At 71.0% G+C, this 54143-nt stretch carries 59 protein-coding genes (2 of these 59 cut by a window edge); 33 read left to right on the top strand and 26 right to left on the bottom strand.

The window, feature by feature from the left end; genetic code table 11:
• The 5 genes from ACQRWP_RS31740 to ACQRWP_RS31720 all read right to left on the bottom strand — a co-directional run.
• Positions 1-82 carry the 5' portion of a hypothetical protein gene (locus tag ACQRWP_RS31740; RefSeq protein ID WP_007455302.1) on the bottom strand. It extends 77 nt beyond the left edge of the window, so only the first 82 of its 159 coding nucleotides appear in the window; the start codon lies at positions 80-82; its stop codon lies off the left edge, out of view.
• 116 nt (positions 83-198) lie between these two features.
• Positions 199-876, bottom strand: a complete 678-nt coding sequence (locus ACQRWP_RS31735; RefSeq protein WP_430503350.1) for a DUF6758 family protein — start codon at positions 874-876, stop codon at positions 199-201.
• 79 nt (positions 877-955) lie between these two features.
• Positions 956-1579, bottom strand: a complete 624-nt coding sequence (locus tag ACQRWP_RS31730; protein WP_091397287.1) for a TrmH family RNA methyltransferase — start codon at positions 1577-1579, stop codon at positions 956-958.
• A gap of 51 nt (positions 1580-1630) precedes the next feature.
• Entirely contained in the window at positions 1631-2167 is a 537-nt protein-coding gene (locus ACQRWP_RS31725) for a hypothetical protein (protein ID WP_430499868.1), read from the bottom strand.
• Positions 2168-2262: 95 nt separating this feature from the next.
• Positions 2263-2778 carry a MaoC family dehydratase gene (locus tag ACQRWP_RS31720; protein ID WP_430499867.1) on the bottom strand — a complete coding sequence of 172 codons (516 nt, stop codon included), beginning with the start codon at positions 2776-2778 and terminating at the stop codon, positions 2263-2265.
• Positions 2779-3326: 548 nt separating this feature from the next.
• Between ACQRWP_RS31720 and trxA the strand changes: the two genes are divergently transcribed.
• The 3 genes from trxA to ACQRWP_RS31705 all read left to right on the top strand — a co-directional run bounded on the left by trxA (position 3327) and on the right by ACQRWP_RS31705 (position 5240).
• Positions 3327-3689 carry a thioredoxin gene (gene trxA / locus ACQRWP_RS31715; RefSeq protein ID WP_007455291.1) on the top strand — a complete coding sequence of 121 codons (363 nt, stop codon included), beginning with the start codon at positions 3327-3329 and terminating at the stop codon, positions 3687-3689.
• A gap of 154 nt (positions 3690-3843) precedes the next feature.
• A complete protein-coding gene (locus ACQRWP_RS31710; RefSeq protein ID WP_430499866.1) occupies positions 3844-4284 on the top strand; it encodes a hypothetical protein in 441 nt (146 codons plus the stop codon).
• Positions 4281-5240, top strand: a complete 960-nt coding sequence (locus ACQRWP_RS31705; RefSeq protein ID WP_430499865.1) for an MFS transporter permease — start codon at positions 4281-4283, stop codon at positions 5238-5240. Before ACQRWP_RS31710 ends, ACQRWP_RS31705 begins: the two co-directional genes overlap by 4 nt.
• On the opposite strand, the gene ACQRWP_RS31700 is transcribed toward ACQRWP_RS31705, so the two are convergent.
• Complete coding sequence (locus tag ACQRWP_RS31700) at positions 5204-5623, bottom strand: thiol-disulfide oxidoreductase DCC family protein (protein ID WP_109819716.1); 420 nt, start codon at positions 5621-5623, stop codon at positions 5204-5206. The two genes, ACQRWP_RS31705 and ACQRWP_RS31700, sit on opposite strands and share 37 nt — an antisense overlap.
• An 87-nt stretch (positions 5624-5710) precedes the next feature.
• Here ACQRWP_RS31700 and ACQRWP_RS31695 point away from each other — a divergent pair, with 87 nt between their 5' ends.
• The gene (locus ACQRWP_RS31695) at positions 5711-7783 is read left to right on the top strand and encodes an intein-containing Rv2578c family radical SAM protein (RefSeq protein WP_430499864.1); all 2073 of its coding nucleotides are present in this window, start codon (positions 5711-5713) and stop codon (positions 7781-7783) included.
• Between the two features lie 185 nt (positions 7784-7968).
• Complete coding sequence (locus tag ACQRWP_RS31690; protein ID WP_124819981.1) at positions 7969-8376, top strand: CoA-binding protein; 408 nt, start codon at positions 7969-7971, stop codon at positions 8374-8376.
• Between the two features lie 11 nt (positions 8377-8387).
• Here the strand turns inward: ACQRWP_RS31690 and ACQRWP_RS31685 are convergent, their stop codons facing one another.
• On the bottom strand, positions 8388-9584 hold the full coding sequence (locus tag ACQRWP_RS31685) for an acyl-CoA dehydrogenase family protein (RefSeq protein WP_430499863.1): 1197 nt from the start codon (positions 9582-9584) through the stop codon (positions 8388-8390).
• Positions 9585-9761: 177 nt separating this feature from the next.
• Here ACQRWP_RS31685 and ACQRWP_RS31680 point away from each other — a divergent pair, with 177 nt between their 5' ends.
• The gene (locus tag ACQRWP_RS31680) at positions 9762-10301 is read left to right on the top strand and encodes a DUF4190 domain-containing protein (RefSeq protein ID WP_430499862.1); all 540 of its coding nucleotides are present in this window, start codon (positions 9762-9764) and stop codon (positions 10299-10301) included.
• Between the two features lie 28 nt (positions 10302-10329).
• On the opposite strand, the gene ACQRWP_RS31675 is transcribed toward ACQRWP_RS31680, so the two are convergent.
• Positions 10330-11235 (bottom strand): SDR family NAD(P)-dependent oxidoreductase, encoded by a 906-nt coding sequence (locus tag ACQRWP_RS31675; protein ID WP_210781830.1) that lies wholly within the window; start codon positions 11233-11235, stop codon positions 10330-10332.
• A gap of 118 nt (positions 11236-11353) precedes the next feature.
• Between ACQRWP_RS31675 and ACQRWP_RS31670 the strand changes: the two genes are divergently transcribed.
• Positions 11354-11899: a DUF4190 domain-containing protein gene (locus ACQRWP_RS31670; RefSeq protein WP_430499861.1), complete on the top strand. Its 546-nt coding sequence runs from the start codon at positions 11354-11356 to the stop codon at positions 11897-11899.
• Positions 11900-11974: 75 nt separating this feature from the next.
• Here ACQRWP_RS31670 and ACQRWP_RS31665 read toward each other — a convergent pair whose 3' ends face one another.
• Positions 11975-12931 carry an HpcH/HpaI aldolase/citrate lyase family protein gene (locus tag ACQRWP_RS31665; protein WP_091394764.1) on the bottom strand — a complete coding sequence of 319 codons (957 nt, stop codon included), beginning with the start codon at positions 12929-12931 and terminating at the stop codon, positions 11975-11977.
• Between the two features lie 128 nt (positions 12932-13059).
• On the opposite strand from ACQRWP_RS31665, the gene ACQRWP_RS31660 reads away from it, so the two are divergent.
• The gene (locus ACQRWP_RS31660; RefSeq protein ID WP_430503349.1) at positions 13060-13884 is read left to right on the top strand and encodes an SDR family NAD(P)-dependent oxidoreductase; all 825 of its coding nucleotides are present in this window, start codon (positions 13060-13062) and stop codon (positions 13882-13884) included.
• On the top strand, positions 13877-14170 hold the full coding sequence (locus ACQRWP_RS31655; protein ID WP_430499860.1) for a hypothetical protein: 294 nt from the start codon (positions 13877-13879) through the stop codon (positions 14168-14170). The genes ACQRWP_RS31660 and ACQRWP_RS31655 overlap by 8 nt, the downstream gene beginning before the upstream one ends.
• Here ACQRWP_RS31655 and ACQRWP_RS31650 read toward each other — a convergent pair.
• From ACQRWP_RS31650 to ACQRWP_RS31640, 3 genes are all read right to left on the bottom strand, one after another.
• Positions 14167-15555, bottom strand: a complete 1389-nt coding sequence (locus ACQRWP_RS31650; protein WP_430499859.1) for a hypothetical protein — start codon at positions 15553-15555, stop codon at positions 14167-14169. The genes ACQRWP_RS31655 and ACQRWP_RS31650 overlap by 4 nt on opposite strands.
• On the bottom strand, positions 15552-16076 hold the full coding sequence (locus tag ACQRWP_RS31645) for a SigE family RNA polymerase sigma factor (RefSeq protein ID WP_430499858.1): 525 nt from the start codon (positions 16074-16076) through the stop codon (positions 15552-15554). The genes ACQRWP_RS31650 and ACQRWP_RS31645 overlap by 4 nt, the downstream gene beginning before the upstream one ends.
• 98 nt (positions 16077-16174) lie before the next feature.
• Positions 16175-17119 carry a DMT family transporter gene (locus tag ACQRWP_RS31640; RefSeq protein WP_430499857.1) on the bottom strand — a complete coding sequence of 315 codons (945 nt, stop codon included), beginning with the start codon at positions 17117-17119 and terminating at the stop codon, positions 16175-16177.
• Positions 17120-17226: 107 nt separating this feature from the next.
• Between ACQRWP_RS31640 and ACQRWP_RS31635 the strand changes: the two genes are divergently transcribed.
• Positions 17227-17946: an HAD family hydrolase gene (locus ACQRWP_RS31635; protein WP_430499856.1), complete on the top strand. Its 720-nt coding sequence runs from the start codon at positions 17227-17229 to the stop codon at positions 17944-17946.
• 8 nt (positions 17947-17954) lie between these two features.
• Here ACQRWP_RS31635 and ACQRWP_RS31630 read toward each other — a convergent pair whose 3' ends face one another.
• A complete protein-coding gene (locus ACQRWP_RS31630; protein ID WP_430499855.1) occupies positions 17955-18485 on the bottom strand; it encodes a hypothetical protein in 531 nt (176 codons plus the stop codon).
• Between the two features lie 12 nt (positions 18486-18497).
• Positions 18498-19367 (bottom strand): PhzF family phenazine biosynthesis protein, encoded by an 870-nt coding sequence (locus ACQRWP_RS31625; protein ID WP_430499854.1) that lies wholly within the window; start codon positions 19365-19367, stop codon positions 18498-18500.
• A gap of 33 nt (positions 19368-19400) precedes the next feature.
• Here ACQRWP_RS31625 and ACQRWP_RS31620 point away from each other — a divergent pair, with 33 nt between their 5' ends.
• The 3 genes from ACQRWP_RS31620 (at position 19401) to ACQRWP_RS31610 (ending at position 22552) form a co-directional block, all read left to right on the top strand.
• A complete protein-coding gene (locus tag ACQRWP_RS31620; RefSeq protein WP_430499853.1) occupies positions 19401-20687 on the top strand; it encodes a magnesium transporter MgtE N-terminal domain-containing protein in 1287 nt (428 codons plus the stop codon).
• Positions 20680-21330, top strand: a complete 651-nt coding sequence (locus ACQRWP_RS31615; protein WP_430499852.1) for a DUF1003 domain-containing protein — start codon at positions 20680-20682, stop codon at positions 21328-21330. The genes ACQRWP_RS31620 and ACQRWP_RS31615 overlap by 8 nt, the downstream gene beginning before the upstream one ends.
• 76 nt (positions 21331-21406) lie before the next feature.
• Positions 21407-22552, top strand: a complete 1146-nt coding sequence (locus tag ACQRWP_RS31610; protein WP_430499851.1) for an Mrp/NBP35 family ATP-binding protein — start codon at positions 21407-21409, stop codon at positions 22550-22552.
• 223 nt (positions 22553-22775) lie between these two features.
• On the opposite strand, the gene ACQRWP_RS31605 is transcribed toward ACQRWP_RS31610, so the two are convergent.
• Together ACQRWP_RS31605 and ACQRWP_RS31600 are read right to left on the bottom strand one after the other, a co-directional pair.
• Positions 22776-23201: a preprotein translocase subunit TatB gene (locus ACQRWP_RS31605; protein ID WP_354945023.1), complete on the bottom strand. Its 426-nt coding sequence runs from the start codon at positions 23199-23201 to the stop codon at positions 22776-22778.
• Positions 23202-23298: 97 nt separating this feature from the next.
• Positions 23299-24735 (bottom strand): trypsin-like peptidase domain-containing protein, encoded by a 1437-nt coding sequence (locus ACQRWP_RS31600; protein WP_430503348.1) that lies wholly within the window; start codon positions 24733-24735, stop codon positions 23299-23301.
• Positions 24736-25034: 299 nt separating this feature from the next.
• Here ACQRWP_RS31600 and ACQRWP_RS31595 point away from each other — a divergent pair, with 299 nt between their 5' ends.
• Positions 25035-25604: an O-methyltransferase gene (locus ACQRWP_RS31595; RefSeq protein ID WP_030329239.1), complete on the top strand. Its 570-nt coding sequence runs from the start codon at positions 25035-25037 to the stop codon at positions 25602-25604.
• A gap of 54 nt (positions 25605-25658) precedes the next feature.
• On the opposite strand, the gene ACQRWP_RS31590 is transcribed toward ACQRWP_RS31595, so the two are convergent.
• Both ACQRWP_RS31590 and ACQRWP_RS31585 read right to left on the bottom strand, forming a co-directional pair.
• Positions 25659-27134 (bottom strand): leucyl aminopeptidase family protein, encoded by a 1476-nt coding sequence (locus tag ACQRWP_RS31590; protein WP_430503347.1) that lies wholly within the window; start codon positions 27132-27134, stop codon positions 25659-25661.
• Positions 27135-27281: 147 nt separating this feature from the next.
• Positions 27282-27449: a DUF3117 domain-containing protein gene (locus ACQRWP_RS31585; RefSeq protein WP_007455245.1), complete on the bottom strand. Its 168-nt coding sequence runs from the start codon at positions 27447-27449 to the stop codon at positions 27282-27284.
• A gap of 190 nt (positions 27450-27639) precedes the next feature.
• Between ACQRWP_RS31585 and ACQRWP_RS31580 the strand changes: the two genes are divergently transcribed.
• Genes ACQRWP_RS31580 through ACQRWP_RS31565 form a run of 4 tightly spaced genes read left to right on the top strand, consistent with a single transcriptional unit; the run spans position 27640 to position 31868 of the window.
• Entirely contained in the window at positions 27640-28458 is an 819-nt protein-coding gene (locus tag ACQRWP_RS31580; protein ID WP_091394799.1) for a PaaX family transcriptional regulator, read from the top strand.
• Between the two features lie 4 nt (positions 28459-28462).
• Positions 28463-29254, top strand: a complete 792-nt coding sequence (locus tag ACQRWP_RS31575; RefSeq protein WP_430499850.1) for an enoyl-CoA hydratase-related protein — start codon at positions 28463-28465, stop codon at positions 29252-29254.
• A 59-nt stretch (positions 29255-29313) separates the two neighbouring features.
• Positions 29314-30612 carry a DUF1800 domain-containing protein gene (locus tag ACQRWP_RS31570; protein ID WP_430499849.1) on the top strand — a complete coding sequence of 433 codons (1299 nt, stop codon included), beginning with the start codon at positions 29314-29316 and terminating at the stop codon, positions 30610-30612.
• 14 nt (positions 30613-30626) lie between these two features.
• Entirely contained in the window at positions 30627-31868 is a 1242-nt protein-coding gene (locus ACQRWP_RS31565; RefSeq protein ID WP_430499848.1) for a DUF1501 domain-containing protein, read from the top strand.
• 8 nt (positions 31869-31876) lie between these two features.
• On the opposite strand, the gene ACQRWP_RS31560 is transcribed toward ACQRWP_RS31565, so the two are convergent.
• Positions 31877-32500 carry a hypothetical protein gene (locus tag ACQRWP_RS31560; RefSeq protein ID WP_430499847.1) on the bottom strand — a complete coding sequence of 208 codons (624 nt, stop codon included), beginning with the start codon at positions 32498-32500 and terminating at the stop codon, positions 31877-31879.
• Between the two features lie 13 nt (positions 32501-32513).
• Entirely contained in the window at positions 32514-33095 is a 582-nt protein-coding gene (locus ACQRWP_RS31555) for a DNA-3-methyladenine glycosylase I (RefSeq protein ID WP_430499846.1), read from the bottom strand.
• Between the two features lie 137 nt (positions 33096-33232).
• On the opposite strand from ACQRWP_RS31555, the gene ACQRWP_RS31550 reads away from it, so the two are divergent.
• On the top strand, positions 33233-34129 hold the full coding sequence (locus ACQRWP_RS31550) for a sterol desaturase family protein (protein ID WP_430499845.1): 897 nt from the start codon (positions 33233-33235) through the stop codon (positions 34127-34129).
• Here ACQRWP_RS31550 and ACQRWP_RS31545 read toward each other — a convergent pair.
• Both ACQRWP_RS31545 and ACQRWP_RS31540 read right to left on the bottom strand, forming a co-directional pair.
• Complete coding sequence (locus ACQRWP_RS31545) at positions 34074-34571, bottom strand: SRPBCC family protein (RefSeq protein ID WP_430499844.1); 498 nt, start codon at positions 34569-34571, stop codon at positions 34074-34076. The two genes, ACQRWP_RS31550 and ACQRWP_RS31545, sit on opposite strands and share 56 nt — an antisense overlap.
• On the bottom strand, positions 34568-35224 hold the full coding sequence (locus ACQRWP_RS31540; protein ID WP_430499843.1) for a DivIVA domain-containing protein: 657 nt from the start codon (positions 35222-35224) through the stop codon (positions 34568-34570). The genes ACQRWP_RS31545 and ACQRWP_RS31540 overlap by 4 nt, the downstream gene beginning before the upstream one ends.
• A 156-nt stretch (positions 35225-35380) precedes the next feature.
• On the opposite strand from ACQRWP_RS31540, the gene folP reads away from it, so the two are divergent.
• A complete protein-coding gene (gene folP / locus ACQRWP_RS31535) occupies positions 35381-36250 on the top strand; it encodes a dihydropteroate synthase (protein ID WP_430499842.1) in 870 nt (289 codons plus the stop codon).
• A 67-nt stretch (positions 36251-36317) separates the two neighbouring features.
• Here the strand turns inward: folP and ndhC are convergent, their stop codons facing one another.
• On the bottom strand, positions 36318-36695 hold the full coding sequence (ndhC, locus tag ACQRWP_RS31530; protein WP_088951356.1) for an NADH-quinone oxidoreductase subunit A: 378 nt from the start codon (positions 36693-36695) through the stop codon (positions 36318-36320).
• 129 nt (positions 36696-36824) lie between these two features.
• Between ndhC and ACQRWP_RS31525 the strand changes: the two genes are divergently transcribed.
• From ACQRWP_RS31525 to ACQRWP_RS31515, 3 genes are all read left to right on the top strand, one after another.
• A complete protein-coding gene (locus tag ACQRWP_RS31525; RefSeq protein ID WP_430499841.1) occupies positions 36825-38303 on the top strand; it encodes a hypothetical protein in 1479 nt (492 codons plus the stop codon).
• A gap of 279 nt (positions 38304-38582) precedes the next feature.
• Positions 38583-40430 (top strand): 2-oxoacid:acceptor oxidoreductase subunit alpha, encoded by a 1848-nt coding sequence (locus ACQRWP_RS31520; protein ID WP_430499840.1) that lies wholly within the window; start codon positions 38583-38585, stop codon positions 40428-40430.
• Positions 40423-41457 (top strand): 2-oxoacid:ferredoxin oxidoreductase subunit beta, encoded by a 1035-nt coding sequence (locus ACQRWP_RS31515; protein ID WP_430499839.1) that lies wholly within the window; start codon positions 40423-40425, stop codon positions 41455-41457. The genes ACQRWP_RS31520 and ACQRWP_RS31515 overlap by 8 nt, the downstream gene beginning before the upstream one ends.
• Before the next feature lie 72 nt (positions 41458-41529).
• On the opposite strand, the gene ACQRWP_RS31510 is transcribed toward ACQRWP_RS31515, so the two are convergent.
• On the bottom strand, positions 41530-43287 hold the full coding sequence (locus ACQRWP_RS31510) for a trypsin-like serine protease (RefSeq protein ID WP_430499838.1): 1758 nt from the start codon (positions 43285-43287) through the stop codon (positions 41530-41532).
• A 475-nt stretch (positions 43288-43762) separates the two neighbouring features.
• A complete protein-coding gene (locus ACQRWP_RS31505) occupies positions 43763-44407 on the bottom strand; it encodes an FMN-dependent NADH-azoreductase (RefSeq protein ID WP_430499837.1) in 645 nt (214 codons plus the stop codon).
• Positions 44408-44489: 82 nt separating this feature from the next.
• Here ACQRWP_RS31505 and ACQRWP_RS31500 point away from each other — a divergent pair, with 82 nt between their 5' ends.
• On the top strand, positions 44490-44969 hold the full coding sequence (locus tag ACQRWP_RS31500) for a MarR family winged helix-turn-helix transcriptional regulator (protein ID WP_430499836.1): 480 nt from the start codon (positions 44490-44492) through the stop codon (positions 44967-44969).
• Between the two features lie 71 nt (positions 44970-45040).
• Here the strand turns inward: ACQRWP_RS31500 and ACQRWP_RS31495 are convergent, their stop codons facing one another.
• Positions 45041-46054, bottom strand: a complete 1014-nt coding sequence (locus ACQRWP_RS31495; RefSeq protein ID WP_112603739.1) for a potassium channel family protein — start codon at positions 46052-46054, stop codon at positions 45041-45043.
• 166 nt (positions 46055-46220) lie between these two features.
• Between ACQRWP_RS31495 and ACQRWP_RS31490 the strand changes: the two genes are divergently transcribed.
• The 9 genes from ACQRWP_RS31490 to ACQRWP_RS31450 all read left to right on the top strand — a co-directional run.
• The gene (locus ACQRWP_RS31490; protein ID WP_430499835.1) at positions 46221-46733 is read left to right on the top strand and encodes a SigE family RNA polymerase sigma factor; all 513 of its coding nucleotides are present in this window, start codon (positions 46221-46223) and stop codon (positions 46731-46733) included.
• Positions 46734-46744: 11 nt separating this feature from the next.
• Entirely contained in the window at positions 46745-47863 is a 1119-nt protein-coding gene (locus tag ACQRWP_RS31485; protein WP_430499834.1) for a hypothetical protein, read from the top strand.
• A 113-nt stretch (positions 47864-47976) separates the two neighbouring features.
• The gene (locus tag ACQRWP_RS31480; RefSeq protein ID WP_430499833.1) at positions 47977-48474 is read left to right on the top strand and encodes a helix-turn-helix domain-containing protein; all 498 of its coding nucleotides are present in this window, start codon (positions 47977-47979) and stop codon (positions 48472-48474) included.
• Between the two features lie 137 nt (positions 48475-48611).
• A complete protein-coding gene (locus ACQRWP_RS31475) occupies positions 48612-49211 on the top strand; it encodes a ClpP family protease (RefSeq protein WP_430499832.1) in 600 nt (199 codons plus the stop codon).
• Positions 49212-49296: 85 nt separating this feature from the next.
• Positions 49297-50613 (top strand): M23 family metallopeptidase, encoded by a 1317-nt coding sequence (locus tag ACQRWP_RS31470; protein ID WP_430499831.1) that lies wholly within the window; start codon positions 49297-49299, stop codon positions 50611-50613.
• A gap of 203 nt (positions 50614-50816) precedes the next feature.
• Positions 50817-51737 carry an ABC transporter ATP-binding protein gene (locus ACQRWP_RS31465; protein ID WP_430499830.1) on the top strand — a complete coding sequence of 307 codons (921 nt, stop codon included), beginning with the start codon at positions 50817-50819 and terminating at the stop codon, positions 51735-51737.
• Positions 51734-52504, top strand: coding sequence for an ABC transporter permease (locus ACQRWP_RS31460; RefSeq protein ID WP_430499829.1), 771 nt, complete (start codon positions 51734-51736; stop codon positions 52502-52504). Before ACQRWP_RS31465 ends, ACQRWP_RS31460 begins: the two co-directional genes overlap by 4 nt.
• Positions 52505-52645: 141 nt before the next feature.
• Positions 52646-52774, top strand: a complete 129-nt coding sequence (locus ACQRWP_RS31455) for a lasso RiPP family leader peptide-containing protein (protein WP_410820142.1) — start codon at positions 52646-52648, stop codon at positions 52772-52774.
• A 134-nt stretch (positions 52775-52908) separates the two neighbouring features.
• Positions 52909-54143 carry the 5' portion of an asparagine synthase-related protein gene (locus ACQRWP_RS31450; RefSeq protein WP_430499828.1) on the top strand. 592 nt of this gene lie beyond the right edge of the window, so only the first 1235 of its 1827 coding nucleotides appear in the window; the start codon lies at positions 52909-52911; its stop codon lies off the right edge, out of view.

Genomic DNA, 54143 nt, shown 5'->3' with positions numbered 1-54143 from the left:
CGTCCGCCGCAGAGTTTGGCCGGTAGGCGACGAAGAAGATCAAGAATGCGATTCCGGCCCAGGTGAGGACCTTCTTGACCATGGCGGGCCATCCTCTCGCGCGGCGCCGGGTCCCATTACCGCAGCGGCACCCAGAGTATCAGTGTGGTGTCGTACAGTGAATATCTGCGTCCGTTCTCCGTCAATCCGGAAGAGTTGTCAAGCTCTACCGGGTAGATACGGGGACGGTGCGCCGTACACGAGCTCGGGCGGAGTCCACTCGGTCAGGTCGTGTAGCACGACGTCTTCCGCGAGCAGGTGACCCGCACTCGCCGGCCAGGCTATCGCATGGAGCCACATTCCCCGAGCCTCGCCGGCGTACGCGCTTCGATCCATTGGTGAATTAACCAACCACAGTGGAGTAGGGTGCCCGCCGACCTTGATCTTCGCCTGTCCGACGTGGTCAGGGTGACCCGACCCCGGGTCGGTCAGCGCGTCCACCAACTCCGGTCCCGGATCCGGGCCGGCCAGACCGGCGATCCGGGTGCCCAGGCCGACACCGGGTTCCTCGGCCACGAAGACCAGATCCGCCGGGCCGCCACCGAGCGGCGCCGGGCCCGCGCAGGCCACCACGGTCGCCCGCACGCCCGTCCGGTCGTCCCCGGCGTACGCCACGCCGGTGAGTGTCCAACCGGGCGGCAGCGGCCACGGGCACCACAACGGCGTCACCGGCGGATCGCCGGTCGCGGTGATCCGTTCCACCACGCTCGCCACGATGTCCGCTCCGATGCGCTCGGGCACGTGCAGCGGCGGCACCGGGCCGCAGCGCACACACCTCGAGTCGGTGTTCATCAGATCCGGCGCCCGTACCGGGCCCCCGCATCTCGGACAACTCACCGCGACACTCACATCCCCACCGTCTCCCCGGAGCGGCGGCACGTCAAGCCGGAACGTCCGATTCGGCACCGTACGTGGGTCAGTCCGGCGGCGTACCGGCGTGCGCACGGATCCAGGCGTGCATGGCGATTCCGCTGGCCACGCCCGCGTTGATCGACCTCGTCGAGCCGTACTGGGCGATGGAGTAGAGCTGGTCGCAGGCAGCACGGGCCGGCGCGGAGAGGCCAGGCCCCTCCTGACCGAACAGCAGCACGCAGTCCCGCGGCAGGGTGCCGGTCTCCAGCGGACGCGACCCGGGCAGGTTGTCGATGCCGAACACCGGCAGCTGCCGCTCGGCCGCCCAGGCGACGAACTCCTCGATCGTCTCGTGGTGCCGTACGTGCTGGTACCGATCGGTCACCATCGCGCCGCGCCGGTTCCACCGTCGCCGTCCGACGATGTGCACCTCGGCGGCGTTGAAGGCGTTGGCGTTGCGCACCACAGTGCCGATGTTGAAGTCGTGCTGCCAGTTCTCGATCGCGACGTGGAAGCCGTGCCGGTGCCGGTCCAGGTCGGCCACGATCGCCTCGTGCCGCCAGTAGCGGTAGCGGTCGACGACGTTGCGCCGGTCCCCCTCCGCCAGCAGCTGCGGGTCGTAACGGGGGTCGTCCGGTGGGTCCCCCGGCCAGGGGCCCACACCCACCTCAAGCTGGTCGTCGGTCACGGTCATCAGAGGGTACGGACCGCGTCGGCACTCGCCGCGACGACCTGCCGGTCAGCCCAGGTCGAGGGCCGCACCGAGCCGGTCCAGGAAGCGCCGGTCCGCCGGGCTGGCCGGTGGGTCCACCCGGCTCGCGCCGGCGCCGGGCACCGCTCGACAGACCCGGGCCGCGACCGACTGCACCCACTGGCGGTACGCGGCCGAGTCGGCGGGGTCGGCCCGTCGCCGGAGGACCCGGCTCGCCGCCCGGCAGGCGGCCAGCAGGTCCACCAGGTCGGTGAGCCGCTCGGCGGGTTGTGGGGCGCCGTCGTGGCGGGCGTAGATCGTGGCGACCACCGCGCGGACCAGGTCGCTGTCGGAGGCTCGGCCCGCGGCCACGGCATCCAGGCCGGTCAGGCTGGCCATCACTCCACGCTCCGTCCGGCCAGGACCGGGTGCCGCGGCGGCCACGAGAACCCGACCGGGCAGGCTGGTGAGCAGATCCCACTCGGCGGCGGAGTAGACAGCGGTGGTCAAGGGTGCGGCTCGGCGGCCGGCAGAGGACGGCTCTCCCGCTACGGAGTGGCTCATCGGAACCTCCGGCGTCAGCATATGGCCTCGAGACGGGAACAGGGCCCCTTCCCCAGCAGACCCGCGGTGAGGAAGGAGCCCCGTGTTCGTCGACGGTCGAGCCCGCCGCGCGACGGTCAGCGCGGCTCGGGGAAGCTGGGCCGCTCCGGATCCACGCCGTCGGGCATCGCAGCGGCCGCGTACTCCCGCTTGGGGACCATGACCTTGCGCCGGAAGACGCAGACCATCGTGCCGTCCTGGTTGTAGCCGCGGGTCTCCACCGACACCACGCCCCGGTCGGGTTTCGAGCCGGACTCACGCTTGTCCAGCACCGTGGTCTCGCCGTAGATGGTGTCGCCGTGGAAGGTCGGCGCGACGTGCCGCAGCGACTCGACCTCCAGGTTGGCGATCGCCTTGCCACTCACATCGGGCACCGACATGCCGAGCAGCAGCGAGTAGATGTAGTTGCCGACCACGACGTTGCGCTTGAACTGGCTGGCTGTCGCGGCGTAGTGCGCGTCCATGTGCAGCGGGTGGTGGTTCATGGTGAGCAGGCAGAAGAGGTGGTCGTCGTACTCGGTGACGGTCTTGCCCGGCCAGTGCCGGTAGACCGCGCCGACCTCGAACTCCTCGTAGTAGCGACCGAACTGCATGCTGGTCCCTTCGACGGGCGGCGATGGAGTTCGGCACAGCATGCCTTACCGATGGTTAAGGCGACCGGCGGGGCGCGACGGCGGCGGAAATGTCACACCGGTCACTCGCCTGGGGGGAGACGCAATGAGCGGCGGGGCCCTCCCCGGCACCCGCCGCCCACGCTCTGATGTGAGGAATTCTGCCCTACGTCTGCGTAGGTTCAACAGAGATCGCGGTCACATTTATCTTTTTGTAACACTACTGTCAGTGACGAGGCGGAGGTTGATCAGCGATCTCCGCAGGCCGGATACCTCCTTGTCAAGGCCCAAGTTACCGATTCGTAGTGCTCAATCGCGTGGATCTCCCTGGAAACGCTCCCATTACGGCAGGTCACGCAAGTGCGTCGTGCACTTGCGTTCCGCAGGTCGGGTGTGAACAGACGCGTGTCGATGACCTGCGGCACCCCCCGGCAGCCCCGAGCACGTTTCGTGCCCCACCGCCCGGGAATTCGATACGGTCAGCCCTGGTTCTACGGGACGTAGATAAACCGCGGTGATCGGAGAGTGCAATGGCAACCGTTGAGCTGACCTCGACGAACTTCGACGAGGTGACCGGCAACGACGGCATCGTCCTGGTCGACTTCTGGGCCGACTGGTGTGGTCCGTGCAAGCGGTTCGCCCCGGTCTACGAGCGCTCCTCGGAGAAGCACCAGAACATCGTCTTCGGCAAGGTCGACACGGAGGCTCAGCAGGAGCTGGGCGCCAAGTTCGACATTCGCTCGATCCCGACGATCATGGCGATCCGTGACGGCGTCATCGTCTTCGCCCAGCCGGGCGCCCTTCCCGAGTCCGCGCTGGAGAACCTGATCGAGCAGGTCGAGGCGCTGGACATGGACGACGTCCGCAAGCAGCTGGCCGAGCACAACCACTGAGTCGTCCCCACGACGACACGCGAGGCCGGGCCCGATGCGGGCCCGGCCTTCGTCGTACCCCCACCAACTCCCGCATGATCACCTGCCTGGTCAGGCCGAACTGGCCGTCGGAGGGACCCGAGGCCGTCGGTACATCCCGTATCGTCACGACCCGATGGAGAACCTGACCACCCGCGGGCGCGTGACCCGGCTGGGCGCGACCGCACTGGGTCTCGTCCTGCTCGTCGTCGGCACCTTCTGGGGCAGCGACGACGACTTCCCGTTCGGCCCGTTCCGGATGTACTCCACCTCCAACCCGCCGAACGCCCCCGCACCCGACACCCGCGTCGAGGGGGTGAACAGCTCCGGGACGGTGATCGACCTCGACCAGAACGCGACAGGTATCCGCCGCGCCGAGATCGAGGGACAGCAGGCCCGATACGCCGCCGACCCGACGCTGCTCACCGAGGTCGCCGACGCGTACGCCGAACGCCACCCGGACGCCCCCGCGCTGGTCGAGGTCCGCATCGTCATCCGCTGGCACGGCATTCGCGCCGGCCGGCCGACCGGCCAGCACACCGACCAGACCGTCGTCCGCTGGCAGGCCACCCGATGAACCGCTGGCTGACCGAGGCCGTACCCCGGGGCCGGGTGGCCGCCTTCCGCACCCTGATCTACCTGTTCGTCGCCGCCGATCTGGTCATCTTCACCCCCTGGGTACGCACCCGGGTCAGCGTGCCCGGCGACCTGTACCAGCCGCTCCTGATCGGCCGCCTGCTCCCACTGCCGACGCCAACCGAGACGCTGGTGACGGTGATCTTCTGGGCGTTGCTGCTGCTCGCCCTCCTCGCCGCCACCGGACGGGCCCCCCGGCTGCTCGGCTGGGCGGTGTGCGCGCTGTACCTGGAGTGGATGATCATCGCGATGAGCTACGGGAAGGTCGACCACGACCGGTTCGGGCTGCTCGTCGCGCTGGCCGTGCTGCCCACCGCCGGTCGCGCCCGACACGGCGACACCACCCGCACCGAGGCCGGCGGCTGGGCGCTACGCGCCACCCAGATCGCGGTGATCTGCACGTACTTCCTGGCCGCCTTCGCCAAGCTGCGCTTCGGCGGTCTGGACTGGCTGACCGGCTCGGTCCTGGCCCGCGCGATCATCCGGCGCGGCACCGACCTGGCGGACCTCATCGCCCAGGTGCCGCACCTGCTGATCGTCGCCCAGTTCGGCATCGTGGCGTTCGAGCTGCTGAGCCCGGTGGTCTTCCTGCTGCCACCCCGCTGGCGACTCGCCATGGTCGGCTTCTTCTACTCGTTCCACGCGGTCACCATCGCGACCATCACGATCTCGTTCGCCCCGCACCTGGCCGCGATGACCAGCTTCCTACCGCTGGAGCGGGTGCGCCCGCTGGTCTGGGCACGCCGGCTGATCGGGCGTGGCCCTTCCGAGGCGGCGACCGACGTCCCTCCGACGGACGCCGACACGGTGCCGTCCGGCCAGGACCCCGTGGGAGCTGGCGTGGAGCGGGCGCTGGACGATCAGGCGCCGGTGGTCGGGCGACCAGCCGGCCCGTAGAGCCGCTCCCGGGCCTCCTGAGGCAGGGAGCAGGCCGCCGTGCCACCGGGAAGTCGGTGCCGGTTGCGCGCCACCCAGCGGTACAACGGCCAGGCCGCGACGCGTACCGGAGGAATCCGCAGGCCGGCGCCGGCCACCCGCCAGAGCGGGCCACTCGCGGCGAGCAGCTTCGCGATGGCGTCCGGACCGGCCGCGCGGGAGCCGTCCGCGCCGACCCACTGCACGGCCTCCTCGCACTCGGCCACTGTGAGGCCGAGCGCGTCCAGGTCGGCGAACTGCCAGGGCACCACCCGTGCGGCGGTGGGGATGCGGCGCTCGATGAACTCCGCACAGCTCGTGCAGAACGCGCAGTCCCCGTCGTAGACGAAGGTCGACGTCTCCATGGCGTCCATCCTCCCCTCTCCGACCACCCGGACGCCCACCGGTGTACGGCGGGTCACTTGCGCTTGCCTCGTACACGTGTTCGAATAATGGCCATGCGCTGGGACAACCTCACCGCTCCCCCGGTCGAGGGAGACCCCGAGCGGGCAGCGCCAGCGACGCCACCCCTGCCGCTGGCGCTGCCCGGCGCCGTCGCCCGCACCTTCGACACTCCCGAGTTCGCCGGGATGACCTTCTACGAGGTGCAGGCCAAGTCCATCCTCAACCGGGTGCCCGGGCAGTCCCGCGTCCCGTTCGAGTGGACGATCAACCCGTACCGAGGCTGTTCTCATGCCTGTGTTTACTGCCTGGGCGCGGAAACCCCGATCCTGATGGCGGACGGTCGCACGAAGCCGATCAGCGAACTGGAGCCGGGTGATCGCATCTACGGGACCGAGCGACGGGGCGCCTACCGCCGATACGTGATCACCACCGTCCTCGACAAGTGGTCCACGGTGAAGCCGGCGTACCGGGTCACCCTGGAGGACGGCACGACCCTCATCGCCAGCGGGGACCACCGGTTCCTCTCTGAACGTGGCTGGAAGTACGTCACCGGGGCCATGCATGGCAACGCCCGACGCCCCTACCTGACCACCAACAACCGCCTGATCGGCACCGGTCGTTTCGCCGTTGGACCCAAGGAGTCACTTGACTACCGCCGGGGCTACCTGTGCGGCATGGTCCGCGGAGACGCGCACCTGGGCACTTTCTCGTACTCGTACGGGACGGTGCACCGGTTCCGGCTGGCGCTGGCCGATGACGAGGCATTGAGCCGCAGTGAGCGGTACCTCGCCCTCGAAGGGATCAAGACGCAGCGTTTCACCTTCGCGCAGGTCAGCACCACGCGACGTGCGATGACCGCCATCCGCACCTCGAAGCAGCGGGACATCGAGACGATCGGTGACCTTATCCGCTGGCCGGTCGAGCCCACCGACGACTGGCGGCTTGGCTTCCTGGCCGGCATCTTCGATGCAGAGGGCAGTTGCAGCAGAGGCGTCCTGCGCATCAGCAACAGCGACGACGCCATCCTCGACCAGACGACCGCAGCACTGCGCCATTTCGGGCTGACCGGCGTGCGAGAAGACCGCGGCCTACCCAACCGTGTGCGGGAGATCAGGCTGACCGGGGGCCTCGCCGCCCGGCTCCGGTTCTTTCACCTGACCGACCCTGCCATCACTCGGAAGCGGTCAATCGAGGGTGGCGCACTGAAGCATCAGGGCGCCCTCCGGGTTGTCGGCATCGAGGCACTCGGGCTGGAGTTGCCGCTCTGGGACATCACCACTGGCACCGGGGACTTCATCGCCAACGGAGTGGTCAGCCACAACTGCTTTGCCCGAAACACTCACACCTATCTCGATCTCGACGCCGGCGCCGACTTCGACCGGAAGGTGATCGTCAAGGTCAACGCCGGTGAGCTGGTCCGGCGGGAGCTGGCCGCGCCGCGCTGGCGGGGCGCGCACGTGGCGATGGGCACCAACGTGGACTGCTACCAGCGCGCCGAGGGTCGTTACCGGCTGATGCCGCAAATCATCGGCGCCTTGCGTGACTTCGCCAACCCGTTCTCGATCCTCACCAAGGGCACGCTGATCCTGCGCGACCTGCCCCTGCTGCGCGAGGCCGCCGAGGTGACCACGGTTGGCATCTCCTTCTCGGTGGGGTTCGTCGACGAGCACCTCTGGCGCACCGTCGAGCCGGGCACACCGCACCCACGCCGCCGACTTGACGCCGTCCGGGCACTCGCCGACGCCGGCTTCTCCGTCGGAGTGCTCATGGCCCCGATCCTGCCCGGCCTCAGCGACAGCGACGAGTCGATCGACGCCACCGTCTCGGCGATCGCCGCCGCCGGTGCGACGAGTGTGACCGCCCTGCCCCTGCACCTGCGTCCCGGTGCCCGGGAGTGGTACGCGCACTGGCTCGCCCGCGAGCACCCACACCTCGTGCCCCGCTACCGCGAGCTCTACCGGGCCGGTGCGTACGCCCCGCAGGCGTACCAGCGGGAGTTGACCGCGCGGGTGCGGATCGCCGCCCGCCGGCACGGGCTGCACCGCGGGGAGCGGGGCGACAACCGCAACCTGCCCGAGCCGCCGCCACCGGCGGCGGCCGAGCAGCTGACGCTGCTGTAGGGCGTGTTTCAGAAGAACTGGCCGGCCTGCGGCGGGCCCAGGCGACGACCGGCGGCGTTGCGGTTTCGTCCGGATACAGCACCGGTATCCGAACCAAAACCGCGCCTTGCCGGACCGCCGCCTGGACTCCGCCTCGGCTCGACCGCCCTTCTGAAACACGCCCTAGTCGGCGCTACAGTCGGCGGGTGCGTACCGCTCAGCAGATCCTCGCCGACTCCGCCGTGATCGCCGTCGTGGGCGCGTCCCGCGACCCGTTCAAGGCCGCGCACGGCGTGCCGTTGCAGATGCAGCAGTACGGCTGGCGCATCATCCCGGTCAACCCGACGGTCGACGAGCTGTTCGGGGAACGGGCCTACAAGACGCTCGCCGACATTCCGCACCCCGTCGACCTGGTGGACGTGTTTCGACCGGCGGCCGACGCCGTGCAGGTGGTCCGGGACGCGGCGGCGATCGGCGCCCCTGCGGTCTGGCTCCAGCTGGGCATCGTCTCGGCCGAGGCACGGCGGATCGCCGAGGAGGCCGGCATGGACTACGTCGAAGATCGCTGCCTCATCGTCGAACGCGCCGCCGCCAACCTGACCCGCCTGACCTGACCCACCTGGGGTCAGAGCTTGTACTCCTTGAGGAGACCTCGGGAGATGATGGTCTTCTGAATCTCCGAGGTGCCCTCGCCGATGAGCAGGAACGGGGCCTCTCGCATCAGCCGCTCGATCTCGTACTCCTTGGAGTAGCCGTAGCCGCCGTGGATGCGGAACGCCTCCTGGACGACCTCGGCGCAGTATTCCGAGGCGAGCAGCTTGGCCATCCCGGCCTCGACGTCGTTGCGCTGGCCCGCGTCCTTGAGCCGGGCGGCGTTGACCATGAGGGCGTGCGCGGCCTCGATCTTCGTGCCCATCTCGGCGAGCTTGAAGGCGATCGCCTGGTGCTTGGCGAGGGGCTGGCCGAAGGTCTTGCGCTGTTGGGCGTAGCTCACCGCCAGCTCGAAGGCGCGGATGGAGATGCCGCAGGCGCGGGCGGCCACGTTGACCCGGCCCACCTCGATGCCGTCCATCATCTGGTAGAAGCCGCGACCCACCTGGTCGGCGCCGCCGAGGATCGCGGAGTCGGGCACTGTCACGCCGTCGAGCACCATCTCGGTGGTCTCGACGCCCTTGTAACCCATCTTCTCGATCTTGCCGGGGATGGTGAGGCCGGGGGCGGTCTCGCCGAAGCCCGGCTCCTTCTCGAGCAGGAAGGTGCTCATGTTGCCGTAGACGGACTCGGCGCCGGTGTCGGTCTTGACCAGGGTGGCGACCACCGAGGAGTACGCCCCGTTGGTGAGCCACATCTTCTGCCCGTTGAGCACGAAGCGGTCGCCGTCACGGACGGCCCGGGACTTGATCGCGGAGACGTCGGAGCCGGTCTCGGGCTCGGACATGGAGAACGCGCCGCGCACCTCGCCGGTGGCCATCTTCGGCAGCAGCCGGGCCTTCTGCTCGACGGAGCCGTGCTGGGAGATCAGGTACGCCACGATGAAGTGGGTGTTGACGATGCCGGAGATCGACATCCAGCCTCGGGACAACTGCTCCACCACCAGCGCGTAGGTGAGCAGTGATTCGCCGAGGCCGCCGTACTCCTCGTCGATGGTGAGGCCGAACAGCCCCATCTCGCGCATGCCGTCGAGGATGTCGGTGGGGTACTCGTCGGCGTGCTCCAGCCGCTGCGCGTGCGGGATGATCTCCTTGTCGGCGAAGTCCCGAACGGTCTCCAGGATCGACTGTTGCACATCGGTCAGGCCGGGCGTCTGGGCGAGTCGGGCCATCTCAGCCTCCGGGGATCCGCGCACTACTCATGGGTAACTGAACGCTGGGTCAGTATCGGCCCCTCGGGTCGGCGAGGCCAAGGTGACCAGTCCACACAACCGCTGTGAAAAGGTTCACCGCTGCGGGTAGCGTCCGGCAAGAGGGACTTTTCCGGCACCGGCAGGAGGAGGACAGCTGTGAGCTACCCGCCGCCGTCGGGACCGCCCGAGGACGAGCCACCGCCGTCACCCTACGAGCCACCGAAGGACCAGTCGCCGTACGCGCCACCGCCGGCCGGCCAGCCGCCGTACGCGCCGCAGCCGGACCAGCCGGCGTACGAACTGCCAGCGGAACGCTCACCGTACGGGCCACCGGCGGGCGAACCGTCGCCGTACGGCCACCAGGGGCCGCAGCAGTCGGCGCACTGGAGCCAGCAACCGCCGTACCCTCCGCAGGGCCCCTACGCCCAGTACGGCCCACCGCCGTCCGCGCCGGGTCGGGGCACCAACGTGCTGGCGATCCTGTCGCTGGTGTTCGCCTTCGTCTTTCCGCCGGCAGGCGCCGTCCTCGGCCACGTGGCCAAGCGGCAGATCCGCACCAGCGGCGAGGAGGGCGACCAGCTCGCGACCTGGGGGCTGATCCTGGGCTACGTCTTCACCGGGCTCACCGTGCTGGCCTGCTGTGGCTGGCTGGCGCTGGTGGCCTTCAGCAACAACGGCGACAGCGGCGGCTACTGACGAACCGGGGCGGCGCGGACCGTCGCGGTCAGCGGAAGCGGGCCTCACGGACGCTGTTGCCGCCGTCCACCACCAGCATCTGCCCGGTGATGTACGAGGCGGCCGGCGAGCAGAGGAAGCTGATCGCGGCGGCGACCTCGTCCGGCGTGCCCGGTCGCCCCACCGGGGTGCCCAACCCCTGCTTGATCTCGGCCATCGTGGACGCCGCGGTGTAGATGGTGCCGGGCGCCACCGCGTTGACGGTCACGCCGTCGGCGATCATCTCCATGGCCAGGGCCCGGGTCAGCCCGACGACCCCGGCCTTCGCCGCGGCGTACGCGGCCTCGGTGGGCAGGGCGTTGACCGGGCCGGCCGTGGCCGACAGGTTGACGATCCGACCCCAGCCCCGTTCGGCCATCCCCCCGATGAACGCCCGGCTGCACAAGAACGCTGTGGAGAGGTTGCGGTCGATCTCACCGCGCCACTCGTCGTAGGTCAGCTGCGCTACCGGCCGCAGCACCCCCTGGCTGGCGCGACTGGCCAGGCCGGCGTTGTTGACCAGCACCTCGACGTCGCCCAACTGCTCGGCGACCGCGTCGGCCAACGCGCCGACCTCGGACTCGTCGGTCAGGTCGGCGACGAAGCCGGTCACGCCCAGCTCGGTCGCCCGCTCGTGGATGCGTCGGGTGGTGGAGACGATGGCCACCCGCGCGCCCAGGTCGGCGAGTCGCCGGGCGGTGGCGTACCCGATGCCGTCCGGGCTGCCCGCCCCGGTGACCAGGGCGACCCGCCCGTCGAGGCGCATGGTGACCGGGTCGGTGAGCGCAACCGGCTCGTCGGGGCCGGGGCTGCCCGCCGGGGCGGCCGTCCGGGCGCGCCGGGCCGCACCCGGGCGGCTGACGTCCCGTCGGGGTCGACTGCCGGAGCGGTCCGCGGCGCGCGCGTCGTATGCCATGTCAGGGATCCTGCCCGTTACGACCGGCCCGAGCAACGCGGCACCCGGAAGCAGGGGCGTCGGGTTTGGGCGGCGCTGGCTACCCTGTCTCCGCACCCCAACCTGACGGAGAGTTCGCATGACCAATCCCCCGCCGCCCGGCAACTGGAGCGATCCCACGTGGTCGGCCCAGCCGTCGAGCCCCACACCGGATCCGACCCTGGTGGCCGGTCAGCCGGTGCCCGCGCAACCTGGCCCGGTCGACCCGTACGCCCCCGACCCGTACGCCCCGAACCCGTACGCCCCGGTCGACCCGTATGCCGGCGCGAAGCAGCCAGCGACCCAGCCGATGCCCGGATACGCCCCGCCCGGTTATCCGCCGCAGTACCCCGGCTACGGCTACCCGCAGCCGCCGAAGACCAACGGGATGGCCATCGCGGCGTTCGTGCTGGCCCTGATCGGTTTCACGTCCTGCATCACCGCGCCGATCGGCGCGATCCTCGGGCACGTGGCGCAGAAGCAGATCCGGCTCAGCGGCGAGGGCGGCGCGGGGATGGCGAAGGCCGCCATCATCGTCGGCTGGATTCTCACCGGGTTCCTGGTGTTGGTGATCGCCATCTACGCCGCCGCGATCATCTACGCGATCGCGACGAGCGACAACACCAGCAGCAGCAGTAGCTACTGACCGGCGGACGGGCCGGCGTACCACCGATTGTCGGGCCGGACCGACAGCCGGCGGCGGTCGTCCCGGCCCGGCCGGTCACTGCGCCGGTGGGGTGAACGACGAGGTACGACTCATCCCGGCGGCCCGGCCCTTGGCGGCGACCACCAGCGCCATCTTGCGGGACGCTTCGTCGATCATCTCGTCGCCGAGCATCACGGCGCCGAGCCGGCCGCCGGCCTCGGAGGTGTAGTGCTCGTACGCGTCGAGGATCAACTCGGCGTGGTCGTAGTCGGCCTGCGCCGGCTGGTAGACCTCGTTGGCGGCGTCGATCTGGCCCGGGTGCAGCACCCACTTGCCGTCGAAGCCCAGCGCGGCCGAGCGCTTGGCCACCTCGCGGAACGCGTCGACGTCGCGGATCTGCAGGAACGGGCCGTCGATGGCCTGCTTGTCGTGCATTCGCGCGGCCATCAGGATCCGCATCAGGATGTAGTGGTACGGGTCGCCCGGGTAGTCCGGGATCAGGCCGCCGACCACCATCGACTTCATGTTGATCGACGCCATGAAGTCGGCCGGGCCGAAGATGATGGTCTCCACGCGCGGCGAGGCGGCGGCGATCGCGTCCACGTTGACCAGACCGGCGGCGTTCTCGATCTGCGCCTCGATGCCGATCCGACCGACCTCCAGGCCGATCGTCTTCTCGATCTGGGTGAGCGTCAGGTCCAGCCACTGCACCTGGGCGGCGGTCTGCACCTTCGGCAGCATGATGCAGTCCAGGTTGGCGCCGGCACCCTCGACGACCTCGATGACGTCCCGGTAGGTCCACGGGGTGGTCAGGTCGTTGACCCGGACCACCCGGGTCTTGCCGGCCCAGTCACCCTCGTTGAGGGCGGCCACGATGTTCTTCCGCGCGTCCGGCTTGGCCAGTGGGGCGACGGCGTCCTCCAGGTCGAGGAAGACCTGGTCGGCCGGGAGCCCCTGGGCCTTGCCGAGCATCTTCACGCTGGAACCCGGCACGGCGAGGCAGGACCTGCGGGGGCGACCGACTGCGGCCATGGATGCGCTCCTTCCAGCGTCCGGCGGGCATGCCGACGCCACCTGACGACAGATCCGAAACCTTAACGATCCCAAAGGGCGTTGTGACGCCACGGTAACCTCGCGCCATGACCGGGGTGAATGGACCTGTGGAAGATCTCACTGGGCGTCGACTGGTGGTGGTGACCGGGGCCAGCTCCGGCATCGGGCTGGCCGCCGCCGTGCACCTGGCCTGCCGGGGCGACCAGGTGGTGCTGGTCGGGCGGGACCCGGCCCGCCTACAGGCCGCAGCCGAACGGGTACGGGAGAACTCCGGTGAACGTCCGGAGCTGTTCCGGGCCGACTTCGCGATTCTCGACGACGTACGTCGACTGGCCGAGCAGCTCCGGTCCGCGTACGACCGGATCGACGTGCTCGCCAACAACGCCGGCGCGATCGCGCTGCAACCGCTGAGCACGGTCGACGGTTTCGAGATGTCGATCCAGGCCAACCACCTGGCGCCGTTCCTGCTGACCAACCTGCTCGCCGACCGGGTGGGCCGGGTCGTGGTGACCGCCTCCGGTGCGCACCGCTTCGGCGCACTCGACCCGGACGACCTCAACAAGCCACTGCGTGGCTACCGGCCGATGGGCGCGTACGGCACCAGCAAGCAGGCGAACGTCCTCTTCACCGCCGAGGCGGCCCGGCGCTGGCCGCACGTTGCCGCGTACAGCTTCCACCCCGGGGTGGTCCGTACCCGGTTCGCCAACGACAGCAGGCTGGTCGCGTTCGGCATGCGGTTCATGCCGTTCCGTAGCCCGGAGAAGGGCGCCGAGACCCTGGTCTGGTTGGCCAACCAGGAGCGTTCCCGGCTGATCAACGGGGGTTACTACGTCGATCGTCGGCCGCGTCGGCCGCTCCGGAAGGCGGCCGACCCGCAGCTCGCCGCCCGGCTGTGGGCGGCGAGCGCCAAGGCCGTCGGTCTCGATGACTGACCGGGCCGGTGTGCTGACACTCGTCGCGATCGTCGAGTTCGCCGTCGGGGCCGAGGCCGCCGGGCAGCGCTACGAGGATGCCGTGCTGGCCCTGCTCGAACGGCACGGCGGTCGGTTGGAGCGGCGACTGCGCGGCACCGACGGGCAGGCCGAGGTACACGTGATCCGGTTCGACGGGCGGTCCGGCTACGAGTCGTTCCTCGCCGACCCGGACCGGGCTGCCCTGCGTACCGCCCTCGGCGAAGGCGCGCCGACGACCCGGGTCATCGAGGTGCACGAGGGCTAGCCGCCGCGCACGCGCCGGTACGGCCGTCGAGCGCGCCAGCGTTGCAGCCACGCCAGCACCGGCAGCGCGACGAGGACCGCCAGGACGAACCCCACCGCGAGCGCCCAGAACGGCAGCGGCCCGTAGTCCGGGCGACCGGATTCGCGTACCGCCCCGTCGATGGCGAGGTCGGCCGCGACCGACAACTCGGTAACTCCCGCCGGGGTGCGGAAAAGCACCTCCGGCGCGGTCGCGCCCCGGCGCAGCACTACGACTTCCACCGCCTCGGTTCCGGGCTCGTGGAACGGCCCCCAGGCCACGTCGTGGTCGTCCGGGCCGTCCACCGCCGCCGGACCCGGCACACCGACCAAGGCGACCGCCTCGTCCGCCGAGCGCCAACCGAGCAGTTGCACGAACGTGCGGGAGGGCAGCGGGGGGAACGCCGCACCGGCCACCGGCGCCCCGTCGAGGGTGGACCGCAACGCCAGCGTCCAGGTGCGCCGATAGGACGGCACCGGGCAGTCGGCGCAGGTGGACCGGTCCAGGACCGCCACCGTTCGACCGTCCGGCAGCCAGGACCCGGCCCCGGCGAGCCGGCCGCCGGCGAGCGGCAACTTCCGGTACGGCTCGGCGACCCGCTCGGCGCCCGCGTCGGCCACCCGGGTGAGCCAGACCTCGTCGCGGACCTGGAGGGCCAGCTCCCCGCCGTCGGGCGAGAGCGCGGCCGTGCGTCCGGGCGGAACCCAGGCAGTGCCGACCCGCACCCGCAGCACGTCCGCCCCTCGTTCCCGGTCGTAGACACCGACGTGCGGGGTGCCGTAGCTGTTCGGCGGGGTGAACGTCGTGTCGTCCTCGGCGTAGACGAGACGCTCCCCGTTCGGCGCGAAGGCGAGCGGGTAGCCGCCCGTGCGATCCGGGGTGAGCTTCCCGGTCCGCAGGTCGAGCAGTGTCGTACCGATCGAGGCGTACCGGCCGTCCGGGGACAGCATCGCCTCGAAGCCCGCGACGGCCGAACCGGCGTCCAGCACCCGGTAGCGGTCGGCGTCCGCGGCGAGCACCCCCATCCGGGTCTCGAACCAGTCGGTGCGCACGGCCGGACCGCCGAAGAGCATCGCCGCCGAGCCAGGTGCCGAGGCCCGCACCGAGGCGGTTCGCAGCGGCGGGTCGACGAGTCGGGTGGGCAGGCCAGGGGCGTCGTGCCGCGGGCCGGCGGGGATCGGCAGGGCGACCGGATGCAGCGCGTACCCGGTGCCCAGGAGCAGGATCAGGACGGCGAGCGCGCCGGCGACGGCGGCCCGGCGACGGCGGTGCCGGGTCCGCGCCGCGTCGAAGAACCCCTCCGGTACGCGCGCGGGCGGCACGTCGTCGGCGAGGCGGCGCAGCGCCGCGGACAACCGGGCGGTCACCGGGCCACCTCCTGCGGATCACGGCCGACAAGTTCGGCCAGTTCGGGGGCGAGGACGCGGAGTCGGCCGAGGGCATGGCGAGTCTGACTCTTCACGGTGCCGACCCGGCAGCCGAGCAGTTCCGCCGTCTCCGTCTCGGTGCGGTCCTCGTAGTAACGCAACACGAGGACCGCGCGCTGCCGCACGGTCAGCCGGGCCAACGCCGCCGACAGGACCAGCCGCAGATCGTGGTCGTCACCCGGGCCGGATCGTTCCGGCAGCGCCCCGCCCAGCCGCTCCGCCGGGCGAGCCCGCCGCCAGCGCCACCAGCTGGCGGCCTGGGTGCAGAGCACCCGACGCAGATAGGCGGGTGGGTCCTCGATCCGCTCCCAGCGCACCGCGACGCGGGCCAGCGCCACCTGGACCAGGTCCTCCGCGTGGTGCCGGTCCCCGGTCAGCAGGTACGCGAACCGGGTCAGCCCGGCGGTCTCGGCCCGGACGAAATCGGCGAAGCCGTCCCGGGCGCGGTCCTCAGTCGTCAACGGATCGCCCTCCTCACCCGGACAGACGCCGGGCGGGCCCGCCGCGGAGGGAACCAGTGTCCATGTTCCTCAGGTCGTGGCAGCACAGTGTCGGGCGATCAGTCGGCCAGTGGGGTCGGGTCGGCCGGCAGGGCGGTGGGTTCGCTCCGCCGGCCACCGAGCACCACCACCGCCACGCCGGCCAGCAGCAACGCCATGCCGAGCAGCGCGTACGGGCGGGGCAGCTGACCCAGCCAGGCCCAGCCGAGCAGGGCCGCGCCGGGCGCCTCCAGCAGGATCAGCACGCTCACAGTGGTCGCGGGGATCTTCCGCAGGGCGTAGTTGAACATCGAGTGCCCGAGCAGTTGGGCGCCGGCCACCAGAGCCAGGATCGCCAGCCAGGTACGCCCGTCGAAGCCGGTCAGCCGTACGCCGCCGACCAGGCACAGGGCCAGCAGGATCAGCGCGCAGATCCCGTAGCAGATGGTGGTGTAGGTGGTGGTGCTGATGCTGACCCGGGCCCGTTCCCCGAAGGCGGTGTAGACGGCGGCGAACATGGCGCCGATCAGCGCCAGCACGTCACCGAGGACGGCCCGGCCGGAGACTCCCACGTCCACCCCGGTGGCGACCGCCGCGCCGCCGACCGCCACCGCGATGCCGATCCACACCACCCGGGGCAGCGGGCGCCCCTGGGCGCGGGCGATCAGCCCCTGCCAGACCGGTTGGGTGGCGACCAGGGCGGTGGACGTGGCGACCGAGGTGAGCTGGGCGCTCGGCACCCAGGTCGCGAAGTGCCCGGCCAGGGCGACCCCGGACAGAACGCAGAACAGGCCCTCCCGCCGGCCCGCGCCCACTGTCAGTCTGCGGAACTCGGCACGCCGTCGGGCCAGCGCGAAGGGGCTCAGCACGGCCACCGCGAGCAGGTTGCGCCAGAACGCGATGGCCAGCGCGGGGGCGGCGGCGTACGCGATCAGCGGCGCGGACGACGACACGGCGACCACTGCCAGCCCGACCGCGCCGGTGGTCAGCGGGTCCAGGGACGGCCGGGGTGAAGGTGGGGGCACGGGACGTAATCCTCACACGTATGACGGTCAGCACGGAGGGTCATCACTCCGTTACGATCACGCGGGTTCGCGCCAGCGACCCTCGACCGCCCGGAGGCGCTCCCCTCATGCCCAGCTACCGGGCGGTGCTGTTCGACTTCTTCGGCACCCTGACCCGTTCGGTACAACGCGGTGTCGCGCACGTCGGCACCGCCGAACTGCTCGGGTGTCCCACCGAGATCTTGACCGAGGTGCTGAACCGCACCTACTACGAGCGGGCCAGCGGCCGGCTCGGCGACGCGGAGGCGACCCTGCGCTGGGTGTGCGCCCAGGCCGGCGTGCACCCCAGCGACCAGGCGGTACGGGCGGCGGTGGCGTCCCGGCACCGGGCGGTCCGCGCCGACACCTGGCTACGGGCCGACGCGGTGCCGGTACTGGCGGCCCTGCGCCAGCGCGGCCTGCGCACCGGCGTGATCAGCGACTGTACGCACGAACTGCCGGCCTTCCTGCCGCAACTCGCGGTCGCCCCCCTGCTCGACGTACGGGTCTTCTCGGTGCAGGTCGGGCGGTGCAAACCGGACCCGACGCTCTACCTGACGGCCTGCCACCGGCTCGGGCTCGCGCCGGGCGACTGCCTCTACGTCGGTGACGGCGGCAGCCAGGAGTTGACCGGCGCCGAGCGGGCCGGGATGACCGCCGTCCGGCTCGCCGCATCGGATCTGGCCACGCACATGGTGTTCAACGCCGACCGGGACTGGCGCGGCCCCACCCTCGGCACCCTGGGCGAGGTGCTCGCCCTCGTCGACGCCGACGCCGCGGTGGCGGGCGTCGGCGGTCGGGCCGGCTGATCAACCGATCAGCGGCGGCGGACCCGGTGCAGCCGGAACGGCTTGCGGGTGGCCCGGACCGCGGGAGTCGCCCGGGGTGGCTCGGCCTGCGCGTCGGCCGGCAACTCCGCTCCGGCCAGCGGCGCACCAGCCGGGGCGAGCCGGTTCACCGCGCATCCGTCGGTGGCCCACCGGGCCACCAGGTCGGCGGTCGGACCGGGCGCGTTGAGGCGCTTCGCGGCCACCAGCGGCGCGGTGACGTCCCACGCCTCGGTGCCCGGCTGCAACCGGCTCACCCGGGCCGGCCAGGTGACGATCCGACCGCCGTGGTCGCCGCGCAGGGTGACCTGGGCCTCGGTCGCGTCGGCCAGACCCGGTGCGGCCTGCTCGCCCGGCCCGCTGACCACCAGCAGCGCGCCTTCCAGCGGGGCACACCAGAGCGCGAGCGCCGGTCCGCCGGCAACGCTGACCCAGGCCACGGCGGCCTTCTTCATCGCCTCGTCGACCAGTGGGGTGCCCCCGGGGGCGTCCTCGTCCGTCACACCCGCATCCTCCCGCATCGGCGCCTCCGCTCAACCCACGAACGGCGGCACGGCGATCTCGCCGCGGGCCACCGGCACCACCTGGCCGGCGACCGTCGCGCCCACCGCAACCCCGTTCGCCGCGGTGACCGTGCAGGCCAACGCAGACGGACGGTTCATCTCCACACCCTGACGGACCGCGTACTCCGATCGCCCCTCGCCGGGCAGCAGACCACTAGCCACCAGCCAGACACCGAGGCCGAGCGCCGCCGAACCGGTCGCCGGGTCCTCCGGAACGCCGATCCCCGGCACGAAAACCCGGGCGTGCGCGGTTTGCGCGGCCGCGTCCCAGGAGAAGACGCTGACGTGCGACACCCCGTACCGCTGCGCCGCCGCCGGGTCCACCCGGGCGCGGGCCACCGACTCCGGCCGCACCGGCAGGTACGGGAACTCCAGCCCGCAGCCGGCGACCCGTGGCGCGGGCCCGATGTGGTCGTCGGCGACCAGCCCGGCGATCTCCAGCAACGGCTCCGGGTCCAGCTCCGGCCCGAGAGTCGGGGCGCCACCGGTCAGCGTCGCCCCGGACGCTGTCACCTCGATCGGCAGCACACCGGCCCGGCACTCCTGGGTGACCTGCCCCACACCGAACATCCCCCGCCGGCAGGCGGTGACCGCCGCACCGACGCTGGGGTGCCCGGCGAACGGCAACTCCTCCACCGGAGTGAAGATCCTGGCCCGGTAGGTGACGCCGACCTGGGTCGGCGGCAGCACGAACACCGTCTCGGACAGGTTGAACTCCAACGCGAGCGCCTGCATCTGCTCGGTGGCCAGCGCCTCCGCGCCGAACACCACTGCCAGCGGGTTGCCGGCGAAGGGGCGATCGGTGAAGACGTCCACGATCTCGTAGGCCAAGGTCGACATGTTGATAAACACTAGGCGCTTAGGCTGGTGCCCGTGAGTACGCCGACCCGGGTCTACATCGCCCGTCTCGCCGGAGTCGCCGTCTTCGACCCGAACGGCGATCAGGTGGGGCGGGTTCGTGACGCCGTGGCACGGCTCCGAGCGACCAAGCGTCCGCCCGAGGTGGTGGGCCTCGTCGCCGAGATGCCGATGCGTCGTCGGATCTTCCTGTCCATCAACCGGATCACCTCCATCGACGCGGACGCCGTCGTGCTCGGCTCCGGCACCCTCAACCTGCGCCGGTTCGAGAAACGCCAGAACGAACTGCTGGTGCTCCAGGAGCTGCTCGACCGACGGGTGCAACTCGACCCGGGCGGCCAGCCCGGCGCCGTCGTGGACGTCGCGATGGAGTGCACCCGGGGTGGCGAGTGGTCGCTGACCCGTGTCGCCGTACGCGAGCAGACCGGTCGGCTCAGCCGCCGCGGCCACCTGCACCAGGTCGAGTGGGACCGGGTGCGCGGGCTCAGCGGCATCGCCGACAACCGGGGTACGGCGAACCTGCTCGCCGTCCTGGAGGACATGCGCCCCGCCGACCTGGCCAACGCGTTGCAGGATCTGCCCGACGCGCGACGCAACGAGGTCGCGGCCGCGCTGGACGACGAGCGACTGGCCGACGTGCTCAGCGAGCTGCCGGAACACGACCAGGTGGAGATCCTTGCCGCCCTCGACCGGGAGCGGGCGGCCGACGTCCTCGAGGAGATGGACCCGGACGACGCCGCGGACCTGCTCAACGAACTGCCCCCACCCGAGCAGGACGTGCTGCTGGACCTGATGGAGCCGGACGAGGCCGACCCGGTACGCCAACTGCTGAAGTACACCCCCGGCACGGCGGGCAGTGTGATGACCTCGGAGCCGGTCATCCTGCCGCCGGACGCCACCGTCGCCGAGGCGCTGGCCCGGATCCGGGAGCCGCAGCTCTCCCCCGCCGTCGCCGCGCAGGTCTTCGTGACCCGGGCACCGCAGAACACGCCGACCGGCCGCTACCTGGGCATGGTGCACTTCCAGGCGCTGCTGCGCGAACCCCCTGCCGACCTGCTGGGCAAGGTGGTGGTCAACGACATCGACCCGCTGCGCCCCACCACGCCGCTGCCGGAGATCACCCGCCGGATGGCCACCTACGACCTGGTCGCCATGCCGGTGATCGACCGCAACAACCGGCTGGTCGGCGCCGTCACTGTCGACGACGTGCTGGACCACTCGCTGCCCCGGGACTGGCGGGACCGCGACGCCATGGCCGCCCCGGGCACCACCGACTCTGCGCTGGACGGCGCAGATGGCTGACCAGCGTCGGACGGAGCGTCTCGACCAGCCACGCGAGCCCCGGGGCGTCAAGCTGCCCCGGTTCGACGCGGAGGCGTTCGGTCGGTGGTCCGAGGGCATCGCCCGGGGCATGGGCACCGCGAACTTCATCGTCGTCATGACGGTGGTGATCGCGATCTGGTTCGTCTGGAACACCCTGGCCCCGGCGACCCTGCGCTTCGACCCGTACACCTTCACGTTTTTGACCCTGGTGCTGTCGTTGCAGGCCAGCTACGCGGCCCCGCTGATCCTGCTGGCCCAGAACCGGCAGGCCGACCGGGACCGGGTGGCCCTGGAGGAGGACCGGCGGCGAGCCACCGCGCAGAAGGCGGACACCGAGTACCTGGCCCGGGAGATCGCGGCCCTGCGGATCGCGCTGGGTGAGGTCGCCACCCGCGACTTCCTCCGCTCCGAGCTGGCCCGGCTGGCCGAGGAACTGGACGAGGTGGGGCAACGCCGGCAACGGCTGGAGCGCCGCCAGCAGGAAAAGGACAGCCGGCAGGAGCGACGTGGCCAGCGGCCGACCGACGGCGTCGGCCTGGAAGAACCCCGCGACGACCTGGACGGCGACTTCACTCGGGACGCCCGGCCGGACGGCACCGGCCCGCGCCGGTCAGAGAGCTGACCGACGGGTCATCGATTGGCTCACACCGCCCCGGGCAGCGGCGGCAACGGATGCCCCGCGACGTAGCATTGCGGGCATGTCAGCACCCGTGAGCACCGTCGAGGACGCGATCCAGGCCGCCCTGGCCACCGTCAACGACCCGGAGATCCGCCGGCCCATCACCGAGCTGGGCATGGTCCGCTCCGCCACGATCGGTGCCAGTGGTGTCGTCCGCGTCGAGCTGCTGCTCACCGTCGCCGGCTGCCCGCTGAAGGACAAGCTGCGTACGGACATCACCGCCGCTGTCGCCGCGGTGCCCGGCGTCACCGGTGTGGAGATCGACTTTGGGGTGATGACCCCCGAGCAGCGACAGTCGTTGCAGTCGCAGCTGCGCGGCGGCGCCACCGAGGAGCCCGTCATCCCGTTCGCCCAGCCCGGCTCGCGCACCCGCGTGTACGCGGTGGCCAGCGGCAAGGGTGGCGTCGGCAAGTCCAGCGTCACGGTCAACCTGGCGGCGGCGCTCGCCGCCCGTGGGCTCTCCGTCGGGGTCGTCGACGCGGACATCTACGGTCACTCGGTGCCCCGGATGCTCGGCACGGAGGCCCGGCCCACCCGCGTCGAAGACATGATCATGCCGCCGCAGTCGCACGGCGTGAAGGTGATCTCCATCGGCATGTTCACGTCCGGCAACGCCGCCGTCGTGTGGCGTGGCCCGATGCTGCACCGGGCATTGCAGCAGTTCCTGGCCGACGTCTACTGGGGCGACCTGGACGTGCTCCTGCTCGACCTGCCGCCGGGCACGGGTGACGTGGCCATCTCGCTGGCCCAGTTGCTGCCCAACTCGGAGATCCTGATCGTCACCACCCCGCAGACCGCCGCCGCCGAGGTCGCGGAGCGGGCCGGGTCGATCGCCCTGCAAACCCACCAGCGGGTGGTCGGCGTCATCGAGAACATGTCCTGGCTGGAGCTGCCGGACGGCTCCCGGATGGAGATCTTCGGCGCCGGCGGTGGCGAGGCGGTTGCCGAGTCGCTGAGCCGGACCATCGGCGCGCAGGTGCCGCTGCTCGGTCAGATCCCACTGGACACCCGGGTCCGCGAGGCCGGCGACGCCGGCAACCCGATCGTGCTGGCCGAGCCGGACTCCCCGGCCGCTCAGGCGCTCGGCACGATCGCCGACCGGCTCGCCCTGCGCCGCGAGTCGCTGCTCGGCAAGCCACTCGGCCTGAAGCCCGCTGGCCGCTGACCACCGCGAACACCGTCAGCCCGTCGGCCACTGTTGGCCGGCGGGCTGAGTCGCGTCGGTGGGTGGTCCAGCCAGGCCGTCGCGACGTGGCCGGCTTGGTCAACTCGGGTTTCAGGAAGTCGGCCCTTCAACCGGCGTGGAATACCGCGACTTCCGGAAAGCCGAGTTGATCCGAGCAAGCGCCGGGCCGGGCGGGTAGCCGGTCGGGGCGGGTACGGGTCGGTCAGGTGGCGTCGTCGTAGCTGACGCGGGGGGCCGGTGCCGAGGGGCTGCTGGTGGCCGTGCCGGCGGACGGGGTCCCGTTCGACCGCAGGTCGGCGGCGTTGGCCACGTCCTTCAGGTCGTTGTGCACGCCGCTGACGTCCGCGCGCAGGTTGTCGTAGACGCCCTGCAACGGCTTGCGGATCGCCGCCTCGTCCTCCTCGCTGAGGAGGTGCTTGCGGATGAACGCCTTCGGGTGCAGGTCTTCCAGCTGGATGTCGGTGCCCAGCTCGCGGCTCAGGTCGCCGGTGGCGTTGCGGGCCATGTTGCGCAGGTTGCGCACCAACCGCAGGCCGTCGGTGATGACGGCGGGGAGCCGGTCGCCGAAGATCAGCAGCGCCAGGAGCAGCAGCGCACCGATCTCCCACCAGTTCAGGTTGTCGAGCATCCCGCGGGCCTCCTCTCGGCGTCAGCAGCAAGACTACGCACGCCGGACGGCTTTCGGGCAAGGGGTGCGCCGCTGTTCACTTCACCTCCGCGGCGAGTCACTTCGCGTCCGCGGCGAGAGTTACCGAGGTGTTCTGCCGGGCGGAGCCCCGCCGATACTCGACGGTCACGACCGAGCCCGGCGCGTACTTGCGGACCAATGCGGTCAGGTCGGTCGGCTCGGTCATCGGCCGACCGTTGATCTTGAGGATCACATCGCCGACCTTCAGCCCGGCGCCGTCCGCGGGGCCGGACGGTTCCACCTCGGCCAACCGCAGGCCACCCCCGACGACTCCGGTCGGGCCGTCCGCCCGGGCGCCGATCACCGTACGCCGGGCCTTGCCGGTGCCGATGATGTCCTGGGTCACCCGCTTGGCCTGGTTGATCGGGATGGCGAAGGCGAGCCCGATGTTGCCCGCCTCATGCCCCTCGGCGACAAGTGACTTGATGGTGGAGTTCACGCCGACCACTCGGCCGGCGCCGTCGACCAGTGGGCCGCCCGAGTTGCCGTGGTTGACCGCGGCATCGGTCTGGATGGCGGCGTAGTAACGCACCGGGCCGCCCGGCTCGCCGGCCTGCATCGTCCGGTCCAGCGCACTCACGATGCCGGCGGTGACCGTGTTGGCCAGCGACAACGGCGAGCCGATGGCGAGCACGGGGTCGCCGACCGCCAGTGCGTCGGAGTCGCCGAACTCCACCGGTCGCAGCCCGGGACGACTCACCTTGATCACCGCGATGTCCGACTCCGCGTCCTGACCGACGATGGTCGCCGGCGCGGTGCTGCCGTCGTTGAAGACCACCGAGGCCTTGCCGGCGCCGCCGGCCACCACATGGTCATTGGTGATCACATGGCCGTCGGCGGTGGCGATGAACCCGGAGCCCTCACTGGTCCCGCCGAGGCTGCTCACCCGTACGGTGACCACGCTGGGCAGGACCCGTTCGGCGACCCCGGCCAGCGACTCCGGTTTGCGCTGGGCCAGCGCAGGCACCTCCGCGGGCGCACCACCGAGGACCGCCGCTCCAGCGCCGCCGCGCACCGCGAACGCGTAGCCCAGCGCACCGCCGAGGGTGCCGGCCAGCAGCGCGGTGATCACGGGAATGAGCAACAGGTGGCGCAGTGTCGGCCGGCCCGGCGCGTCGGGGTCGGTGACCGGCTCGGGCTCGCTGCCGGGGGCCACCACCCCGGGCACCACCACAGCGGTCGGGGCCGCCGGGTCGCGCCAGGGGTCGGCGAGCGCGTCCGACCACCAGGCCGACGCGTCGGCCGAGTTGGGCCCGCCCGCAGCCGGCGTCGGCCAACTCGGTGCCGGCCCGCCAGAAGACGCCGGCCAGCCCGGTGCCGGTCCGCTGCCTGGCGAGGCGAGGGGTGCGGGGTCAGACCCCGGCATGGTCGGCGGCCCCACCGACGGGGCTCCTGCCCCGGGCGGTCGCGCCGGAGCCGGAGTCTCACCGCCCCGGCGCCAGTCCCAGCCGTCGGTCACGTCGGTGCCTCCCAGTCCGTCCCCGGATCCCGCGCCGCGTCGCCCGGCCACGGGCCGGTCTGGTCGCGACTGACGGGATACCGCCTCCAGGATTGCACGGATGGACGCGGTGCAGTCAGCGGTTGCCCCGGTGATCGCTTCCGACGGAGGCGCGGCTGCGCCCCACGACGGTCGCCTCTACGCTCACAGTGCCAACCCGCCCCCGCACCACGCACCGCCCCCGGAGGTGCCCCATCGCCACGGTCGCCGGTTCCGGCAGTTCGACGACACAGGCCCAGCATTTCGCCGAGTCGTACGTCACCGAGGATCTCGTTCTGCGTACCGCCCGCAGCCTGGCCCGTGAGGTGGGCCTCGACGCGGTCACCCCCGGCGCGGGGGCGGCGCTGCGGCTACTGGCCGCCGCCGGCAATGCCCGTGCGGTGGTGGAGATCGGCACCGGCACCGGGGTCAGCGGCGTCTGGTTGCTGCGCGGCATGCGCGCCGACGGCGTACTCACCACCATCGACGTGGAGGTGGAGCACCAGCGGATCGCCCGGCGGATCTTCGCCGAGGCGGGTTTCGCGGCCGGGCGCACCCGGATCATCACCGGTCGGGCGCTCGACGTCCTGCCCCGGCTCGCCGACGGTGCGTACGACCTGGTCTTCGTGGACGCGGAGGCGACCGGCTTCCACGCCTGTGTGGAGGCGGCGCTGCGGCTGTTGCGCCCGGGAGGCGTGCTGGCGCTCAACGGCGTGCTGGCCAGCGACCGGATCGGCGACCCGGCCGCCCGGGACGCGGAGACGGTGACGGTTCGCGAGACGATCAAGGCGGTCCGGGAGTCGGAGCACTGGATTCCCGCGCTGCTTCCGGTCGGGCACGGGCTGCTCGCCGCAGTGAAGTGCTGATCCGAGCCCAGGACGGGTCAGAGCCTCGGTCGCCCCGAGGCTCTGAACCGCGCCCTAGTTGACGTCGGCCAGCCAGCGCAGCAACGAGCGGACGCCCCAGCCGGTGGCGCCGCGGCTGACCTCGGCCTGGTCGCCGTCGGCCCAGGACGGGGCGGACATGTCCAGGTGCAGCCAGCGGTCCCGTAGTTCGCCGGTGAACTCGCGCAGGTAGAGCGCGGCCAGCACCGAGCCGGCACCCTGCGCGGGTGCGCTGTAGAGGTCGGCGATCTCGCTGCCGAGGTAGTCGACGTAGTCGGTGTGCAGCGGCATCCGCCACGCCGACTCGCCGGCCGCCTCGACCGCCGCCAGCACGCCGGCGGCCAGTTCGTCGTTCTCGCTGTACAGGGCGGCGGTGCGCTTGCCCAGCGCCACCGAGTTCGCGCCGGTGAGCGTGGCCAGGTCGAGCAGCAGGTCCGGCTTGAGCTGCTGCACCGCGTACGCCAGCGCGTCGGCGAGGACCAGCCGACCCTCGGCGTCGGAGTTGGTCGTCTCGCTGGTCGTACCGCCGTAGTGCCGGATGACGTCGCCGGGGCGGAACGCCGAGCCGCTGACCATGTTCTCGGCCAGCGGGGCCAGCGTGGTGATCCGGACCGGCAGCCGCAGTGCGGCGGCGCCCAGGGTGGCGGCGACGACCGCTGCCGCACCGGCCATGTCCTTGCGCATCAGCTTCATCGACGCCACCGGCTTGATCGAGATGCCGCCGGTGTCGAAGGTGATGCCCTTGCCGACCAGCACCACGTGGGTGCGCGCGTTGGCGGGGTGCCAGTCCAGTTCGACGAGCCGGGGTCCGCTGGCGGAGCCACCGCCCACGGCGAGGATCCCGCCGAAGCCCTCGGTGGCGAGTTCGGCCGGGCCACGGACCCGCAGCCGCAGGTCCGGAAGGTCGGCTGCGGCGGAGGCCACCTGGTCGGCGAACCACTGCGGGGTCTTCACCGACGAGGGGGTGTTGGTCAGGTCCCGGGCGAGGTGGGTCATCGCGGCCGTGGTCCGGGCCGTGGGGACAATGTCCTCGTACCCGCTCGGGTCGTGGAGCAGCAGGTCAACGTCGGTGAGCGCCGGTCGGTCGCCGGCCTCGGTGAGTCGGAACCGGTACGGGGCGAGCAGCAGCCCCTCGGTCAGTCCGCGAACCGCGGCCGGGGTGACCTCGGCCGGCAAGGCGATGGTGATATGCGTCTCAGCTGAAGCTGAGCGGGCCAGGGCCGCGCCGGCCGTCCGCCAGGCCGCCTCGCCGCCGTCACCGATGCCGAGCAGCAGCAGCCGGCCGGGGGTACGCCCGGGACGCAACTGGGTGTGGATCTCGCCGGCTCGGCCCGTCAGTCGGGCCGCTGACGCCAGCGCTGCCGCCTCGTCGGCCGTGCCGTCCGGGGCCGCCACGGCGGTCGACACGGGCTCGGCCGAGGTGTCACCTTCCGCCGTCGAATCGGCGGGGCGGACGGGCAGGACGAGGACGTCGAGCCGGTCGGGCTCGGCGATCAGACGGACGGCGAGCACGCGGAACCGCACCTCCAGGAAAGTGTCGCGGGCCGGCGGCGAAGCCACCTGCCCACAGCGTTGAAGACCCTGAGCCACCGGTGATTCCGGTGGCTCAGGGCCTGAAGAACGTTCCGGGCGGCGTGAGCCGCCCGGAGCACTCCTTACTCAGCCGGCCGCTGCCTTCAGTGCGTCACCGAGCGCGTTGGCCTCGTCGGGAGTCATCTCGACGACGAGCCGGCCACCGCCCTCCAGCGGGACCCGCATGACGATGCCCCGCCCCTCCTTGGTGACTTCCAGCGGACCGTCGCCCGTCCGCGGCTTCATCGCCGCCATGTTGTCTCCCCTCAGACCTACACCAGGGTCGGTGGGTTGCCCCACAGCCACTTCGTCACGACCACCCGCAACGGTCACGGGGGTGTCGACCAACGATTTTCCCTGATGAACACCGCCGGACCCAAACCGGAGCAGCATTGATGTAACAGCATCTAGCTTATCTTGAGAAGGCCTGTCACAATGTGCGGTCATGCAGGCACGGTCGGCACTCTTCGACCTGTACGGCGACCACCTCCGTCCGAGGGGTGGCCGGGCACCGGTTGCTGCCCTGGTCAAGCTACTGGCGCCGCTGGGAATCGCACCGCCGGCAGTTCGCACCGCCGTCTCCCGGATGGTGCGTCAGGGCTGGCTCGAACCCCTCCGATTGGTCTCCGGACCGGGATATTCGATCACACCGAAAGCTGCCCGCCGACTCGACGAGGCAGCGGCCCGGATCTACCGGACCGGCCGGGTCACCTGGGACGGCCGGTTCGATCTGCTGGTGTTGGAGGCTCCGGGCTCCCGGCGGGACCGCCAGCGGCTCGCCGCCAACCTGAGCTTCCTCGGCTACGGGACACTCGACGAGCAGACGTGGGTCGCCACCCGCCCCGCCGAGGACGTCGACCTGCTCCTCGCCGAGACCGGCATCCGGTTCGAGCGGTTCACCGCCTCGCACTTCTCCGGCACCCCCGGCGCGATGGGCGTGGTCCGACGCGCCTGGAACCTGGCCGAGATCGGCCGCGCCTACGAGCGGTTCGTCGCGGACCAGCGTCCGCTGCTCGCCGCGGTCACCGTGCGCAGCAGCGACGAGGAGGCGTACGCGACGCGGTTCCGCCTCGTGCACGCGTGGCGTACGTTCCTCTTCCAGGATCCGCAGCTGCCCCCGGCGCTGCTGCCCGAGCGGTGGCCTGGCACCGCCGCGGCCAGTTTCTTCGACCGGCACGCAGCCCGCCTGCGCCCGGCCGCCGACCGGTACGTCGAACAGTGCCTCGACGCCGGCAACCGCATCGTCCGACAGAAGGGTCGTTAGACACGTGACCGAGCCGCTGCTGGTCGACCGGACCGATGCCGTCGTCACCCTCACGCTGAACCGGCCGAACGCGATGAACGCGCTCGACGTGGCGCTCAAGGAGGCGCTGCGGGACGCCCTCGCGGAGCTGGAGACCGACCGGTCCTGCCGTGCTGTCGTCCTGGCCGGGGCCGGCGGGTCGTTCAGCGCCGGTCAGGACCTGCGCGAGCACGTGGCCACCCTGGAAAACTCCGCCAGTGACCCGCTGGGCACCGTGCGGGCGCACTACAACCCGATCGCCGCCCGGCTCGCCAACCTGCCCAAGCCGGTGATCGCGGCGGTCCGTGGGATGGCTGCCGGGGCGGGCGCGTCGCTGGCGTTCCTGGCCGACATCCGTATCGGCGGCCCGACCACCAGTTTCCTGATGGCCTTCGCCAAGGTCGGTCTCGCCGCCGACACCGGCGCCTCCTGGACGTTGCCCCGACTGGTCGGCCACGCCAAGGCGGTGGAGCTGCTGATGTTGGCCGAGCCGGTCCGTGCCGAGGAGGCCTGCCGGTTGGGCCTGCTCAACCGGTTGACGGACGACGACGAGCAGGTGTTGCCCGTCGCCCAGGAGTTGGCCGCCCGCCTCGCCGCCGGCCCGACCGTCGCGTACGGGGCGATCAAGCGACAGCTCTCCATCGCCGACGCCGGCACCCTCGCCGACGCCCTCGCCGCCGAGGCGCAGGCCCAGTCGATCTGCGGTGCCACCGCCGACCACCGGGCGGCCACCCTCGCCTTCGTCGGCAAGCAGAAACCGGTCTTCGAGGGACGCTGAACGCGATCCGGACGCCGCCCTTACCGTCCTCGAACACGGGCCGCCTAGCGTCGTCCGGTATGAGCGATCGTGAAGCGGTGGCACACCTGCTGCGCCGGGCCACCTTCGGGCCGACCGCCGACGAGGTGGACGCGGCCGAGCGGGCCGGACCGGCGGCGACCCTGGACCGGCTGCTCAAGCCGCCCGCTACGGACCGGGGTGCGGCGGCCACGCCCGTCCCGACGCTGCCCCCCGACCCGTACGCCGGGCTGACCAAGGACTCCACCCGCGAGCAGCGGCAGCAGGCCAACGCGGAGCGCCGCAAGCAACTCCAGCAGGTCACCGAGTGGTGGTTGGACCGGATGGTGGCCGCCGAGGACGGGCTGACCGAGAAGTTGCTCTTCTTCTGGCACGGGCACTGGGCCACCAGCGCGCAGAAGGTCAAGTCGGCGCGGCTGATGGTGGGCCAGTTGGAGACGCTGCGCAGGCACGGTCGTGGGCCGCTGGGCCCCCTGGTCGCCGCGATGGTGCGCGACCCCGCCCTGATCGTCTGGCTGGACGGGCAGAAGAACACCCGCAAGGCGCCGAACGAGAATCTGGCCCGCGAGCTGATGGAGTTGTTCACCCTCGGCATCGGCGCCTACAGCGAGGCCGACGTGAAGGCCGGCGCGCGGGCCCTGACCGGCTGGGTGGTCGACCGGCGTACCGGCGCGGTCCGCTTCGAAACCAAGCGGCACGACCCTGGCGAGAAGAGCATCCTCGGGCAGAGCGGCCGGTTCGACGCCGAGGCGTACGCCGGCCTGTTGGCGGCCCAACCGGCGGCGGCGACCTTCGTGGCCGGCCGGCTCTGGTTCCGCTACGCCGGCAGTGAGACCCCGGCACCGGATGGCCTGGCCGGCGCGGACACCACCGCGACCCTGCGCGCGCTCTTCTCCGCACCGGCCTTCGCGCAGACCCGGGGCACGCTGGTGAAGCAGCCGGTGGAGTGGCTCGTCGGTGCGCTGCGGCAGCTCGGCATCCGACCGTCCGCGCTGCCCGAGCAGCAACGCAAACCACTGCTCGCTGGTCTGAACGCGCTCGACCAGGTGCCGTTGCGCCCACCGAGCGTGGGCGGTTGGCCGGCCGGGTCCGCCTGGCTGACCACCTCGTCGTTGCAGGCCCGGCTGCGAACGGCCGGGGTGCTCGCCGCCGCCACTGCGCCAGCAGTGCTGACCCGGCTGACCGCCGCGCCCACCGCCGGCCGACCGGACGCGCTGGCCCGACTGCTGGTGGTCGACGGCTGGGGCGCACGCACCCGGGCGGCTCTCACCCCGCTGGCCGGCGAGCCCCGCAAGCTGCTGGCCGCCGGCCTGGTCAGCCCCGAATACACAGTCAGCTGAGCGGAGGAGTCGACATGGACACCCTGACCCGACGCAGGTTCCTGCTCACCAGCGGGGTGGTCGGCGCGGGCGCGCTGGCCGCCGGGGCCGGCGCGTACAGCCTGCGGGACCTGCTGGACACCAGCGGAGACCGCGACCCGCAGTCCCGCACGCTGGTGCTGGTGACCCTCTACGGCGGCAATGACGGGCTCAACACGGTCATCCCGTACGGCGACCCGGCCTACCGGGCGGCACGGCCAGAGCTGGCGTACCCGGACGGGGAGGTGCGGCGGTTGGACGACGACTTCGGCCTCAACCCGGCGCTGGCCGGCCTGCACCAGCGCTGGTCCGGCGGTGGGCTGGCGATTGTGCGCGGGGTGGGTTACCCGAAGCCGGACCGTAGTCACTTCCGGTCGATGGACATCTGGCACACCGCGCAACCGGACCGGCCGGGCAACACCGGCTGGCTCGGGCGGTGGCTGGACCGCGCCGGTGGCGACCCCCGGCTGGCGGTCTCCTTCGAGTCGGCCCTGCCGCCACTGCTGGCCGGGGCGCAGAGCGCCGGTGCGGCCGTGCCGGTGACCGACCGGAAGGCCGCCAAGGGGCTGCCCGCGGAGACGCTGACCGCGTTCGCCGCCGCGGAGGCGGGCGAGTCGGCGGCTCGGGGTCGAGCCGCCGCCTGCTTCGCCGACCTACGGTCGGTGGACGAAATGATCCGCCAGGTACGCGACTCCGCCGACCCGGACACGGCGGACCCGGACGGCGAGCAGGCCCCCGCGACGGCCACCGGCGGGGCCCGCACCCCGCTGGACGCGCAGCTCGACCTTGTCGCGCAGTGCGTCGAGGCGGGAGTGTCCACCCGGGTCTTCTCGGTGTCGCTGGGCGGCTTCGACACGCACGCCGACGAGAAGCAGTTGCAGGCCGTGCTCCTGGGTCAGCTGGACCGGGCGCTGACCGGATTCGCCGACCGGATGAGTCGCACCGAGGCGGGCCGGAAGGTGGTGGTGGCGGTCTACTCCGAGTTCGGCCGTCGGGTACGGGCCAACGCCTCGGACGGCACCGACCACGGCACCGCCTCCGACGTGCTACTGCTCGGCGCGGGCGTCCAGGGCGGCTGGCACGGCGCACCACCGAGCCTCACCGACCTCGACGACGGCGACCTGAAATACACCACCGACTTCCGGGACGTCTACGCCACGCTGCTGGAGCGGGTGCTGGACACCGACCCGGGCCCGGTCCTCGCCGACTGGCGGGGACGAGTGGACAAACTTTTCTAGGGCGCGCCCTAGTCGTCCTCTTCCGGGTCCTGGTTGGCCTGCTCGCCCAGCACGAACGCCTGCATGGCCAGCTCGTCGCCGGCCGGCGAGACGAAGGCGGGCAGCTCACGCGGGCCCAGCTCCTGCACGTAGGACCAGAACAGCCGAACCGCCTCGGCCGGCGTGCCGGCCTCGATCGGCAGGTCGAGGCTGACCAGCCAGGTGCGCCGCGCCGGGGGCGGGCCGAGCTGGTCGGCCAGCGCCCGGAAGGCCGCCGGCTCCACCGCGGTGACCGGCCCGTCGAGCGTCAGCAGGTCGGCCGGCACCGGCTCGTCGAAGGCCCGCCGGGTGTACGCGACGACGAGCGTGCCCGGCTCGACCGGGGACTGCGGGTCGTCCGGGTCTTCGCGGTGGCGTCGACCCGGCGCCGTGACCCGGCCGAGGGCCACCAGCCGTGGCGGCGCGTCGACCAGCACGGCCACCTGGTCTCCCGGCCCTGGCCGGGAGACGTCGGTCAGCCCGGTCAGCTCCAGCGTGTCGTGGTGCACGAGCCGCTCGGCCTCGTACCGTTCGGCGGGCAGCAGCACAGCCCAGGTGCCCACCCCGTCGGCGTTGCCGGCCGCACCGGCCCGGTGCGCGGTCTCGGTCGTCATGCCTGCCATCTCATCACGCCGCCGGTGGGAGGGTGACGTGACAGCCGACGATGTGATCGTCGACCATCCCGGTGGCTTGCATCAGCGCGTACGCGGTGGTCGGGCCGACGAACCGGAAGCCGCGCTTCTTGAGTGCCTTGGCCATCGCCGTCGACTCCGGGGTGATCGGCGCCAGCTCGGCGAACGAGGCGGGACGAGCTGGCCGGGCCTCCGGCGCGAAGGACCAGAGCAGCGCCGACAGGCCCTCCGGCAGCTCCAGTGCGGCGCGGGCGTTGGCGATCGCCGCCTCGATCTTGGCCCGGTTGCGGACGATGCCGGCGTCGGCGAGCAGCCGGGTCACGTCGGCGTCGTCGTAGCGGGCGACGGTCGGGATGTGGAACTCGTCGAAGGCCAGCCGGAACGCCGGACGCTTTCGCAGGATGGTCAGCCAGGACAACCCGGACTGGAACGCCTCCAGCGTCATCCGCTCGTAGAGCGCGTCGTCGCCGTGCAGAGGCCGCCCCCACTCGGTGTCGTGGTAGATGGCGTAGTCGGGGGTGCTCGACCCCCAGGCGCAGCGAGCCAGCCCATCGGCGCCGATCACCAGGTCAGTCACCTCGTACACGCTAGGGCATCCGTCCGACACCCCATTGCCACCGGCCGCCCGGCTGCCTATGGTGCTTGTTACCGACCGGTAGGTCGGGGTCACCCGACGGTGCGCCCCGACCGGTGACGGCGAGCGGAGGCCGCGCGGTGAAGGAATTCCCTGACGTCATCGCCTGGTCGATCCCGGCCTTCGTGCTGCTCATCGTGCTGGAGCGGGTCTCCTACCTGCTGCACCGCGACGACGACGAGGTCGGCTACGGCGGCGCCGATACCGCGACCAGCCTGACGATGGGGCTGGGGAGCATCTTCGCCGACCTGCTCTGGAAGGTGCCGATCGCCGCCGCGTACGCACTGCTCTACGCGCTCACCCCGCTGCGGGTCGCCGAGCTGTGGTGGACCTGGCCGCTGATCCTGCTCGCGCAGGACTTCTGCTACTACTGGTCGCACCGCGGCCACCACGTGATCCGCATCCTCTGGGCCTCGCACGTGGTGCACCACTCGTCGCAGCGGTTCAACCTCTCCACCGCGCTGCGTCAGCCGTGGACCGGCCTGACCAGTTGGGTGTTCTACATCCCGCTGATCGTGGCCGGCGTCCACCCGGCCGTGGTCGCGTTCTGCGGCTCGGTCAACCTGCTCTACCAGTTCTGGATCCACACCGAGCGGATCGACAAGATGCCGCGCTGGTACGAGGCGGTGTTCAACACGCCGTCGCACCACCGGGTGCACCACGCGTCGCAGGGCAGCTACCTGGACCGCAACTTCGGCGGCATCCTGATCGTCTGGGACCGGCTCTTCAAGTCGTTCGCGCCGGAACGGGAGCGTTGCGTGTACGGCCTGACCAAGAACGTCGGCAGCTACAACCCGGTCCGGGTGGCCTTCCACGAGTACGCCTCGATCGCCCGGGACCTGCGCGCCGCGGTGACGTGGCGGCACCGGGTCGGGCATCTCTTCCGCGCGCCCGGCTGGCAGCCGGCACCGGGCTCCCCGGTCAGGGCAGTCGGCCCTGCTCGACCAGACGGGCAAACTTCTTCAGCGCCTGGGTGAGGCCGAGCTTGGAGCCGGGCCAGAGCACCGGCCACGCCAGTCGACCGGCCCTACCGCCCGGCAGGTGGAACCACTCGTGCCAGACGACCTGGGTGCGGTCCCGGCCCAGCTGGGTGCAGCGCAGCACCCCCGGGCCGCGCAGCAGTTGGCCGTGGTGCACGACGCCGATCTCGTACGGCTCGTCGACCCGGGCCACCAGCATCTCGTCGCGCAGCGTCGCCCGGCCGAGCGCGGTCACCGCCTCGATCCGGCTGCCCTCGCGCCCGTCGCCCTCGACCACCCGCACGCGGGTGAACGGGATCCAGTCGGACTGACGTTCCCAGGCGAGCAGCGCGGCGAACACCCGCTCCGCAGGGGCGTCGACGATCACCGTGGCGGTCACCTCACCGGCACCGGGTCGGGCCGCCTCCCGAAGATCGTCAGCGCCCTCCGGCTCGGTCACGCCGACTCCGACCGAACCACCGCGTCGCGCTGCTCGGTGCCGTCGGCGGAGGCGCCGGCGGTCTGCTCACGATCGGCCGACTCGTCGTCGACGAGCGCGGCGGCAGGCGCCACCCCATCGGAATCGGCCGGAGACGAGGTCGCGGTGGGCAACGGGCCGGGGGTCGTCGAGCCGACCGGGGCCGAGCCCGCCTCGCCGGTCAGCGGCACGTCTCTACCCGGCTCCACTGCCTTGCCCGGCTCGGCCGCCTCGGCCGCCTCGGCCGGCTCCGCCACGTCAGTGGTGGTCACCTTGCTGGCGGACTGCTCGCGGGCCTGCCGCAGCACGTCCGCATCGTCGGTGCGCCCCTCACGCAAGGCGATGACCTCCGACTCCAGTACGCCGATCAGCTCGGACTTGTAACCGATGTCGTAGGCGGCACGGCGCAACGCCTGATCGACCTGGTCCATCCGGTACCCGCGCAACCCGGTGTCGAAACGGACCGCCCCCACGTCGGTTTCGCGCAACGGGCGAGTGCCCGGCAACGCCACGGCCTGCGAATCCGGCTCGGCCGGCACCAAGCCGGGATCACGGCCACTGACCAGCACCGTCACGCCGAATATCACCGCCGCGACGGTCAACGCCACGACCAGGAGGAGCAGAAGCTGACCCATGTACTGATCGTGGCATGGCGGCCGGCCGGTAGCGACCCCGCCACCCGCCTCGATCACGATCGGTGCCGACGCCCGCTCGGAATGGTGGACGGGCGACCGACTAGCGTCGGGACCGGCCGACGCGGCGGCGACGGCGCGAACTTCCAGGAGGCGGGCATGGCCGGGGCGCTTCGGCTGGGTGGGCACACGTTCGCCCCCGGCGAGCTGGTGGTGATGGCGATCATCAACCGCACGCCGGACTCGTTCTTCGACCGAGGGGCCACCTACGCCGCCGACAGCGCTCTGCGCGCGGTGGAACGGGCGGTGGACGAGGGCGCGGCCATCATCGACATCGGCGGGGTCAAGGCCGGCCCCGGCGCGGACGTGGACGTCGCCGAGGAGATCCGGCGCACGGTGGACACCATCGCCGCCGTCCGAGCCGCGTTTCCGGAGGTGGTGATCTCCATCGACACCTGGCGTGCCGAGGTGGCGACGGAGGCCGTGGCGGCCGGCGCCGACCTCCTCAACGACACCTGGTCGGGCGCCGACCCCGCGTTGGTCCGGGTGGCCGCGCGGACCGGCGCCGGCCTGGTCTGTTCGCACGCCGGCGGGCTGACGCCGCGGACCAGGCCGCACCGGGCCGCCTTCACCGACGTGGTCGCCGACGTGGTCGCGACGGTGACCGGGCTCGCCGAGCGCGCGGTGGCGGCAGGGGTACGCCCCGACGGCATACTCATCGACCCGGCGCACGACTTCGGCAAGAACACCCGGCACTCGCTGGAGATCACCCGCCGACTGGACGAGCTGACCGGAACCGGCTGGCCGGTGCTGGTGGCGCTCTCCAACAAGGACTTCATCGGTGAGACATTGGGCCTGCCGGTGGCCGAACGGCTGGAGGGGACGCTCGCCGCGACGGCCGTCTCGGCCTGGTTGGGCGCCCGGGTCTTCCGGGCCCACCAGGTCGGCCCGACCCGCCGGGTGCTGGACATGGTGGCCTCGATCCGAGGCGACCGCCCGCCCACCGCGACCCGCCGAGGACTCGCCTGACCGGTCGTCGCCGTAACCGACCGCGAACGGCCGGACGGACCGACACGATCGCCGGAGGCCGTGGCGCTCAGGTCCAGCGGAGGATGTTCCTACGCCAGGCGTAGAGGATGCCGAGCGCGAGCACCGCCACGAACACCGCCATCTCCACCACCGTCACCAGACCGAAGCCCGGCCGGTCGAAGACGACCGCCCACGGGAAGAGGAACACCGCCTCGACCGCGAACAGCACGTACAGGTAGGCGTACACGTAGTAGCGAATCTGCATCTGCGCCCAGTCGGCACCGACCGGGTCGAGCCCGCACTCGTAGCTGGTCCGCTTGCCCGGCGGATCGGCCGGACGCGCCGGGCGTAACACCCGGTTGGCCGAGAACGCCGTAACGAAGAAGAGAACGCTGGCGAGCAGCAGGAGCCCGAGCGTCGCGTACGAGCCCAGGTATCCGGTCACAGTCGGCAGCCTACCGTCCGCCCGGACGGGCCGTCCCAAACACGTTACGGATTTGTTTCCGGATGGGACTAGTGCACCGGGGCAACTGTTACCGAATATTGGACACCCACCCATGTCACCGGAGGACAGATGGCCCGCGTGAAGGCATCGCCCGGTAACCGGGCGGAGGGGCGGCGTTCCACGCCCCTGCTGGCGACCGCGCTCGCGCTCGGCCTACTCACGGCGCTCGCCGTGGGGCCGACCTGGGCCAGCGCGGCCGCACCGGACGCGGACCCGGTCGCGACCTCGGCCGAGCCGATCAACGAGCCGGGAGGGGAGGGGCCTCCGACCACACCGGCGGAGGAGCCCACCCCGACCGAAGACCCGGGCGGTGAACCGGAGCCGACCGACCCGGCACCGGAGACCACCGCGCCACCACCGGAGACGACGCCACCGGCGCCGGTGACCACCGCCCCGGAGGTCCCGCCAGCGCCGACCACCAGCGCGCCAGCGCCGGGCGGCACCACCCGACCGCCCAGCCCGGCTCCCCCGGTGCCACCGACGATGCCCCCGGCCCCGCCAACACCCCCGGCGCCGACGGTCCGCCCGCCCGCGCCGGGTTCGGCGCCGCCGCCGCAGAGCCCGCTGGGCGTGCAGGTCACCACCGGCGACGTCACCCTCACCGAGGCGTACTGGAACACGCCGAGCACGGCCGTCACCCTCCAGGTCACCGTGCACAACACCGGTACCACCACGGAACAGATCCGACTCTCGTACACGCTGCCCGCCGGGCTGACCGACGCCGGCACGAAGGGCTGCGCCGCCACCGGTGGTGGGACGTACCGCTGTGGGGCCTGGGCGGCCGCAGCCGGCGTCCGGTTCAGCACCGTGCTGCGGCTACGGGTCGCTGGCACGGCGTGGAAGCAGATGCCGCTCAGCGGCTCCGTCCAGGTCATCGCGGACGCGCCGGGAACGGCCGGGGAGGCGACCGACGACCAGGGCTTCGCGGTGCTCTTCCCGCCCGGCCCGCCGGTGCCCGGGATCGCGCTCGCCGCCGACGAGGTGGCCTTCGACATCAGTGGCGGCCCCAGCACCCTCACGCTGCGGCTGGGCAACACCGGCGCGGTGGACGCCGCCGGCCGGGTCGAGGTCGTCCTGCCGGCCGGAGTGACAGTGCCGACCCCACCGCTCGGCTGCGTGGCGGTCGACCCGACGCGTACCCGCTGCGACGCCGGCCTGGTGCTGGCGGGCACGACCGCCGAGGTGCAGCTACCGGTGGAGGCGACGCCGCAGGCGCAGCGGGAAGCGCCGCTGTCCGGGGCCGTGATCGGTCAACTCGATCCACGCAGCGGCCCGACCCGTCGGGTGCAGATGAGCTTCCGGATCACCGCGGCGGCCGCCCTGGCCACGCCGGTGGTCTCTCCGCCCGCGCCGACCGGCTCGCAGGGCGTACTGCCCGCCGGTGCCGCGACCCGAGACGGCGGGTTGACCTCGGTGCAGCGCACCGCGGTCATCCTGATCGCGGTCTCCACGCTCCTGGTGGTGTTGGCTCTCACGCTGGCCACGACCTCGCTACGCCGCCGGTTCGGCGGACCGCCGCCCGAGCCCGCGCCCAACCCGGCCGACTGATCGACGGACGACCCCGGCAGCGCGCGGCCGGGGTCGTCGGCGCAACCGGTGGTGATCTGAATTACGGCGGGCGGGGCGTAACACCGCAAATGTGGGCGTTTCGCGACCACTTCGGGTCCCAGTCGGCGGACCTCCGGGGATGGTTAGGGCTCCCTTAGACGTAGGCTCTCAGGTGAGGAACGACAGCGGCCGGACCAGCCTGGGGCGGTGCGGTGAAGCGTTGCGTCAAGGAGGTTCCGTGGCCGGGCAAGCCCCGCAGTCGCGAACGAAGGTGGCACAGTGACCAAGCAGATCCGTCAACTCGACCGGGTGGTCATCCGGTTCGCCGGTGACTCCGGCGACGGCATGCAGCTGACCGGCGACCGGTTCACCTCGGAGACGGCGCAGCTCGGCAACGACATCTCCACGCTGCCAAACTTCCCCGCCGAGATCCGGGCTCCCGCCGGCACCCTGCCCGGCGTGTCGAGCTTCCAGGTGCACTTCGCCGACTACGACATCCTCACGCCGGGCGACGCGCCCAACGTGCTGGTGGCGATGAACCCGGCGGCGCTCAAGGCCAACCTGGCCGACCTGCCGCGCGGCGCGGACATCATCGTCAACACCGACGAGTTCACCAAGCGCAACCTCGCCAAGGTCGGTTACCAGGCCAGCCCGCTGGACGACGACTCGCTGGCCGGTTACGTCGTGCACCCGGTGGCGCTGACCTCGATGACGGTCGGCGCGCTCGCCGCCCACCAGGTGTCCAAGAAGGACGCCGAGCGGTCGAAGAACATGTTCGCCCTCGGCCTGCTCTCCTGGATGTACTCCCGGCCCTACGAGTCGACGCTGCGCTTCCTGGAGCGCAAGTTCGCGGCCCGTCCGGAGCTGGTCGCCGCGAACGTCGCCGCCTTCAAGGCCGGTTGGAACTTCGGCGAGACCACCGAGGACTTCGCAGTCCGCTACGAGGTCAAGCCGGCCAAGATGAAGCCGGGCACGTACCGCAACATCACCGGCAACGCGGCGCTCTCGCTGGGGTTGGTCGCCGCCGGGGTCCGCTCCGGGCTGCCGGTCTTCCTCGGCGCGTACCCGATCACGCCCGCTTCGGACATCCTGCACGAGCTGAGCAAGCACAAGCGTTTCGGCGTTCTCACCGTGCAGGCCGAGGACGAGATCGCCGCCGTCGGCGCCGCGCTCGGCGCCTCCTACGGCGGGTCGCTCGGCGTGACCACCACCAGCGGCCCCGGCGTGGCACTCAAGAGCGAGACCATCTCGCTCGCGGTGGCGCTGGAGCTGCCGCTGGTGATCGTCGACGTGCAGCGCGCCGGCCCGTCGACCGGCATGCCGACCAAGACCGAGCAGGCCGACCTCAACATGGCGCTCTACGGTCGGCACGGTGAGGCGCCGGTCGCGGTGATCGCGCCCCGGTCACCGTCGGACTGCTTCTTCGCGGCGCTGGAGGCGGCCCGAATCGCGCTGACCTACCGCACCCCGGTGATCCTGCTGTCCGACAACTACGTCGCCAACGGCTCCGAGCCGTGGCTGCTGCCGGACGTGGAGTCGCTGCCCGACCTGCGGGTGGAGTTCGCCACCAAGCCCAACGGCGAGGACGGCACCACCTTCCTGCCCTACCTGCGTGACCCGGAGACCCTGGCCCGGCCGTGGGCGATCCCCGGCACCGCGGGCCTGGAGCACCGGATCGGCGGTCTGGAGAAGGCCGACAAGACCGGGGACATCTCCTACGACCCGGCCAACCACGACTTCATGGTGCGCACCCGGGCCGCCCGGATCGAGACCATTCCGGTGCCGGACATCGAGGTGGAGGACCCGGACGGCGACGCCCGGGTGCTGGTCCTCGGCTGGGGCTCGACGTACGGGCCGATCGGCGCAGCGTGCCGCGGGGTCCGCCAGCGCGGCCTCTCCATCGCCCAGGCGCACCTGCGGCACCTGGCACCGATGCCGGCCAACCTCGGTGAGGTGCTCCGCTCGTACGACAAGGTGGTCATCCCGGAGATGAACCTGGGCCAGCTGGCCCACGTCATCCGGGCCCGCTACCTGGTCGACGCGATCAGCTACAACCAGGTCCGCGGCCTTCCGTTCACGGCCGCCGAGCTGGAGACGACGCTGGAAGAGGTGCTGAAGAATGTCTGAGCCCGTCGCCGTCAAGCTCACCGCGAAGGACTTCAAGTCCGACCAGGAGGTGCGCTGGTGCCCCGGCTGCGGTGACTACGCGATCCTGGCGGCCATCCAGCAGTTCATGCCGGAGCTGAACATCCCCCGGGAGCGCACCGTCTTCGTCTCCGGGATCGGCTGCTCGTCCCGCTTCCCGTACTACATGAACACGTACGGGATGCACTCGATCCACGGTCGGGCCCCGGCGATCGCGACCGGCCTGTCGGTGTCCCGGCCGGACCTGTCGGTCTGGGTCGTCACCGGCGACGGCGACGCGCTCTCCATCGGTGGCAACCACCTGATCCACGCGCTGCGGCGCAACGTCAACCTCAAGATCCTGCTGTTCAACAACCGGATCTACGGTCTGACCAAGGGTCAGTATTCTCCGACGTCCGAGGTCGGCAAGATCACCAAGTCGACACCGGCCGGCTCGGCGGACGCCCCGTTCAACCCGCTCTCGCTCGCCCTCGGCGCGGAGGCCAGCTTCGTGGGCCGCACCATCGACTCCGACCGCAAGCACCTCCAGTCGGTGCTGCGGGCCGCCGCGGAGCACGAGGGCTCGGCCTTCGTGGAGATCTACCAGAACTGCAACATCTTCAACGATGGGGCGTTCGACCAGCTCAAGGACCCGTCCACCCGGGACGACTACCTGATCCGCCTGGAGCACGGGCAGCCGATCACCTTCGGCGCCGACGGGCGGTTCTGCGTGGTGCACCCGCCGGGCGGCTTCGGCCTGGAGGTCCGGGACACCAGCTCGGTCCGCCCGGAGGAGATCGTCGTGCACGACGCGACGGTGGCCGACCCGGCGTACGCCTTCGCGCTGTCCCGGCTGCCCGGCCTGGACCTGCGCAACACTCCGATCGGGGTGTTCCGCTCGGTGGACCGGCCGTCCTACGACAGCGTGGTGCAGGCTCAGCTCGCGGCCGCCAAGGCGAAGGTCACCGAGACCCCCGAGCAGCAGCTCGCCGGCCTGCTGGGCAGCGGCGACACCTGGACGATCATCTGACGCTCGGAAATGGGACAGGGCCCGCAACCGTTCGGTTGCGGGCCCTTCCCGTTACTGCTGCGGACAGCCTGATCAGAAGACCAGGTTGAAGACTCCCCAGCCGGTGCCGATGACCCCGCCGCTCGAATCGATCCACTGGCCGTAGCCGTTGGTCGTGTAGAGCCGCATCCGGCCATTGCCGTCGACGCCGAGCATGTCCATCATGTTGTCGCCGCTCCAGTCGCCCGGAACCATGATGTTCTTGAAGCCCTGCCAGCCGCCACCGATCTTGGTGCCGAGCGGGTTGGTCCAGCCGCCCTTGCTGTCGGACTGGTACATCTTCAGGTCGCCGGTCGAGGTACGACCGATCAGCACCTCACGCCCGTCGCCCTTCCAGGCCCCCGGGGTGAGGAACAGGTTGAACCCGTTCCAGCCGTTGCCGATCTTGGTGCCCAGCGGGTTCTCCCAGCCGCCATTACCGTTGCTGGTGTAGCGGATCAGGTCGCCGTTGGACTTGCGCACCAGAAGGCTCGGCCGGTTGTTGCCCAGCCAGTTGTTCGTCACCATGAGCGCGGTGAAGCCCTGCCACCCGGTGCCGATCTTCTTCGCGCCACCGACGAAGTTGCCCTTGCCATCGGTGTTGTAGATGAACAGCTCACCGTTGGGCTTCATCGCCATGATGGACGGCTTCTTGTCGCCGTTCCAGTTGTAGACGCGGAAGACCCGGCTGTAGATGTTCCAGCCCGCGCCGATCTGCTGAACCCCGTAGAAGCCGCCGTACCCGTCGTTGGAGAAGCCACTGCCGTACCACAACGCCAGGTTGCCGGCGGCGTCGCGGGCGAGCAGGTCGGTGTGACCGTCGCCCGTCCAGTCCGCGTTGACCAGCGACGGACGGGTGAGGTCCGCCTTGATGGAGTTGTTGTAGTAGCTCAACCGCTCGTAGTAGCCGGGCGACGAACCACACGGCTGGAAGCCCCAGTCGGTGATGCCGACCTGGACCCCGTTGACGAGCAGCGGACCGCCGGAGTCACCCCCGCAGGTGTCGCTGCTCGGCGTGGCGTCGGTGCCCGCGCCAGCGCAGATCATCCGGTCGGCGAGGTAGAGCCCGGGGATGTTGCAGTCCTCGTTGGACCGCATCGGAACAGTCGCCTTGCGCAGCCGGCTGTCCGGGTTCTCGTCGTCGGACGCGGTGACGCCGTAGCCCGCGATCTGGGCCTGCGTGCCAGCCACGTACGGAGTCTGGTCACCCTGGGCGCTCAACGACACCGGCTTGTACACGCTGGGCAGGTTCTGCTTCAGCGTGAGGACCGAGACGTCGTCCACGATGGGCGCGGTCTCGGGGTTCTCGTACTGCTCGGCGATGTTCCAGCCCGGGTGGGTCCAGGTCGAACTGACCTCGGCGACGAACCCGCTGCCACCGACGATCTGGCCGTTGCTGTCGACCAGCCGGTCGTTGCCGGCGATGACCCGAGTGGTGCCGGGCCCGTCGGCGGTGCAGTGCGCGGCCGTCAGCACCTTGTTGGGGGCGATGATCGTGCCGGTGCACCAGTACCAGTAGAAGTCCGGGCCATCCTGGAAAGTGGTGACGATACCCACGATGTACGGAAACTCGGAGGCGCTCGCCAGGGTCCCCTGGAAGACCTTGGGAGAGGCACCGGTGCCGGACTGGAAGGTCCGGCCCTGGGCGCCCGGCTTGGGAAGCGTGAGCTTCCCCTTGTGCAGGTTCGGCAGCTTGCTCAACCGGTCCGGTCGCTCGCTGCTCGCCACGTCGTACGCGCCGCCGGCGGGGGCGGCTTGAGCACTGGTCGTGGGTGCCACGGCCGCCACGCCCGTGAGGGCGAGGCCCGCCATGACGCTGGCGTACCACCGCCGCCGGGCTCCTGCGGATGTTGCCACTTCAGCCACTGATTGCTTCCCGTCGTTCGATTAACGAGGCACTCGGAACTGCCCGGGATGACCTGCGTGGGACGCGACGGGTGAACGACAAACCACACCAGGGCGGAGTCCGCCCGGAACTAGAAAAATTTCCCCGTCGTGCCTGCGCCAACGACGCTGCACCGGCAAGCCCCGGCAGCGACACCCATTGACAGCTCTAAGCCGGGACACCGTAGCAAGGGTTCGATCGGGAAGCTGCCCGGTAACGAGGTTTTTCCATGATCCGCAACCAGACCGCGACGAACCGACGGGGTCAGCGCAGCCGCGACTCATCCGGACGGGTTGCGACCTCCAGCCGCCTGGTGTTCAGAACTGGATGTCCCGCCACGGAGGGCAACCGTCCGGTGTGGAGCGGACACCCTCCGTGCGACGAGCAACGAGCGACGGGCAGTCAGCGGGCAGCGCCGGCTGGCAGCCAAAGGTTGTCGATCTCCTTTTCGGTCGCCGCGAGGCTCGCCTCGTGCAGCGGGATCAGCTCGGCCATCGCCGGCACCGACGGCGCCAGGGTCAGCTCGGTGCTGATGAAACGCGGCTCCATGCCGGTCAGCGACAGGCCGTGTGGGAGCCACGGCTCCGCGTGGTCCCAACCGTTGCGCGGGGTCCCCTCGCCGTAGCCGCCACCCCGGGTCGCCAGCACCACGAATTCGCGTCCACCGAGCAGGCCCTGCTGGGTCGTCGGATCGAACGCGAGGCCGGGCACGATCAGGTGGTCGACCCACGACTTGACACTGCTCGGCGCGCCGTAGTTGTAGAGCGGCAGCCCGAGCAACACCACGTCGGCCTGCCTCACCTCGTCGACCAGCCGCTCGCTGAGCTCCCAGGACTCGCGCTGCGCCGGCGTGTGCTGGTCCGGTGGCGTCATCCGCGCCAGCCCGCCCTCCGAGTCCAGGTGCGGCAAGGGCTCGGCGCCCAGGTCCCGGTAGGCCACGGTGCCGTCCGGGTGGGCCGCACGCCATGCGTCGACCGCGCGGGCGGTGAGCCGCCGGCTGACCGACCAGTCACCGCGGATGCTCGAGTCGATATGCAGCAGATGCATTATTCCTCCTCTAGGAATCGTCTGTGAAGCACCAACTATTTATAGCAGGCCGATGTTCCGCCGAGTCGGTAGACTGGGTCACATGTCCGCGCAGCCGCTCGACTCCTCCGAGCACCGCTCGGGCGCACTCCTGGACCATCTGGCCCGGCGGATGCGACTGCGGTCGGAGTCGGTGCTGGCGCCGCTGGGGCTACGCCCCCGGCACCTGGTCGCGCTCACCGTGCTGCGCGCCGGCGGTGGCACCGGGCAACAGGCGCTCGCCGCCATCCTGGAAATGGACAGCACCAACATCGTCGGGCTGCTCAACGACCTGGAGGCGAAGCAGCTGATCGAGCGGCGGCGCTCACCCGAGGACCGCCGCCGACACGTCGTCGAACTCACCGACAATGGAGCAAAACGCCTCAGTGAGGCCGAATGCGCCCTGGCCGGCGCCGAGAACGAGGTGCTGGGCGCGCTCGATCCCGCCGAGCGGGAGACGCTCTACGAGCTGCTCAGCCGGGCCTCCAGCGGCACGCCGATCAGCTGCACCGAGGCGATCTGCGCCACCGACGCCACCTACTGACGCCGCGTCACCACAACGGCGGAGCAGTCACGCCAGCCGGCCCGGCGGTCACACCGGCAGCGCCGGGATGATCAGGCGGTGGTGGCCGACTGGGGGCGGTCGTCGCGTACGTGCACCAGCATGTCGCCGGTTTCGATCACCGCGCCGGCCCGGTCGGCCAGGGTGACCACCTTGCCCCGCCGCACCAGGGCGATCACCAACGACTCCAGCTCTCGCGGCGAGCGACCCACCTCGTCCCGCTCCGCGGAACGCATCGCCAGCGCCATGCCCTGGCCGGGAGTGAGCAGATCCTCCACCACGTCGATCAGCGGCGGCGCCGAGGTGGACAGGCCGAGCAGCCGGCCCGCCGTGGCCGAGGAGACGATCACATGGTGCGCCCCACTCTGCTTGAGCAGCGGGGCGTTCTCCGCCTCCCGGGCCGCAGCGATGATGCGGACCTGCCCGGCGGTGAGCTGCCGTACCGTCAGCGCGACCAGCACCGACGCGTCGTCACTGTCGGTCGCGATGATCACGGCCTTCGCGTTTTTGACGTGCGCCTCGTTCAGCACCGACGAGCGGGTGGCCGAGCCCTCGATCGCCACCAGCCCAGCGGAGGTGGCCTGCCGCAGGGCGGCGGCGCTGCGCTCCACCACCACGATCCGCGAGCGGTCCAGACCGTTTTCCATCAGGGCGGAGACAGCGCTGCGCCCCTTGGTGCCGTAGCCGCAGATGATGACGTGGTCCTTCACGGCTCTCCTCCACCGCGACAGGCGACGGCCGGTCCGGTACTGCTCGGTCAGAACTTCCAGGGTGGTACCGACCAGGATGATAAGGAAGATCACTCGGGCCGGGGTGATGAAGAGGACGTTGACCAGCCGGGCCGACGGTGCGGCCGGGGTGATGTCCCCGTAGCCGGTGGTCGAGAGCGACACGACCGCGTAGTAGAAGCAGTCGAGGAGGGTGAGGCCGTCCTCGTTGACATCGCGGTAGCCGTCCCGGCCCAGGTAGACCGCGGCGACCACGGCGAAGACCAGGCCCAGGGCGGCGGCGAGCCGAAGGCTCAGCGCGCTCAGTGGGCCCCGGCGCTGTGCGGGAAAATGGATCACCGTCGAACCTGCTCCCCCGCCGTCGCCTGCACGCCCACAACATAGCGGGTACACCGTCGACCGCACGTCCGGGTTGCGGCGGACAACCGGCGGCGCGCCCGCACCCGACTACCGGACGACAACGACGAACCGGTGCAGGCCGGCAGACGGAGGGGGCGCGACCCTCGTGACGACGAGCGGCAGACGGCGAGCCGAGGCCGACGACGAATACACCGAGTACGTCCAGTCCCGGATGGTGCAGTGGCGGCGCACCGCCTACCTGATGTGCGGGGACTGGGACCGGGGCGACGACATCCTGCAACGGGTGCTCACCGAGTTGTACCGCTCATGGGCGCGGGCCCGGCAGGCCGATCACCTGGACGCGCTGGTCCGCACCATGTTGGTGCGGCGACTGATCGACGAGCGGCGGTTGCGGTGGGCGCGGGTCCGCCTCGGCACCGCGCTGCCCGATGTGTCCAGGGCCTTCGCCGACCCGACCGACCGGATCACACTGGTCGGCGCGCTGCGGCAGGTGCCACCGCGCCAACGCGCGGTGCTGGTGCTGCGGTACTTCCAGGACCTCAGCGTCGAGGAGACCGCCAAGGTCATGGGCTGCTCGACGGGGACGGTGAAGAGCCAGACCGCCAAGGGCCTGGCCACCCTGCGCGCCCTGCTCACCCCCACCCTGACCGGCAACTGAGAGGAGCGATGATGCTGGACGAACGCCAGATTGGCGACCTGATGCTGACCGAGATCGAATCGGCCGAGCGGCCCTCCGACGTGCTGGACGTGGAGCGGGCGATGCGCACCGCACGACGGCAACGCCGCCTCGCCCAGGGAGCTGGCGCCGCGCTGCTGGCGGCGGCGCTGACCGTCGGCGGGCTCACCGTCCCCGACCTGCTCACCGCGGACCGGCCGCCGGCCCCCGCTCCGCTCGGCGCGGCGCCCGTCGATGGCGAGACCGGCCTGCCGGTCGCGCTCACCACTGTCGACCCACAGCGGGTGTACGTCCGGTTCGGTTGGCTGCCGGACGGGATGCGGGATCTCCAGTACCAGGCCGGACTGCTCCTCTCCGGCCCTGGTGTGTACCTCGGCGCGTCCAACGGCCACACCGACGACCAGCGGCAGTTCGTGACGGTCTCGCTCCTCCCGAAGGGCGTGGAGCCGTCGGCACCGCAGCGGGACAGCGGTGAGCCCGCCGTGGCCGGCGACTCCGACCGCGGTCCCCGACTGAACGGCGGGGACAGCGTCTTCGCCAGCTACTCGGGCGCCGAGAAGCCGGAGGCGATCCTGCGCTGGCAGTACGCCCCGGACGGCTGGGCACAGGTCCGGGTGTTCGGGACCGAATCGGACGTGCGGGAAACGGCGACGCAGGTAGCCCGGTCGCTGCGCTTCGGCGCCGACACCGTCCCGATGCCGGCGACGGTGGCGGGCGTACCGGCCAACCTGCGGATGATCAACGTCAGCGTGTCCGAGTCGCTGGACCAGCCCAGATCCTGGTTTGCCGGGTGGACCTGGACCCCGGAACCGGCTACCGCCGAACCCGGCCGCCAGCGGGCCCACACGCTGACCGTCGGCGTCTCCCTGTACCGCAACGTCACCGATCCCACCGACAGGGCGTACGTCGACCCGAACACCACCCTTGCCGGGCACCAGGCCCGGTTCGGTGGAAACAACGGCAACGAGTCGCTGATCGTCTACGACGTCAACGGGGCGAACGTGTCGATCGACGACAGCGCTCTGCTCCCCACCGGTGGCACCAGGGCATTGTTCCCCGCAGTCAAGCTGGTGGCCGAGCCGGTCAACTGGCACACCCACCTGTACCGGTGAGAGCCCCGGGCCCGCGCCGTCTGAGCGGCGCGGGCCCGGACGGGTCGGTCCGAACGGCCGAGGACGGGCATGATGAGGGTGTTCCCGACGACGACCGCGAAAGTGAGGCCGGCATGTCGTTGCTGCGACGAGTCATCGGCGGAGTGCTCCGCCGCCACCGCCAGCGTCAGGGCCGCACGCTGCGCGAGGTGGCCGCGTCGGCAGACGTCTCCGTGCCCTACCTCTCGGAGGTCGAGCGGGGTCGAAAGGAGGCCTCCTCGGAGGTGCTGGCGGCGATCTGCCGAGCGCTCGGCATCAGCCTCGCCGACCTGCTCGGCGAGGCCCGCGACGACATGCGCCGGGTCGAACCCCGCCTCCCGGCCGCGCCGCGCGCCGCGCTCACCCACCTGGAGCGGGTCGATGCGACTCGGCGGGAGATCGGCAACGCCACCCTCCTGGTGGGTCCGCGTGTCGGCGGGTTCGTCCTGCACCGCGGGCCGCTGGCGAGCGAGCCGACCCTCAGCGTCGGCGAAAGAGCCTTCGCTGGTGGCTCGCGCCCCGGTCCGCGTACCGCCGCCCTGGCTGACTGCGCACAGACCCGGCTGGGCCTGCGGCGGCTGACCGTCGCGTAGGCCGCGTGGGTTCTGCCGTCGGCGGATCTGCCGGCGGCAGAATCACTGGGCCAGCCACCGCCGTCGCCCGCACGCTGAAGGGGCCGGTCCACCGGGTGGTCCTCACCGCCCGCCGGCGCGGTGGAAGGCGGCGGCACATGATCGGGTACGACGTGCGAATGTTGGAGGGCGGGCAGCCGTCCTTCGGTGACCATGTGTTCGAGCGGCTGCTGCGGGAGCGGATCGTCTTCCTCGGCACCGAGGTGACTGAGGAGTCGGCCAACCAGATCTGCGCGCAGATCCTGCTGCTCGCCGCAGAGGACGACGACCGGGACATCTACCTCTACATCAACTCGCCGGGCGGTTCGGTGAGCGCGGGGATGGCGGTCTACGACACGATGCGCTACGTCCGCAACGACGTGGCGACGCTGGCGCTCGGGTTCGCCGGCTCGATGGGGCAGTTCCTGCTCTGCGCGGGCGCGGCCGGCAAGCGGTACGCGCTGCCACACTCACGGATCATGATGCACCAGCCGTCCGGCGGGATGGGCGGAACCGCCGCCGACATCACCATCCAGGCGGAGAACATGCTGCACGTGAAGCGGACGATGCAGGAGCTGATCGCCCAGCACAGTGGACGAACCCTGGACGAGATCCAGCGGGACTGGGACCGGGACCGGTGGTTCACCGCCGAGCAGGCCCGCGAGTACGGCCTCATCGACCAGGTGGTCACCCGAGCCGAACAGCTGCCGACGTCCTGATCAACGTCTGGTGGCACCGGTACCGCCAGACCACCCCACCCCATTAGCCTCCGTAGATATCTTGGCGGGCGCAGAAGGAGTGGGAATGACGGACGGTTACGAAGGCAGCTGCTGCGGCGACGACACGACCACATCCGCCGTGAGTCGCCGCACGATGTTGCGCGCGGCGGTGCTGGGTGCGGGCGCCATCGGCACCGGTGGCCTGCTGGTCCCCGAGGCCGCACAGGCCGCGCCGGCGATCTACAACCCGTTCAGCGCCTACCCGATCACCGACACCTGGGAGGGTCACCTCAGCCGCGGTTCACTCGGCGGCATCGACTTCGGGATGGGGGTGGGTACGGCGTTGCCGGCCTGCGGCGCCGGCACCATCCAGAACATCCCGAACAACGGCACGGGCGGGCACACCGTCACGATCCAGCACACGGACGGGTACCGCAGCCAGTACCTGCACCTGTCGCAGTTCCTGCTCGCCAACGGGACCAGCGTGGGCGCGGGCACGATCGTGGGCCGCTCCGGCGGCGCGGCCGGCGCACCCGGCTCGGGCAGCTCGACGGGCCCGCACCTGCACTGGCACATGATCGACCCGTCCGGCACCCGGATCAACCCGCTGGCCTTCATCCAGCACAACCCGGCCGACCAGCCCCGTCAGGTGTTCGAGGCGGCCAGCAACACCGGCTGGCGCGCCCTACCGGTCGCCGGCAGCGCGGGCGCGGTGACCGGCACGGCGACGACAGCGATCACCCAGGGATCCACGAAGATCCTCTACACCCTCAACGGCGGCCGGATCCACGAGGCCGCCAGCAACGCCGGCTGGACCAACCTGTGGACCGGCATCCACGGTGCACAGGGCACCGCCCTGGCCGCGATCAACCTCGACGGGGTGAAGCTGGTCTACAACGTCGTCGACGGGTACGTGCACGAGGCCGCCAGCAACAACAGTTGGCGCAACCTCAACACCGGCATCGGTGGCGCCAGCTCGTCCTCGATCTCGGTGATCGTGCTGAACGGCGTCAAGTACGTCTACAGCATCGTCGGCGGTTACGTACACGAGGCGCACAGCGCCAACGCCTGGCGGAACCTGAACACGGGCATCCCGGCCTCGGCGGTAGCGGCCATCACACTGGGCACCACGAAGATCCTCTACACCCTCAACGGCGGCCGGATCTACGAGGCCGCCAGCAACGCCGGCTGGGCCAACCTGTGGACCGGCATCTACGGCGCGCAGGGCACCTCGCTGGCCGCGCTCAACGTCAACGGGGTGAAGCACATCTACAACGTCGTCGACGGGTGGGTGCACGAGGCGGCCAGCAACAACAGCTGGCGCAACCTGAACAGCGGGGTCCGCGGCACGCGGGCAGCCGCCTTGGGACTGGACGGCGTCAAGCTCATCTACGCCGCCTGAGTCGCCCTCCGCGCCGCGAGCCCTCTGAAGTTGATAAGGGCTTCGCGGCGCGGAGCACCACTTTTGCGGATCCCGCGCAGCGTGCCGACCACGTTTGGTGATCGCGCTGGCGTGCCGAGAGGGAGCGCGCAGCCGCTCAGCCATGGGCATTGTCAAACCGTGGTCTGACGCGGCGGACAGGGTCCCGTTGGCAGGCTGAGGGCATGATCGAGGCGACTGAGCTGACCAAGCACTACGGTGCCAAAACTGCCGTCGACGGGCTCACGTTCACGGTGACGCCAGGGCGGGTCACCGGCTTTCTCGGGCCCAACGGGGCCGGGAAGTCCACCACCATGCGGCTCATGCTGCAACTGGACCGGCCCACGTCGGGGCACGTCAGAATCAACGGCAAGGAGTACGGCGAACTGACCGAGCCCCTACGGCAGGTCGGTGCGCTGCTGGAGAGCCGGGCGGCGCACCCTGGGCGATCCGCGTACAACCATCTGCTCAGCCTGGCGGCCAGCAACCGCATCTCGCGGCAGCGAGTGCGTCAGGTGATCGAGATGGTCGGGCTGGAGAGCGTCGCCGGCAAGCGGGTTCGAGGGTTCTCGCTGGGCATGACACAGCGGCTCGGGTTGGCCGCCGCGCTGCTCGGTGATCCGCCGGTGCTGCTGCTGGACGAGCCGATCAACGGGCTCGACCCGGAGGGGGTCCGGTGGATCCGGCAGCTGTTGACGGGGCTGGCGGCCGAGGGGCGCACGGTGTTGCTGTCCAGCCACCTGATGACCGAGATGGCGGCCACCGCCGATCATTTGATCATCATCGGCCGGGGGCGGATGCTCGCCGACATTCCGACAAGTGATTTTGTGGCCCAGCATGCGGGTTCGTACATCCGGCTGCGCTCACCCGAGGCTGCGCGCCTACGCAGCGCCTTGACCGCCCGTGGGATCCAGGTGACCGAGGCGGGGGACGGCACACTGCACGCGCTGGGCGCCGAGCTGGAGCAGATCGGCGCGGTCGGTCGGGACGAAGGCTTGATAATCACCGAGCTCACGCCCTGTACTGCCTCGCTGGAGGACGCGTTCATCAAGTTGACAGCCGATGCCGTCGAGTATCGCGGCGGGATCACGGAGGCAAGCCGGTGAGCAGCAACACGGTACCCGCAGTCCTGCACTCGGAATGGATCAAGGCACGGTCAACGGTGGGCAGTCTGGTGACGCTGCCACTGGCGCTGGTCATCAGTCTCGGTCTGGCACTGGCAGGTGGCTTGTCCACTCGAAACGCCATCGACAGCGGAAGCAACATGCTGGCGTCGGACTTCAACCCCATCAACTCGGGGTTCAACGCCCTCCTCTACGGCAATCTGGCCTTCGTCGTGTTCGCGGTGCTCGTGTTCAGTTCCGAGTACACGAGCGGGATGATCCGCGCCTCGCTGGCAGCGGTGCCCACCCGGGGCCTGTTCTACCTGGCCAAGCTGTTGGTCGTGGCGGCAGTCGCGCTGATCGTCGGCGGGACAGCCGTGATCGCGTCGTTTCTGATCACCCAGAGCGCGTTGGGACCACATGGGGCGAGCCTGTCCGACCCCGGGGCCATGCGGGCCGTACTCGGGGGAGTCGCGTACGTCGTTCTGATCAACGTCTTCTCCGCAGCAGTCGCGGCACTGCTACGCAGCACCGCGCTGACATTGGGCATCCTCATGCCGCTGTTCTTCGTGGTGGGGCCGGCGCTCGGCACGATCTCCGGCACCAAGCCGGTGGCGCAGTTCCTACCGGACCAGGCCGGCATGCGCGCGATGCAGGTGACGGCCGACTCGGGCGAACTGACCGCCGGGCAGGGGATCCTCGTGCTTCTGCTCTGGACGCTCACGGCCGCAGCGGTCGGGTACTGGTTGATCCGTCGCCGTGATGCATGACAGATGCCCCCTCCGCACTGACGCATGGCGGCTGAGTCCTCTTTCCCATTTCGCCGGACGCGTGGCGCTCGTAGCGTCTAACCCGGGCCTTCGCTGAGGCCCGCCGCCGGCGGAAAAGTCCAGCATTACGAGGGAGAGAAAATGAACCAGACCGAGTACGTCACGCCTGCGATCACCGACCTGGGCGACTTCACCGAGCTGACCCTGTGCACCCCGTGGGGCGACTGCCGCGACTTCCTCGGTTGCGCCCGTGCGCCGATCTGCATCTGATCACGGAATCGGCACCGCAACTGCAGAACGAGCAGCTGAGGTGATGTGAGCAGGTAGCAGTCCGTCGGCGGCCGGCTCACTTTCGGCCGGCCGCCGACGTGTGGGTCACTGCGGGAGAAAGGGCGTCTCGCCTCGTGGAATTCGTCGTCCTGCCAGATCGGGAATTCGTTTCGGAAAAGCTCCAGTTAACGACGGAAAGAGTGGTAGTGCACGCCTCCGGGCGGCCATGGATTGTCGGGCAATGGGATTCTGGCGAAATCACCGTCCTGACCGCCGGAAACACTCGGCTCGCCATCGCCGGTCGGACCGAGATTCGGGAGCCGGAGGTATCCCGGGCACTGGCCGCCATCACGTCGCCGTCCGGTCTGGACAAGCTGGCCCGGCGGATTCCGGGAGCAGTCCACCTCCTCCTTTCACAGGACGGCGCCACCCGTTCGCAGGGAACGGTGTCGACCGTACGACAGATTTTCTACGCGACCGTCGATGGCTTCACGGTGGCTTCCTCCTCCATCGCCCAGCTGGGCCGACTCGCCGGTGCCACGATCGACCCGGAAGCACTGGCGTTACGACTGCTGTCGCCGCTCGGCGCGCCCTGGCCGCTCTCACAACGGACGTTCTGGACCGGCATACAGGCGGTACCAGTTGGTCACTGGCTGGCGGTCGACCGCGGCGGGTCGGCACGGACACACCGGTGGTGGCATCCTCCCGAGCCGGTCAGGTCGCTGGAAGCGGCGGCAGCCGAGGTGCGGGAGTCCTTGTTCCGAGCAGTCGCCAGCCGCGTGCCGGGCGGCCGGATGGTGACCGCGGACCTCTCCGGTGGACTCGACTCGACCAGCGTCGCGTTTCTAGCCGCAGCGGCTGGCGCCGACCTGACCACCTTTCATGTGCAGCCACTGGACCCTGCGAACACCGACACCGTCTGGGCAGAACGGGCCGCCGCGGCACTACCCGGCGCACGCCACCGGGTCGTACCGCGCAGCCGTCCGGCGAACCTGTTTCAGGTCGACGTCGAGCAGGGCACCGGCGCGGGACAGTGGGAGGGGCCACAACTCTGGATCGGCGGCTGGGCACACCTTGCGGACCTGGAGCGACGCGCGACGGCTGAGGGTTCAGACCTGCACCTGATGGGGTTCGGCGGCGACACGCTCTTCGGGGCGATGCCCGCACACCTGTGGTCGTTGGCACGCCGGCATCCGCTGCGCGCCCTGCCGACGATCCGCCGTTCCCGACTACTCAATCGCTGGTCCTGGTCGGACTGCCTGCGCGGGCTCACCGACCGGTCCACCTTCGCGCAGGCCATCGCCGCGCTGCCGGCGCAGATCGATGCGCCACCCCCACGTCCACCCCACTTGGACCTGGGCTGGGTGCC

The sequence above is a fragment of the Micromonospora trifolii genome (genome assembly GCF_050516465.1).
Taxonomy (GTDB): Bacteria; Actinomycetota; Actinomycetes; order Mycobacteriales; family Micromonosporaceae; genus Micromonospora; species Micromonospora trifolii.
The sequence above is the reverse complement of the archived record's forward strand: the minus strand, read 5'-3'. Positions and strand labels throughout refer to the sequence as shown.

What these genes read in the sequence shown, in the direction of transcription:
- ACQRWP_RS31725 (WP_430499868.1), bottom strand. Translation starts at nt 2,167, where the DNA reads ATGCTGACGCCGGAGGTTCCGATGAGCCACTCCGTAGCGGGAGAGCCG.
- ACQRWP_RS31720 (WP_430499867.1), bottom strand. Translation starts at nt 2,778, where the DNA reads ATGCAGTTCGGTCGCTACTACGAGGAGTTCGAGGTCGGCGCGGTCTAC.
- trxA (WP_007455291.1), top strand. Translation starts at nt 3,327, where the DNA reads ATGGCAACCGTTGAGCTGACCTCGACGAACTTCGACGAGGTGACCGGC.
- ACQRWP_RS31710 (WP_430499866.1), top strand. Translation starts at nt 3,844, where the DNA reads ATGGAGAACCTGACCACCCGCGGGCGCGTGACCCGGCTGGGCGCGACC.
- ACQRWP_RS31705 (WP_430499865.1), top strand. Translation starts at nt 4,281, where the DNA reads ATGAACCGCTGGCTGACCGAGGCCGTACCCCGGGGCCGGGTGGCCGCC.
- ACQRWP_RS31700 (WP_109819716.1), bottom strand. Translation starts at nt 5,623, where the DNA reads ATGGAGACGTCGACCTTCGTCTACGACGGGGACTGCGCGTTCTGCACG.
- ACQRWP_RS31695 (WP_430499864.1), top strand. Translation starts at nt 5,711, where the DNA reads ATGGCCATGCGCTGGGACAACCTCACCGCTCCCCCGGTCGAGGGAGAC.
- ACQRWP_RS31685 (WP_430499863.1), bottom strand. Translation starts at nt 9,584, where the DNA reads ATGGCCCGACTCGCCCAGACGCCCGGCCTGACCGATGTGCAACAGTCG.
- ACQRWP_RS31675 (WP_210781830.1), bottom strand. Translation starts at nt 11,235, where the DNA reads ATGGCATACGACGCGCGCGCCGCGGACCGCTCCGGCAGTCGACCCCGA.
- ACQRWP_RS31670 (WP_430499861.1), top strand. Translation starts at nt 11,354, where the DNA reads ATGACCAATCCCCCGCCGCCCGGCAACTGGAGCGATCCCACGTGGTCG.
- ACQRWP_RS31665 (WP_091394764.1), bottom strand. Translation starts at nt 12,931, where the DNA reads ATGGCCGCAGTCGGTCGCCCCCGCAGGTCCTGCCTCGCCGTGCCGGGT.
- ACQRWP_RS31655 (WP_430499860.1), top strand. Translation starts at nt 13,877, where the DNA reads ATGACTGACCGGGCCGGTGTGCTGACACTCGTCGCGATCGTCGAGTTC.
- ACQRWP_RS31635 (WP_430499856.1), top strand. Translation starts at nt 17,227, where the DNA reads ATGCCCAGCTACCGGGCGGTGCTGTTCGACTTCTTCGGCACCCTGACC.
- ACQRWP_RS31630 (WP_430499855.1), bottom strand. Translation starts at nt 18,485, where the DNA reads ATGCGGGAGGATGCGGGTGTGACGGACGAGGACGCCCCCGGGGGCACC.
- ACQRWP_RS31625 (WP_430499854.1), bottom strand. Translation starts at nt 19,367, where the DNA reads ATGTCGACCTTGGCCTACGAGATCGTGGACGTCTTCACCGATCGCCCC.
- ACQRWP_RS31615 (WP_430499852.1), top strand. Translation starts at nt 20,680, where the DNA reads ATGGCTGACCAGCGTCGGACGGAGCGTCTCGACCAGCCACGCGAGCCC.
- ACQRWP_RS31610 (WP_430499851.1), top strand. Translation starts at nt 21,407, where the DNA reads ATGTCAGCACCCGTGAGCACCGTCGAGGACGCGATCCAGGCCGCCCTG.
- ACQRWP_RS31605 (WP_354945023.1), bottom strand. Translation starts at nt 23,201, where the DNA reads ATGCTCGACAACCTGAACTGGTGGGAGATCGGTGCGCTGCTGCTCCTG.
- ACQRWP_RS31585 (WP_007455245.1), bottom strand. Translation starts at nt 27,449, where the DNA reads ATGGCGGCGATGAAGCCGCGGACGGGCGACGGTCCGCTGGAAGTCACC.
- ACQRWP_RS31580 (WP_091394799.1), top strand. Translation starts at nt 27,640, where the DNA reads ATGCAGGCACGGTCGGCACTCTTCGACCTGTACGGCGACCACCTCCGT.
- ACQRWP_RS31570 (WP_430499849.1), top strand. Translation starts at nt 29,314, where the DNA reads ATGAGCGATCGTGAAGCGGTGGCACACCTGCTGCGCCGGGCCACCTTC.
- ACQRWP_RS31565 (WP_430499848.1), top strand. Translation starts at nt 30,627, where the DNA reads ATGGACACCCTGACCCGACGCAGGTTCCTGCTCACCAGCGGGGTGGTC.
- ACQRWP_RS31560 (WP_430499847.1), bottom strand. Translation starts at nt 32,500, where the DNA reads ATGACGACCGAGACCGCGCACCGGGCCGGTGCGGCCGGCAACGCCGAC.
- ACQRWP_RS31540 (WP_430499843.1), bottom strand. Translation starts at nt 35,224, where the DNA reads ATGGGTCAGCTTCTGCTCCTCCTGGTCGTGGCGTTGACCGTCGCGGCG.
- folP (WP_430499842.1), top strand. Translation starts at nt 35,381, where the DNA reads ATGGCCGGGGCGCTTCGGCTGGGTGGGCACACGTTCGCCCCCGGCGAG.
- ACQRWP_RS31525 (WP_430499841.1), top strand. Translation starts at nt 36,825, where the DNA reads ATGGCCCGCGTGAAGGCATCGCCCGGTAACCGGGCGGAGGGGCGGCGT.
- ACQRWP_RS31515 (WP_430499839.1), top strand. Translation starts at nt 40,423, where the DNA reads ATGTCTGAGCCCGTCGCCGTCAAGCTCACCGCGAAGGACTTCAAGTCC.
- ACQRWP_RS31510 (WP_430499838.1), bottom strand. Translation starts at nt 43,287, where the DNA reads ATGGCGGGCCTCGCCCTCACGGGCGTGGCGGCCGTGGCACCCACGACC.
- ACQRWP_RS31505 (WP_430499837.1), bottom strand. Translation starts at nt 44,407, where the DNA reads ATGCATCTGCTGCATATCGACTCGAGCATCCGCGGTGACTGGTCGGTC.
- ACQRWP_RS31500 (WP_430499836.1), top strand. Translation starts at nt 44,490, where the DNA reads ATGTCCGCGCAGCCGCTCGACTCCTCCGAGCACCGCTCGGGCGCACTC.
- ACQRWP_RS31485 (WP_430499834.1), top strand. Translation starts at nt 46,745, where the DNA reads ATGCTGGACGAACGCCAGATTGGCGACCTGATGCTGACCGAGATCGAA.
- ACQRWP_RS31480 (WP_430499833.1), top strand. Translation starts at nt 47,977, where the DNA reads ATGTCGTTGCTGCGACGAGTCATCGGCGGAGTGCTCCGCCGCCACCGC.
- ACQRWP_RS31475 (WP_430499832.1), top strand. Translation starts at nt 48,612, where the DNA reads ATGATCGGGTACGACGTGCGAATGTTGGAGGGCGGGCAGCCGTCCTTC.
- ACQRWP_RS31470 (WP_430499831.1), top strand. Translation starts at nt 49,297, where the DNA reads ATGACGGACGGTTACGAAGGCAGCTGCTGCGGCGACGACACGACCACA.
- ACQRWP_RS31465 (WP_430499830.1), top strand. Translation starts at nt 50,817, where the DNA reads ATGATCGAGGCGACTGAGCTGACCAAGCACTACGGTGCCAAAACTGCC.
- ACQRWP_RS31455 (WP_410820142.1), top strand. Translation starts at nt 52,646, where the DNA reads ATGAACCAGACCGAGTACGTCACGCCTGCGATCACCGACCTGGGCGAC.